This window comes from Amphritea balenae (assembly GCF_003858655.1).
In the GTDB taxonomy this organism is placed as follows: Bacteria; Pseudomonadota; Gammaproteobacteria; order Pseudomonadales; family Balneatricaceae; genus Amphritea; species Amphritea balenae.
Window position 1 is genome coordinate 57,672 of sequence record NZ_RQXV01000012.1, and the last position, 56,938, is coordinate 114,609.

64 protein-coding genes, 5 tRNA genes and 1 other RNA gene (2 of these 70 only partly in view) are annotated in these 56,938 nt (G+C 49.2%); 13 read left to right on the plus strand and 57 right to left on the minus strand.

The features are described 5' to 3' along the window. The 44 genes from secY to folA form a co-directional block, all read right to left on the minus strand. Positions 1-505, minus strand: partial view of a preprotein translocase subunit SecY gene (gene secY, locus EHS89_RS17805; protein WP_124927528.1) — the start only. Its footprint begins 824 nt before the window's first position; 505 of the gene's 1,329 nt are visible here — the first part of the coding sequence; the start codon lies at positions 503-505; its stop codon lies beyond the left edge, outside the window. Then, complete coding sequence (rplO, locus tag EHS89_RS17810) at positions 506-940, minus strand: 50S ribosomal protein L15 (RefSeq protein ID WP_124927529.1); 435 nt, start codon at positions 938-940, stop codon at positions 506-508. A 10-nt stretch (positions 941-950) separates the two neighbouring features. Then, positions 951-1,133, minus strand: coding sequence for a 50S ribosomal protein L30 (gene rpmD / locus EHS89_RS17815; RefSeq protein ID WP_019622834.1), 183 nt, complete (start codon positions 1,131-1,133; stop codon positions 951-953). Between the two features lie 6 nt (positions 1,134-1,139). Continuing rightward, the gene (rpsE, locus tag EHS89_RS17820; RefSeq protein ID WP_124927530.1) at positions 1,140-1,640 is read right to left on the minus strand and encodes a 30S ribosomal protein S5; all 501 of its coding nucleotides are present in this window, start codon (positions 1,638-1,640) and stop codon (positions 1,140-1,142) included. A gap of 11 nt (positions 1,641-1,651) precedes the next feature. Further along, positions 1,652-2,002 carry a 50S ribosomal protein L18 gene (rplR, locus tag EHS89_RS17825; protein WP_124927531.1) on the minus strand — a complete coding sequence of 117 codons (351 nt, stop codon included), beginning with the start codon at positions 2,000-2,002 and terminating at the stop codon, positions 1,652-1,654. 9 nt (positions 2,003-2,011) lie between these two features. Continuing rightward, complete coding sequence (rplF, locus tag EHS89_RS17830; RefSeq protein WP_124927532.1) at positions 2,012-2,545, minus strand: 50S ribosomal protein L6; 534 nt, start codon at positions 2,543-2,545, stop codon at positions 2,012-2,014. Between the two features lie 11 nt (positions 2,546-2,556). Further along, positions 2,557-2,949, minus strand: a complete 393-nt coding sequence (gene rpsH / locus EHS89_RS17835; RefSeq protein WP_124927533.1) for a 30S ribosomal protein S8 — start codon at positions 2,947-2,949, stop codon at positions 2,557-2,559. Positions 2,950-3,017: 68 nt separating this feature from the next. Beyond that, positions 3,018-3,323 (minus strand): 30S ribosomal protein S14, encoded by a 306-nt coding sequence (gene rpsN, locus EHS89_RS17840; RefSeq protein ID WP_124927534.1) that lies wholly within the window; start codon positions 3,321-3,323, stop codon positions 3,018-3,020. A gap of 10 nt (positions 3,324-3,333) precedes the next feature. After that, positions 3,334-3,873 carry a 50S ribosomal protein L5 gene (rplE, locus tag EHS89_RS17845; protein ID WP_124927535.1) on the minus strand — a complete coding sequence of 180 codons (540 nt, stop codon included), beginning with the start codon at positions 3,871-3,873 and terminating at the stop codon, positions 3,334-3,336. A gap of 14 nt (positions 3,874-3,887) precedes the next feature. Further along, positions 3,888-4,205 carry a 50S ribosomal protein L24 gene (gene rplX, locus EHS89_RS17850; protein WP_124927536.1) on the minus strand — a complete coding sequence of 106 codons (318 nt, stop codon included), beginning with the start codon at positions 4,203-4,205 and terminating at the stop codon, positions 3,888-3,890. 102 nt (positions 4,206-4,307) lie between these two features. Continuing rightward, on the minus strand, positions 4,308-4,676 hold the full coding sequence (gene rplN, locus EHS89_RS17855) for a 50S ribosomal protein L14 (RefSeq protein ID WP_124927537.1): 369 nt from the start codon (positions 4,674-4,676) through the stop codon (positions 4,308-4,310). 83 nt (positions 4,677-4,759) lie between these two features. Further along, entirely contained in the window at positions 4,760-5,023 is a 264-nt protein-coding gene (gene rpsQ, locus EHS89_RS17860) for a 30S ribosomal protein S17 (RefSeq protein WP_040404870.1), read from the minus strand. 2 nt (positions 5,024-5,025) lie between these two features. Continuing rightward, positions 5,026-5,217 (minus strand): 50S ribosomal protein L29, encoded by a 192-nt coding sequence (gene rpmC, locus EHS89_RS17865; protein ID WP_124927538.1) that lies wholly within the window; start codon positions 5,215-5,217, stop codon positions 5,026-5,028. Continuing rightward, positions 5,217-5,630, minus strand: a complete 414-nt coding sequence (gene rplP / locus EHS89_RS17870; protein WP_124927539.1) for a 50S ribosomal protein L16 — start codon at positions 5,628-5,630, stop codon at positions 5,217-5,219. Before rplP ends, rpmC begins: the two co-directional genes overlap by 1 nt. A 12-nt stretch (positions 5,631-5,642) precedes the next feature. Continuing rightward, positions 5,643-6,329 (minus strand): 30S ribosomal protein S3, encoded by a 687-nt coding sequence (gene rpsC / locus EHS89_RS17875; RefSeq protein WP_124927540.1) that lies wholly within the window; start codon positions 6,327-6,329, stop codon positions 5,643-5,645. An 11-nt stretch (positions 6,330-6,340) separates the two neighbouring features. Further along, a complete protein-coding gene (rplV, locus tag EHS89_RS17880) occupies positions 6,341-6,673 on the minus strand; it encodes a 50S ribosomal protein L22 (RefSeq protein WP_124927541.1) in 333 nt (110 codons plus the stop codon). A 15-nt stretch (positions 6,674-6,688) separates the two neighbouring features. Continuing rightward, complete coding sequence (rpsS, locus tag EHS89_RS17885; protein WP_019622820.1) at positions 6,689-6,964, minus strand: 30S ribosomal protein S19; 276 nt, start codon at positions 6,962-6,964, stop codon at positions 6,689-6,691. Positions 6,965-6,979: 15 nt separating this feature from the next. Continuing rightward, positions 6,980-7,807, minus strand: coding sequence for a 50S ribosomal protein L2 (gene rplB, locus EHS89_RS17890; protein WP_124927542.1), 828 nt, complete (start codon positions 7,805-7,807; stop codon positions 6,980-6,982). 14 nt (positions 7,808-7,821) lie between these two features. Beyond that, on the minus strand, positions 7,822-8,118 hold the full coding sequence (rplW, locus tag EHS89_RS17895) for a 50S ribosomal protein L23 (protein ID WP_124927543.1): 297 nt from the start codon (positions 8,116-8,118) through the stop codon (positions 7,822-7,824). Further along, entirely contained in the window at positions 8,115-8,720 is a 606-nt protein-coding gene (gene rplD, locus EHS89_RS17900) for a 50S ribosomal protein L4 (protein WP_124927544.1), read from the minus strand. The genes rplW and rplD overlap by 4 nt, the downstream gene beginning before the upstream one ends. Before the next feature lie 11 nt (positions 8,721-8,731). After that, positions 8,732-9,370, minus strand: coding sequence for a 50S ribosomal protein L3 (gene rplC / locus EHS89_RS17905; RefSeq protein WP_124927545.1), 639 nt, complete (start codon positions 9,368-9,370; stop codon positions 8,732-8,734). 102 nt (positions 9,371-9,472) lie between these two features. Next, positions 9,473-9,784, minus strand: coding sequence for a 30S ribosomal protein S10 (rpsJ, locus tag EHS89_RS17910; RefSeq protein WP_019622815.1), 312 nt, complete (start codon positions 9,782-9,784; stop codon positions 9,473-9,475). A gap of 491 nt (positions 9,785-10,275) precedes the next feature. Continuing rightward, the gene (tuf, locus tag EHS89_RS17915) at positions 10,276-11,499 is read right to left on the minus strand and encodes an elongation factor Tu (protein WP_124927546.1); all 1,224 of its coding nucleotides are present in this window, start codon (positions 11,497-11,499) and stop codon (positions 10,276-10,278) included. 30 nt (positions 11,500-11,529) lie between these two features. Next, the gene (fusA, locus tag EHS89_RS17920; protein ID WP_124927547.1) at positions 11,530-13,623 is read right to left on the minus strand and encodes an elongation factor G; all 2,094 of its coding nucleotides are present in this window, start codon (positions 13,621-13,623) and stop codon (positions 11,530-11,532) included. Positions 13,624-13,653: 30 nt separating this feature from the next. Continuing rightward, a complete protein-coding gene (gene rpsG / locus EHS89_RS17925) occupies positions 13,654-14,124 on the minus strand; it encodes a 30S ribosomal protein S7 (protein ID WP_124927548.1) in 471 nt (156 codons plus the stop codon). A 131-nt stretch (positions 14,125-14,255) separates the two neighbouring features. After that, positions 14,256-14,630 carry a 30S ribosomal protein S12 gene (gene rpsL / locus EHS89_RS17930; protein ID WP_124927549.1) on the minus strand — a complete coding sequence of 125 codons (375 nt, stop codon included), beginning with the start codon at positions 14,628-14,630 and terminating at the stop codon, positions 14,256-14,258. Between the two features lie 143 nt (positions 14,631-14,773). Further along, positions 14,774-18,997, minus strand: a complete 4,224-nt coding sequence (gene rpoC, locus EHS89_RS17935) for a DNA-directed RNA polymerase subunit beta' (protein ID WP_124927550.1) — start codon at positions 18,995-18,997, stop codon at positions 14,774-14,776. 72 nt (positions 18,998-19,069) lie between these two features. After that, positions 19,070-23,170: a DNA-directed RNA polymerase subunit beta gene (rpoB, locus tag EHS89_RS17940; RefSeq protein ID WP_124927551.1), complete on the minus strand. Its 4,101-nt coding sequence runs from the start codon at positions 23,168-23,170 to the stop codon at positions 19,070-19,072. A 173-nt stretch (positions 23,171-23,343) separates the two neighbouring features. Continuing rightward, complete coding sequence (rplL, locus tag EHS89_RS17945) at positions 23,344-23,718, minus strand: 50S ribosomal protein L7/L12 (RefSeq protein ID WP_124927552.1); 375 nt, start codon at positions 23,716-23,718, stop codon at positions 23,344-23,346. Between the two features lie 65 nt (positions 23,719-23,783). Continuing rightward, positions 23,784-24,278: a 50S ribosomal protein L10 gene (gene rplJ / locus EHS89_RS17950; protein WP_124927553.1), complete on the minus strand. Its 495-nt coding sequence runs from the start codon at positions 24,276-24,278 to the stop codon at positions 23,784-23,786. A 217-nt stretch (positions 24,279-24,495) separates the two neighbouring features. After that, complete coding sequence (rplA, locus tag EHS89_RS17955) at positions 24,496-25,191, minus strand: 50S ribosomal protein L1 (protein WP_124927554.1); 696 nt, start codon at positions 25,189-25,191, stop codon at positions 24,496-24,498. Then, entirely contained in the window at positions 25,191-25,625 is a 435-nt protein-coding gene (gene rplK / locus EHS89_RS17960) for a 50S ribosomal protein L11 (RefSeq protein WP_124927555.1), read from the minus strand. The genes rplA and rplK overlap by 1 nt, the downstream gene beginning before the upstream one ends. 103 nt (positions 25,626-25,728) lie before the next feature. Then, positions 25,729-26,262, minus strand: a complete 534-nt coding sequence (gene nusG, locus EHS89_RS17965) for a transcription termination/antitermination protein NusG (RefSeq protein WP_124927556.1) — start codon at positions 26,260-26,262, stop codon at positions 25,729-25,731. Positions 26,263-26,274: 12 nt separating this feature from the next. Continuing rightward, on the minus strand, positions 26,275-26,643 hold the full coding sequence (secE, locus tag EHS89_RS17970; protein ID WP_124927557.1) for a preprotein translocase subunit SecE: 369 nt from the start codon (positions 26,641-26,643) through the stop codon (positions 26,275-26,277). A gap of 61 nt (positions 26,644-26,704) precedes the next feature. After that, positions 26,705-26,780, minus strand: a tRNA-Trp gene (locus EHS89_RS17975). A gap of 74 nt (positions 26,781-26,854) precedes the next feature. After that, the gene (gene tuf / locus EHS89_RS17980) at positions 26,855-28,078 is read right to left on the minus strand and encodes an elongation factor Tu (protein ID WP_124927546.1); all 1,224 of its coding nucleotides are present in this window, start codon (positions 28,076-28,078) and stop codon (positions 26,855-26,857) included. Positions 28,079-28,171: 93 nt separating this feature from the next. Continuing rightward, positions 28,172-28,246 (minus strand) — tRNA-Thr (locus tag EHS89_RS17985). A gap of 8 nt (positions 28,247-28,254) precedes the next feature. Next, positions 28,255-28,328 (minus strand) — tRNA-Gly (locus tag EHS89_RS17990). A 13-nt stretch (positions 28,329-28,341) separates the two neighbouring features. Continuing rightward, positions 28,342-28,425: transfer RNA gene (locus EHS89_RS17995), tRNA-Tyr, on the minus strand. Between the two features lie 23 nt (positions 28,426-28,448). Further along, a tRNA-Thr gene (locus EHS89_RS18000) sits at positions 28,449-28,524 on the minus strand. A 24-nt stretch (positions 28,525-28,548) separates the two neighbouring features. Next, positions 28,549-29,313 (minus strand): hypothetical protein, encoded by a 765-nt coding sequence (locus tag EHS89_RS18005; protein WP_124927558.1) that lies wholly within the window; start codon positions 29,311-29,313, stop codon positions 28,549-28,551. 1 nt (position 29,314) lies between these two features. Further along, a complete protein-coding gene (locus EHS89_RS18010; protein WP_124927559.1) occupies positions 29,315-30,013 on the minus strand; it encodes a type III pantothenate kinase in 699 nt (232 codons plus the stop codon). Further along, positions 30,010-30,978, minus strand: coding sequence for a bifunctional biotin--[acetyl-CoA-carboxylase] ligase/biotin operon repressor BirA (gene birA, locus EHS89_RS18015; RefSeq protein ID WP_124927560.1), 969 nt, complete (start codon positions 30,976-30,978; stop codon positions 30,010-30,012). Before birA ends, EHS89_RS18010 begins: the two co-directional genes overlap by 4 nt. 11 nt (positions 30,979-30,989) lie before the next feature. Then, positions 30,990-31,496 carry a type 3 dihydrofolate reductase gene (gene folA / locus EHS89_RS18020; RefSeq protein WP_124927561.1) on the minus strand — a complete coding sequence of 169 codons (507 nt, stop codon included), beginning with the start codon at positions 31,494-31,496 and terminating at the stop codon, positions 30,990-30,992. An 87-nt stretch (positions 31,497-31,583) separates the two neighbouring features. Here folA and EHS89_RS18025 point away from each other — a divergent pair, with 87 nt between their 5' ends. Beyond that, a complete protein-coding gene (locus EHS89_RS18025) occupies positions 31,584-32,435 on the plus strand; it encodes a thymidylate synthase (RefSeq protein WP_124927562.1) in 852 nt (283 codons plus the stop codon). 59 nt (positions 32,436-32,494) lie between these two features. Here the strand turns inward: EHS89_RS18025 and lgt are convergent, their stop codons facing one another. Then, positions 32,495-33,292: a prolipoprotein diacylglyceryl transferase gene (gene lgt / locus EHS89_RS18030; protein ID WP_124927563.1), complete on the minus strand. Its 798-nt coding sequence runs from the start codon at positions 33,290-33,292 to the stop codon at positions 32,495-32,497. Positions 33,293-33,448: 156 nt separating this feature from the next. Here lgt and EHS89_RS18035 point away from each other — a divergent pair, with 156 nt between their 5' ends. After that, a complete protein-coding gene (locus tag EHS89_RS18035) occupies positions 33,449-34,216 on the plus strand; it encodes an NRDE family protein (RefSeq protein ID WP_124927564.1) in 768 nt (255 codons plus the stop codon). A gap of 28 nt (positions 34,217-34,244) precedes the next feature. Here EHS89_RS18035 and ptsP read toward each other — a convergent pair whose 3' ends face one another. Next, complete coding sequence (gene ptsP, locus EHS89_RS18040; RefSeq protein WP_124927565.1) at positions 34,245-36,524, minus strand: phosphoenolpyruvate--protein phosphotransferase; 2,280 nt, start codon at positions 36,522-36,524, stop codon at positions 34,245-34,247. Between the two features lie 57 nt (positions 36,525-36,581). Continuing rightward, positions 36,582-37,073, minus strand: a complete 492-nt coding sequence (rppH, locus tag EHS89_RS18045; protein WP_124927566.1) for an RNA pyrophosphohydrolase — start codon at positions 37,071-37,073, stop codon at positions 36,582-36,584. Positions 37,074-37,210: 137 nt separating this feature from the next. On the opposite strand from rppH, the gene EHS89_RS18050 reads away from it, so the two are divergent. Both EHS89_RS18050 and EHS89_RS18055 read left to right on the plus strand, forming a co-directional pair. Then, positions 37,211-37,864, plus strand: a complete 654-nt coding sequence (locus EHS89_RS18050; RefSeq protein ID WP_124927567.1) for a histidinol-phosphatase — start codon at positions 37,211-37,213, stop codon at positions 37,862-37,864. A gap of 253 nt (positions 37,865-38,117) precedes the next feature. Beyond that, positions 38,118-38,522, plus strand: a complete 405-nt coding sequence (locus EHS89_RS18055) for a CBS domain-containing protein (protein ID WP_124927568.1) — start codon at positions 38,118-38,120, stop codon at positions 38,520-38,522. 72 nt (positions 38,523-38,594) lie between these two features. On the opposite strand, the gene EHS89_RS18060 is transcribed toward EHS89_RS18055, so the two are convergent. The 7 genes from EHS89_RS18060 to EHS89_RS18090 form a co-directional block, all read right to left on the minus strand. Next, positions 38,595-39,785: a class I SAM-dependent rRNA methyltransferase gene (locus tag EHS89_RS18060; protein WP_124927569.1), complete on the minus strand. Its 1,191-nt coding sequence runs from the start codon at positions 39,783-39,785 to the stop codon at positions 38,595-38,597. Positions 39,786-39,897: 112 nt separating this feature from the next. Further along, positions 39,898-40,290: a glycine cleavage system protein GcvH gene (gene gcvH / locus EHS89_RS18065; RefSeq protein ID WP_124927570.1), complete on the minus strand. Its 393-nt coding sequence runs from the start codon at positions 40,288-40,290 to the stop codon at positions 39,898-39,900. A 23-nt stretch (positions 40,291-40,313) separates the two neighbouring features. Next, the gene (gene gcvT, locus EHS89_RS18070) at positions 40,314-41,420 is read right to left on the minus strand and encodes a glycine cleavage system aminomethyltransferase GcvT (protein ID WP_124927571.1); all 1,107 of its coding nucleotides are present in this window, start codon (positions 41,418-41,420) and stop codon (positions 40,314-40,316) included. A 198-nt stretch (positions 41,421-41,618) separates the two neighbouring features. Continuing rightward, the gene (locus tag EHS89_RS18075; RefSeq protein WP_124927572.1) at positions 41,619-42,878 is read right to left on the minus strand and encodes a UbiH/UbiF/VisC/COQ6 family ubiquinone biosynthesis hydroxylase; all 1,260 of its coding nucleotides are present in this window, start codon (positions 42,876-42,878) and stop codon (positions 41,619-41,621) included. A gap of 20 nt (positions 42,879-42,898) precedes the next feature. Further along, positions 42,899-44,146 (minus strand): 2-octaprenyl-6-methoxyphenyl hydroxylase, encoded by a 1,248-nt coding sequence (gene ubiH / locus EHS89_RS18080; RefSeq protein ID WP_124927573.1) that lies wholly within the window; start codon positions 44,144-44,146, stop codon positions 42,899-42,901. 3 nt (positions 44,147-44,149) lie between these two features. Continuing rightward, positions 44,150-45,463 carry a Xaa-Pro aminopeptidase gene (gene pepP, locus EHS89_RS18085; protein WP_124927574.1) on the minus strand — a complete coding sequence of 438 codons (1,314 nt, stop codon included), beginning with the start codon at positions 45,461-45,463 and terminating at the stop codon, positions 44,150-44,152. Positions 45,464-45,478: 15 nt separating this feature from the next. Then, positions 45,479-46,075 (minus strand): UPF0149 family protein, encoded by a 597-nt coding sequence (locus EHS89_RS18090; RefSeq protein ID WP_124927575.1) that lies wholly within the window; start codon positions 46,073-46,075, stop codon positions 45,479-45,481. A 138-nt stretch (positions 46,076-46,213) separates the two neighbouring features. On the opposite strand from EHS89_RS18090, the gene EHS89_RS18095 reads away from it, so the two are divergent. The 4 genes from EHS89_RS18095 (at position 46,214) to EHS89_RS18110 (ending at position 47,695) form a co-directional block, all read left to right on the plus strand. Beyond that, complete coding sequence (locus EHS89_RS18095; RefSeq protein ID WP_124927576.1) at positions 46,214-46,423, plus strand: TIGR02449 family protein; 210 nt, start codon at positions 46,214-46,216, stop codon at positions 46,421-46,423. Then, a complete protein-coding gene (locus tag EHS89_RS18100) occupies positions 46,420-46,731 on the plus strand; it encodes a cell division protein ZapA (RefSeq protein ID WP_124927577.1) in 312 nt (103 codons plus the stop codon). The genes EHS89_RS18095 and EHS89_RS18100 overlap by 4 nt, the downstream gene beginning before the upstream one ends. 142 nt (positions 46,732-46,873) lie before the next feature. After that, positions 46,874-47,053: non-coding RNA, 6S RNA (gene ssrS, locus EHS89_RS18105), on the plus strand. Between the two features lie 36 nt (positions 47,054-47,089). After that, positions 47,090-47,695, plus strand: a complete 606-nt coding sequence (locus tag EHS89_RS18110) for a 5-formyltetrahydrofolate cyclo-ligase (protein ID WP_124927578.1) — start codon at positions 47,090-47,092, stop codon at positions 47,693-47,695. 511 nt (positions 47,696-48,206) lie between these two features. Here EHS89_RS18110 and EHS89_RS18115 read toward each other — a convergent pair. Continuing rightward, entirely contained in the window at positions 48,207-49,127 is a 921-nt protein-coding gene (locus tag EHS89_RS18115; protein WP_124927579.1) for an AEC family transporter, read from the minus strand. A 107-nt stretch (positions 49,128-49,234) separates the two neighbouring features. Here EHS89_RS18115 and EHS89_RS18120 point away from each other — a divergent pair, with 107 nt between their 5' ends. Next, positions 49,235-49,747 (plus strand): glycine cleavage system transcriptional repressor, encoded by a 513-nt coding sequence (locus EHS89_RS18120; protein ID WP_124927580.1) that lies wholly within the window; start codon positions 49,235-49,237, stop codon positions 49,745-49,747. An 82-nt stretch (positions 49,748-49,829) separates the two neighbouring features. Here EHS89_RS18120 and EHS89_RS18125 read toward each other — a convergent pair whose 3' ends face one another. Both EHS89_RS18125 and argH read right to left on the minus strand, forming a co-directional pair. Continuing rightward, entirely contained in the window at positions 49,830-51,809 is a 1,980-nt protein-coding gene (locus EHS89_RS18125; RefSeq protein WP_124927581.1) for a methyl-accepting chemotaxis protein, read from the minus strand. A 246-nt stretch (positions 51,810-52,055) separates the two neighbouring features. Continuing rightward, positions 52,056-53,450 (minus strand): argininosuccinate lyase, encoded by a 1,395-nt coding sequence (gene argH, locus EHS89_RS18130; RefSeq protein ID WP_124927582.1) that lies wholly within the window; start codon positions 53,448-53,450, stop codon positions 52,056-52,058. 186 nt (positions 53,451-53,636) lie between these two features. Between argH and hemC the strand changes: the two genes are divergently transcribed. The 4 genes in view from hemC to EHS89_RS18150 are tightly spaced (each overlapping or abutting the next) and all read left to right on the plus strand, a layout consistent with a single transcriptional unit that may run on beyond the window. Beyond that, the gene (hemC, locus tag EHS89_RS18135) at positions 53,637-54,584 is read left to right on the plus strand and encodes a hydroxymethylbilane synthase (RefSeq protein WP_124927583.1); all 948 of its coding nucleotides are present in this window, start codon (positions 53,637-53,639) and stop codon (positions 54,582-54,584) included. After that, on the plus strand, positions 54,574-55,365 hold the full coding sequence (locus EHS89_RS18140) for a uroporphyrinogen-III synthase (protein WP_124927584.1): 792 nt from the start codon (positions 54,574-54,576) through the stop codon (positions 55,363-55,365). Before hemC ends, EHS89_RS18140 begins: the two co-directional genes overlap by 11 nt. After that, a complete protein-coding gene (locus EHS89_RS18145) occupies positions 55,362-56,573 on the plus strand; it encodes a uroporphyrinogen-III C-methyltransferase (RefSeq protein ID WP_124927585.1) in 1,212 nt (403 codons plus the stop codon). Before EHS89_RS18140 ends, EHS89_RS18145 begins: the two co-directional genes overlap by 4 nt. Beyond that, positions 56,573-56,938, plus strand: the beginning of a protein-coding gene (locus EHS89_RS18150) for a heme biosynthesis HemY N-terminal domain-containing protein (RefSeq protein ID WP_124927586.1). 900 nt of this gene lie beyond the right edge of the window; the window shows 366 of its 1,266 coding nt (coding positions 1-366); it begins with the start codon at positions 56,573-56,575; its stop codon lies beyond the right edge, outside the window. The genes EHS89_RS18145 and EHS89_RS18150 overlap by 1 nt, the downstream gene beginning before the upstream one ends.

Below are 56,938 nucleotides of genomic sequence, written 5' to 3' on the forward strand. Positions count from 1 at the left end.
ACCACATCAGGAATACTGCACCAGCAACAAGGGTAACAACTGCTACAAAGTAGAAGCTCAAACCTGTACTGAAGGCAACACCCTGGTTAGCCAGGCCTACGGCCATACCAAATGACTGGATTAGAGCCAGTAGTACGGTACCGTAGCGGGTATACTGATTGATCTTACGACGACCAGCCTCACCCTCTTTCTTCAACTGCTCAAGCGTCGGACTGACAACAGTCATCAGCTGCATGATGATCGATGCTGAAATGTACGGCATGATACCCAAAGCAAGGATACTCATACGTTCCAGCGCACCACCGGAGAACATGTTGAACAGACTCAGGATCGTGCCCTGATTCTGATCAAAGAGTTGAGCCAGACGATCAGGATTGATACCAGGTACCGGAATATGTGCACCGATACGGTATACAACGATCGCAATCAGAACGAACAGCAGACGCGACTTAAGCTCGCCTAAACCGTTTTGATTTCCTGCTGGTACTGGTCCTTTCTTAGCCATTTATTCCTCGACTTTTCCGCCTGCAGCTTCAATTGCAGCCAACGCGCCTTTGGTCACTTTCAGACCTTTAACGGTAACTGCCTTGTTGATCTCACCGGACAGGATCACACGCGCACGCTTGATGCTGTCTTTGATGATATCGGCTTTCTTCAGTGCTTCCAGATCAACAACATCTGCATCGATTTTTGCCAACTCATTCAGGCGAATCTCTGCAACGAATGCAGCCTGACGAGAGGTGAAACCGAACTTAGGCAGACGACGCTGCAGTGGCATTTGACCACCTTCGAAACCTGGCTTAACTGAACCGCCTGAGCGGGATTTCTGACCCTTATGGCCACGACCACCGGTTTTACCCAGGCCGGAACCAATACCGCGGCCTACACGCTTTGCAGCGCTCTTAGAACCTTCGGCAGGACTCAGTGTATTAAGACGCATAACGGACTCCTTATTCGCCTTCTACACGAACCATGTAGTTTACTTTGTTGATCATACCGCGAACGGAAGGAGTATCTTCCACTTCAACAGAATGACCGATACGGCGCAGACCAAGACCCTTCACGCACAATTTGTGCTTAGGCAGGATACCGATGGTGCTGCGTACAAGTGTAACCTTGAGAGTAGATGCCATCGCTAATTACCCCAGAATGTCTTCAACGGCCTTACCACGCTTCGCAGCAACATCTTCAGGAGATGTCATGCTAGCCAGACCATTGATAGTTGCGCGAACAACGTTTACTGGATTTGTAGAGCCGTAGCACTTAGCCAGTACGTTGTGAACACCTGCAAGTTCCAGTACAGCACGCATCGCGCCACCGGCGATAACACCAGTACCTTCAGATGCTGGCTGCATGTACACTTTAGAAGCACCGTGACGGGCTTTAACAGCGTATTGCAGAGTTGTGCCGTTCAGATCTACAGAGATCATGTTACGACGCGCTTGTTCCATTGCTTTTTGAATAGCTACAGGTACTTCGCGTGCTTTACCACGTCCGAAGCCTACGCGGCCATTACCGTCACCAACAACAGTCAAGGCGGTGAAACCGAAAATACGACCACCCTTAACTACTTTGGCAACACGGTTAACCTGTACAAGTTTCTCTTGCAGGTCACCGTCTTTCTGATCGTGATTTGCCATTGTCAAACCCCTTAGAATTCCAGGCCGCCTTCACGGGCTGCATCTGCCAATGCTTTAACACGTCCATGGTATTTAAAACCAGAACGGTCGAAAGCAACCTTAGTCACGCCAGCGTCTTTCGCACGCTGAGCGATCAATGTGCCAACCTTAGTAGCTGCATCTGAGTTACCAGTTGCATCACTACGCAGATCCTTCTCTACAGTCGAAGCTGCAGCAAGAACCTGACCACCATCAGCGGAGATTACCTGCGCATAGATGTGGCGAGGAGTACGGGTTACGCACAGACGGACTGCACCCAGCTCACGCATCTTGAAACGAGCACGGCGGGCACGGCGAATACGAGATGTTTTCTTATCGTTCATGACCCTACCTTACTTCTTCTTAGCTTCTTTACGGCGAACATATTCGTCAGCGTAACGAACACCTTTACCTTTATAAGGCTCTGGTGGACGGAATGCGCGAATTTCTGCTGCGGCCTGGCCTAGAGCTTGTTTATCGGCTGCATTCAGCACGATAGTAGTCTGGCCTTCCATAGCAGCTTTAACGCCTTCAGGAAGTTTGTAATCGATTGGGTGTGAGAAACCCAGAGTCAGGTTCAGTGTGTCGCCTTTAACAGCAGCACGGTAACCAACACCCTGAAGCAGCAGTTTCTTTTCGAAACCTGCGTTCACGCCAACAACCATGTTATTAACCAGAGAACGAGTAGTACCAGCCAGCGCATTGGCTGACTTGCCGCCATCGCGTGGGGCAAACTTAACTACGTTTTCTTCACTGGTTACTTCTACAGACTGGTGTACAGACAGATCCAGGGTACCGTTCTTACCCTTTACAGTGATCGTCTGACCATCAATTTTAGCTTCAACACCTGCCGGTAGGACAACGGGACTTTTAGCAACTCGAGACATAGTTCTAGCTCCTAGAATACCGTACAGATGACTTCGCCGCCGATACCGGCAGCACGAGCAGCACGGTCAGTCATCACACCTTTAGAGGTGGAGATGATAGCCACGCCCAGACCGCCAGATACTTTAGGCAGATCATTCGCGCCCTTGTAAACACGGACACTTGGACGGCTAACACGCTGGATAGACTCTATAACCGGCTTGCCTTCGAAGTATTTCAATTCAACAGTCAATACTGGCTTAGCTTCGCCTTCAACAGCGAAGTCAGCAATGTAGCCTTCCTCTTTCAAAACGGCAGCGACAGACGCTTTCATTTTGGAAGCAGGCATAGCTACAGCTGTTTTCTCAGCCATATGACCATTACGAATACGCGTTAGCATATCCGCAAGAGTGTCTTGCATACTCATGGATTATTTTCCTTTGTGCAGCGTAATGCGGTAGCAGGGTGCGAATCACCCTGCCCAGACCATCATGCTTACCAACTTGCTTTTTTCAGACCCGGAACATCACCACGCATAGCTGCTTCACGCAATTTAATTCGGCTCAGACCGAACTTGCGGTAAACGGCGTGTGGACGACCAGTAACCTGACAACGACGTACCTGGCGAACCGGGTTAGCGTCGCGCGGCAGCTTCTGAAGAGCTACCTGTGCATCCCAAACTTCATCTTCAGAAGAAGCAGGGTTTTTAACGATTGCTTTAAGAGCAGCACGCTTCTCAGCATACTTAGCAACCATTTTTGCGCGTTTTGATTCGCGCGCTTTCATACATTCCTTAGCCATTATTCTACCCTTACTTTTTGAATGGGAAGTTTAGGGCTGCCAGCAGGGCACGACCTTCATCGTTATTGCGAGCAGTGGTGGTGATGGTAATATCCATACCACGCAGCTTATCAACCTTATCGTATTCGATTTCAGGGAAGATGATCTGCTCTTTAACACCCATGCTGTAGTTACCACGACCGTCAAAAGACTTAGGGTTCAGACCACGGAAGTCACGGATACGAGGAATGGAAATATCAACCAGACGGTCAAGGAATTCCCACATACGCTCACCGCGCAGTGTTACCTTGCAACCGATCGGCCAACCTTCACGAACCTTGAAACCAGCGATTGATTTGCGAGCCAGAGTAACAACAGGTTTCTGACCAGCGATCTGCTGCATCTCTGCAACAGCGTTTTCCAGCTGCTTCTTATCACCTAGCGCTTCACCAACACCCATGTTCAGGGTGATCTTGGTCAAACGAGGTACAGCCATCACGTTAGGGCTTTGCAGCTCATCTTTCAGCTGAAGCTTAACGGATTCATTATAAAGGGTTTTAAGTCTAGACATGGCATCAACTCCTATTACTTAGCGATTACTTCGCCGTTGGATTTGAAGATCCGGACTTTGTTACCATCTTCCAGAACCTTGAAGCCAACACGGTCACCTTTGCCGGTAGCCGAGTTGAAGATAGCGATGTTAGATACTGCAATCGCTGCTTCTTTCTCTACGATACCGCCAGCTTTACCCATCATAGGGTTAGGCTTGGTGTGTTTCTTAACCATGTTGATGCCAGACACGATCAGACGATCGCTAGATAGTACGCTAAGAACCTTACCGCGCTTACCTTTGTCTTTACCTGCGATGACGATTACTTCGTCGTCACGAACGATTTTACGCATTATATATCCATCCTTTCCTACTACCCTCTCATGCTTAAAAACGCCAAGCCCTTACGAGCTTAGCGTTTTTGCATAAATCCTGACTTTAGAAGTCGAGATTCTTTATAGCACTTCAGGCGCCAGGGAAATGATTTTCATAAACTTCTCATTACGAAGTTCACGAGTTACTGGGCCAAAGATACGAGTACCGATTGGCGCGTCACTGGCGTTCAATAGAACCGCTGAGTTAGTATCAAAGCGAATTATTGAACCGTCCGGGCGACGAACACCTTTACGGGTACGTACCACAACAGCGTTCAGGACCTGACCTTTTTTCACCTTACCGCGAGGAATTGCTTCCTTAACAGTAACTTTGATGATGTCACCTACACCGGCATAACGACGGTGTGAGCCACCCAGGACCTTGATACACTGTACTCGCTTGGCGCCGCTGTTATCAGCAACATCAAGCATAGATTCTGTTTGAATCATGGGTCTTTACTCCAAAATTCAGACTATTTTCCTTGCTCTTTCGGGCTTAAAAAATAGCCTGCCAGAAGCAAAGGTGCGTTATCTTACACCTTTACTGCCTGTTCTTCAATCTTAACTAGCGTCCAAGACTTACTTTTTGAAAGCGGACGGGATTCAGCGATAATAACCGTATCACCCATCTGACATTCATTCTGTTCGTCATGCGCATGCAGCTTGGTAGAGCGAGTTACGAATTTCCCGTAGATCGGGTGCTTCTCTTTACGCTCAACCAGAACGGTAATAGTTTTATCAGCTTTGTTGCTGACAACTTTACCGGTCACAGTACGTGTACGTTTTTCTGCAGCCATCATTAGTTACCTGCTTTCTCATTCAGTATGGTCTTAACACGCGCGATATCGCGACGCACTTGACCCAACATGTGGTTCTGAGCCAGCTGACCAGTCGCTTTCTGCATACGCAGATTGAACTGATCCTTCAGAAGACCTAGCAGCGTTTGCTGTAGTTCTTCAGCGGACTGTCCACGCAGTTCAGTTGCATTCATCACATCACCGTCCGTTTAACAATGGTGGTAGCAACCGGCAGTTTAGCCGATGCCAGGTTGAATGCTTCGATTGCTAGATCATCAGGCACGCCGCTCATTTCGAACAGAACTTTACCTGGCTTGATCTGGGCAACCCAGTATTCAACACTACCCTTACCTTTACCCATACGTACTTCAAGTGGCTTGCCGGTAATCGGCTTATCTGGGAAAACACGGATCCAGATTTTACCACCACGCTTTACGTGACGAGTCATAGTACGACGAGCAGCCTCAATCTGACGAGCAGTGATGCGACCACGACCGACAGCTTTCAGTGCAATCTCACCGAAGCTGACAGCGCTACCGCGCTCAGCCAGACCGCGGTTGCGGCCTTTCATAACCTTACGGAACTTAAGTCTCTTAGGTTGCAGCATTGATAATTACCCCTACTTTGAACCTTTCTTCTTAGGTTGAGCATTCTTCTGAGCGCGCACTTCTTCAATGCCACCCAGAACCTCACCTTTGAAGATCCAGACTTTAATACCAAGCACACCGTATGTGGTATGCGCCTCATAAGTACCGTAATCGATATCAGCACGCAGGGTGTGCAATGGCACACGACCTTCGCGGTACCATTCAGAACGTGCAATCTCTGCACCGCCCAAACGGCCACCTACCTGAATCTTGATACCCTGAGCACCCTGGCGCATAGCATTCTGTACAGAACGCTTCATAGCACGGCGGAACATAACACGACGTTCCAGCTGACTCGCTACGCTTTGAGCAACCAGTTTAGCATCCAGATCTGGCTTACGGATTTCTTCGATGTTGATGTGAACCGGAACGCCCATCATTTTAGAGACAGCGTTACGCAGTTTTTCTACATCTTCACCTTTTTTACCAATTACGATGCCTGGACGGGCTGTGTAAATGGTGATTTTAGCATTCTGTGCAGGACGCTCGATTTCGATGCGGCTCACAGATGCGGCTTTCAACTGACCTTCCAGATACTCACGTACCTGAAGGTCGTTCAACAGCTTATTAGCGTATTCGTTCTTGTCTGCATACCACACAGAAGTGTGATCTTTAACAATACCAAGACGAATACCTGTTGGATGTACCTTCTGACCCATAGTGGTATCTCCTAGCAGTCAGCTACCTTGACGGTGATATGTGAAGAACGCTTCAAAATGCGATCTGCACGACCCTTAGCACGCGGACGGATGCGCTTCATCGTCATACCTTCATCAACGAAGATCTCAGATACGCGCAGCTCGTCAATATCAGCACCTTCGTTATGCTCTGCGTTAGCAATAGCAGACTCCAGTACTTTCTTAACAAGACCCGCAGCTTTTTGAGGGCTGAAAGCCAGAATATTCAGGGCTTCACCCACCGCTTTTCCGCGGATTTGATCGGCTACCAAACGCGCTTTCTGAGCGGAGATATGGGCGCCTTTATGCTTTGCGGCTACTTCCATTTTCTAAACTCCCGATTAGCGTTTAGCTTTCTTGTCTGCTGCATGACCCTTATACGTACGGGTAGCAGAAAACTCGCCTAATTTATGACCAACCATATCCTCGGTGATAAACACCGGTACGTGCTGACGGCCATTATGAACTGCAATCGTTAGTCCTACAAAGTTTGGAAAAACTGTAGAACGACGAGACCAAGTTTTGATCGGACGACGATCATTGGCCTCAACTGCAGCCTCTACCTTTTTCAACAGGTGAAGGTCGATAAAAGGACCTTTCTTCAGTGAACGTGGCACAGCTGTATCCTCTGATTATTTCGCTTGACGACGGCGTACGATCATCTTATCAGTACGCTTGTTCTTACGAGTTTTCTTACCTTTAGTCGGTACACCCCATGGCGTCACAGGATGACGACCACCAGAAGTACGACCTTCACCACCACCGTGTGGGTGATCAACCGGGTTCATCGCCACACCACGAACGGTAGGACGAACACCACGCCAGCGTGTTGCACCAGCTTTACCCAGTACGCGCAGAGAGTGTTCGGAGTTACCTACTTCACCCAGAGTTGCGCAGCAATCAACCAACACTTTACGCATTTCGCCAGAGCGCAAACGCAGAGTCGCGTGAGCGCCTTCACGTGCAATCAACTGTGCGGAAGTACCAGCAGAACGTGCAATTTGCGCGCCTTTGCCTGGCTTCATCTCGATACAGTGAACTGTGCTACCAACAGGAATGCTGCGCAGTGGCAGACAATTACCAGGTTTGATATCAGCGTTCTGACCAGAGATCAGCGTGTCACCAGCTTTCACACCTTTAGGTGCGATGATGTAACGACGCTCACCATCTGCATACAGCATCAGTGCGATGTGTGCGGAGCGGTTTGGATCATATTCCAGACGCTCAACAGTAGCAGGGATATCAATCTTGTTACGACGGAAATCGATAACACGGTAATGCTGCTTATGACCACCACCAATGTGACGAGTCGTAATGCGACCATATGTGTTACGACCACCAGTCTTGCTTTTCTTTTCGACCAGAGCAGCGTGAGGCTTACCCTTATGCAGATCAGGGTTAGTAACCTGAACTACGTGACGGCGTCCAGCGGAGGTCGGTTTAGATTTTATTACAGCCATTCTTGTAACCCCTCTTATTCGCCATCGATGAAGTCGATGTCGTGACCGTCAGCCAGGCAAACATATGCCTTGCGTACGTCAGAGCGCTTACCCATACCGCGCTGTGTGCGCTTGGTTTTGCCCTTAACGTTGACGACGTTCACGCCAGTTACTTTAACGTCAAACAACTGCTCAACAGCCTTTTTGATCTCAGGCTTAGTTGCATCAGCTGAAACGCGGAATACTACCTGCTGAGAACCTTCAGCAACGATAGTTGCTTTCTCAGAGATGTGCGGCCCTAGCAGCACTTGATAGATGCGTCCTTCGTTCATGACAACGCCTCCTCAATCTTCTTCAGAGCAGCAACGGTCACTACAACCTTATCGAAGCCCACAAGACTAACAGGGTCGATACCAGCAGCATCACGAACATCTACATGAGGAACGTTACGTGCCGCCAGGTATAGGTTCTGCTCTACGTCTTCTGTAACAACCAGCGCGTTAGCCAGCTCAAGCTCGTTCATCTTAGCGACGAACTGCTTAGTCTTAGGTGCGTCGATCTGGAAGTTTTCAACAACAACCAAACGCTCCTGACGTACCAGCTCAGACAAGATGCAACGCATCGCAGCGCGATACATTTTCTTGTTAACTTTTTGAGCGTGGTCACGCGGCTGAGCAGCGAATGTTACGCCACCAGTACGCCACAGAGGACTACGGATAGTACCGGCACGTGCACGGCCAGTACCTTTTTGACGCCATGGCTTAGCACCACCACCGCTTACAGCGGCGCGGTTCTTCTGAGCCTTGGTGCCTTGACGACCACCGGCCAGGTATGCAGTAACAACCTGATGAACCAGTGATTCATTGAATTCTTTAGCAAATGCCAGATCGGAAACTTCTACGCTTCCTCCAGCTCCTGTAAGATTCAGATTCATTTCAAACCCCCTCAGGCACCAACTTTAACAGCTGATTTTACGATTACGTCGCCACCAGTAGCACCAGGCACTGCGCCTTTAACTAACAGTAGATTGCGCTCAGCATCGATGCGAACAACTTCCAGGGATTGAACGGTTACACGCTCAGCACCCATGTGTCCTGCCATCTTCTTGCCTTTCCACACGCGACCAGGAGTCTGACACTGACCAATAGAACCAGGAGCACGATGAGAAAGTGAGTTACCGTGAGTCGCATCCTGCATGGAGAAGTTCCAGCGCTTAATACCGCCCTGAAAACCTTTACCTTTGGATTGACCGGTTACATCAATTTTCTGACCCGCTTCAAAGCGTTCAACAGTCAGTTGATCACCAACATTTATTTCTTCGTCACCCGACAGACGGAACTCCCACAAACCACGACCAGCTTCGGTCTCAGCTTTAGCGAAATGACCCGCTGCAGCTTTAGTTACGCGGTTAGCACGACGAGTACCCACAGTTACCTGCACAGCAGAATAACCATCAGTATCTTCGGTCTTAACCTGAGTAACACGGTTCGGTTCCACCTCGATAACAGTAACTGGCACTGACACGCCGTCTTCAGTGAAGACACGAGTCATACCTGCTTTACGTCCGATCAAACTTACAGACATTTTATTACCTCAATTGCCAGTTGTGTACGGGGCTATATACCCACTATGGCTGCCTATCCAAGGCATTCCACACGCAAACTTTTGGTCTGCGCATCGTTCTAATTAGCCGAGGCTAATTTGCACTTCAACACCCGCTGCGAGGTCTAGCTTCATCAGTGCGTCAACAGTTTTTTCTGTTGGCTCAACGATGTCCAGAACACGCTTATGCGTACGGATTTCATACTGATCACGTGCATCTTTGTTCACGTGAGGAGAAACCAGCACTGTAAAGCGCTCTTTGCGAGTAGGAAGTGGGATCGGACCATGAACCTGAGCTCCAGTACGCTTAGCAGTCTCAACGATCTCCTGAGCGGAAGAGTCAATCAGGCGATGATCAAAAGCCTTCAGACGAATTCTGATTTTCTGGTTTTGCATATCGATCACACAATTCCTAAATTGTTAATACGGCTTTCGCCGGCCTACCCCCATTTAACGGGGTAGCGCATTCTACTTACACCCCACCCCCAAGTCAAGGGTATATTGCTTACCAAACATACAGAGCGTTTTTTGAACACTACAAGAGAAAACAGAAGCGTGTAATTAGCAGGAGTAAAATCTGAAATAAGAGCATCCAGGGAAGAGAATTTGACCACCGTTTACAGTACAAATACGAAACTGCAGATTCGGACTTCACTTCGTTCACTCCGACCTAAATCCTTACGATTAATGATGCGAAGCAATTAAGCTTTGTTTCATTTGCGAACGCAAATGCGAGCAAGTAAAACCAAGCAAAGCTTCTTTGCGCCCGGTTTTACAATGCGACGTTTGATATGGCCGCACAATGTTGTCAAGAACACCAAGCCACAGCCATATCAAACACAAACAAAAAAGGCTCCCGAAGGAGCCTTTTTTAAGTCAGCGAATTATTATTCGATGATCTTAGATACAACGCCTGCACCTACAGTACGACCGCCTTCACGGATCGCAAAACGCAGACCTTCTTCCATCGCGATTGGGTTGATCAGGGTAACATCCATCTTGATGTTATCACCTGGCATTACCATTTCAACGCCTTCTGGAAGCTCACAAGCACCGGTGATGTCAGTTGTACGGAAGTAGAACTGTGGACGGTAGCCCTTGAAGAAAGGAGTGTGACGACCACCTTCATCTTTGGACAGTACGTATACTTCACCTTCGAAACGAGTGTGAGGAGTGATAGAACCTGGCTTAGCCAGTACCTGACCACGCTCAACGTCATCACGCTTAGTACCACGCAGCAGCGCACCAACGTTCTCGCCTGCACGACCTTCGTCAAGCAGCTTACGGAACATCTCAACACCAGTACAGGTAGTAGTAGTCGTTTCACGAATACCAACGATTTCAATCTCTTCGCCAGTCTTAACGATACCACGCTCAACACGGCCTGTTACTACAGTACCACGACCAGAGATAGAGAATACGTCCTCGATAGGCATCAGGAATGGCTGATCGATTGCACGCTCCGGCTGAGGAATGTAAGAATCCAGCGCTTCTACCAGCTTCTTAACAGCAGTAGTACCCAGTTCGTTATCATCCTGACCGTTTAGAGCCATCAGAGCAGAACCAGCGATGATTGGAGTGTCGTCACCTGGGAATTCGTACTGGTCCAGCAGCTCACGCAGCTCCATTTCAACCAGTTCCAGCATCTCTTCGTACTCTTCAGAGTCAACGCCGCCGCAATCTTCAGCCAACAGGTCAGCTTTGTTCAGGAATACAACGATGTAAGGTACACCAACCTGACGAGACAGCAGAATGTGCTCACGAGTCTGTGGCATAGGGCCATCAGTCGCACCACATACCAGAATAGCACCGTCCATCTGAGCAGCACCGGTGATCATGTTCTTCACATAGTCAGCGTGCCCTGGGCAGTCAACGTGCGCGTAATGACGCTCAGTTGAATCATACTCAACGTGAGACGTTGCGATAGTGATACCACGCTCACGCTCTTCTGGTGCGTTGTCGATACCGTCGAATGCTACTGCAGTACCACCGAATACTTCTGCACAAACACGCGTCAGTGCAGCAGTCAGAGTTGTTTTACCGTGGTCAACGTGGCCGATTGTACCAACGTTCACATGCGGTTTATTACGTTCAAATTGCTCTTTAGCCACGATTAATACCTCATTAATATATTGGGCAAATTATCTTGCATTAATTACCGCTTCGGCGACTTTATTGGGCGCTTCTGCGTAATCAAGGAATTCCATTGAGTAGGTTGCACGACCCTGAGTAGCGGAACGCAGATCAGTAGCATAGCCAAACATCTCGCCCAGCGGTACCTGAGCATTGATTATCTTGCCTGAACTACTATCTTCCATACCTTGTACAAGACCACGACGACGATTCAGGTCACCCATCACGTCACCCATGTAATCTTCAGGTGTAACAACTTCTACTTTCATCATCGGCTCAAGCAGACAGGGATTAGCTTCCTGTGCATACTTTTTCAGTGCCTGAGAGGCGGCAATTTTAAATGCCATCTCATTGGAATCCACATCATGATAAGAACCATCATAAAGACGGGCCTTCAGGCCGATAAGCGGATAGCCGGCAATAACGCCGTTCTTCATCTGCTCAGCGATACCTTTTTCGATTGCCGGAATGTATTCCTTAGGAACAGCACCACCAACAATTTCATTAATGAACTCCAGACCTTCGTCATCAGACGGACTGAATTCGATAACAACATGACCATACTGGCCACGACCACCAGACTGACGCGCAAACTTATGGTTTGCATCGACCGACTGACGGATTTTTTCGCGATATGCAACCTGCGGCTTACCGATGTTCGCTTCAACGCTGAATTCGCGCTTCATACGATCCACCAGAATATCCAGGTGCAATTCGCCCATACCAGAGATAATTGTCTGGCCGGTTTCTTGATCAGTTTCTACCCGGAAAGAGGGATCTTCCTGTGCAAGCTTGCCCAGCGCAATACCCATCTTCTCCTGATCAGCCTGTGAACGAGGTTCAACAGCAACTGAAATTACCGGTTCAGGAAACTCCATGCGCTCCAGAACGATTCGATCGTCCGGGCTACACAGGGTATCTCCGGTAGTAACATCTTTCATACCGATAAGAGCAGCGATATCGCCTGCGCGAACCTCTTTTATCTCTTCCCGGTTATTTGCGTGCATCTGCACCATTCGACCCACACGCTCTTTCTTGGTCTTAACAGAATTAACAACACTGTCGCCCGAATTAAGAACGCCGGAATAAACACGCACGAAAGTCAGCGTGCCAACGAATGGATCAGTTGCAATTTTAAAGGCCAGAGCTGCAAACGGCGCTTTATCATCAGCTTCACGACTCGCTACGGTTTCAGCTGCATCATCAAGGGTACCCTCGATCGCTTTCACTTCAACCGGCGAAGGCATAAATTCGATAACTGCATCCAGCACTGCCTGGACACCCTTGTTCTTGAATGCAGAACCCGCCTGCATCAGCACAAGATCGTTATCCAGGGTACGGCTACGCAGTCCCGCTTTTATCTCTTCAATGGACAACTCACCTTCTTCAAGGTACTTATCCATCAGCTCGTCATTTGCCTCTGCAGCGGACTCAACCATCTGCTCACGCAGTTCGTCAGCCTTATCCTGCAGCTCGGCCGGGATATCTTCCAGCTCGTATGTCATTCCCTGATCAGATTCATTCCACATAATGGCTTTCATCCGAAACAGGTCAACAACACCCTTAAACTCTTCCTCAGCTCCGATCGGAAAATTGATCGGCACAGTGTGAGCACCCAGACGCTCTTTCAGCTGGTCAATGACCATGAAAAAGTCTGCGCCGGCACGGTCCATCTTATTGACGAATACCATGCGTGGTACATCATACTTGTTTGCCTGACGCCATACAGTTTCAGTTTGAGGCTGAACACCGGAAGACGCACACAACACCACAACTGCACCATCAAGCACCCGCAGAGAACGCTCAACCTCAATAGTGAAGTCAACGTGCCCTGGAGTATCGATGATGTTGATACGGTGCTGATCAAACTGCTGACTCATACCGCTCCAGAAACAGGTGGTAGCAGCGGAGGTGATAGTAATACCACGCTCCTGCTCTTGCTCCATCCAGTCCATGGTCGCCGCGCCATCATGTACTTCACCGATCTTATGGGACATACCGGTGTAGAACAGAACACGCTCTGTTGTTGTGGTTTTACCCGCATCAACATGGGCAACGATACCAATGTTACGGTATCGGTTAATAGGCGTTTTACGAGCCAAAACGTAATCCTCAGAACTTTATTAAAAAGCTTAGAAGCGGTAGTGAGCGAATGCTTTGTTCGCTTCAGCCATGCGATGAACGTCTTCACGCTTCTTCACAGCTGCGCCGCGACCTTCTACTGCATCACCGATTTCGCCGGCCAGACGCAGAGCCATGGATTTTTCACCACGCTTACGAGAAGCGTCAACCAACCAACGCATCGCCAGTGCTGCACGACGGGAAGGACGTACCTCAACAGGTACCTGGTATGTCGCACCACCAACACGGCGGGATTTAACCTCAACCATTGGCTGAATAGCTTCCAGCGCCTTGTTGAAAGACTCGATTGGATCTTCTGCGCCACGCTCCTGGAGTGTTTCCAGTGCAGTGTAAATGATTTTCTCAGCTACAGATTTCTTACCACTGATCATCAGGTGGTTAGTAAATTTAGCCAGTACAATATTTCCGAATTTAGGATCCGGGATAATATCGCGTTTTGCCGCAACTCTTCTTCTTGGCATGATAAGCCCCTTTAAAATAGGTCTTCAGGTTATTTCAGGAATGGATACCTGACCTTACTCTTATTGCTTGCGGTATAGCGCAGTTGTATGACACATCAATGCCGAACTTCTTTTGCTGTCCCGAAAAACGATTAAGACTTAGGACGCTTGGTTCCGTACTTAGAACGCCCCTGTTTACGGTCGTTAACGCCACTGGTATCCAGTGCGCCACGTACTGTGTGGTAACGAACACCCGGCAAATCTTTTACACGGCCGCCGCGGATCAGAACTACAGAGTGTTCCTGCAGGTTGTGACCTTCACCACCAATGTAGGAAGTCACTTCAAATCCGTTAGTCAGACGAACACGACACACTTTACGTAGTGCTGAGTTCGGTTTCTTTGGGGTCGTTGTATAAACACGGGTACAAACGCCACGACGCTGAGGACAAGCCTGCAGTGCAGGTACATCGCTTTTAGCGACTTTACGCTTACGCGGCTGTCGAACCAGCTGGTTAATAGTTGCCATTAAGCAAACTCCACGCTTTTAATTAAGCACCAAAAAACAGGAATTTTATAAACTCCTGTCACGAAAGGGCCGAGATTGTACTCAATCCCGGCCCATCAGGTCAATATTCGAACAGATATTTAGTTATCTGATTTCAAATTGACTTATTCTGAATCGGGCATCGCTGCCTGATTCAACGCTTCAGTCAGCGCCAATTGAACGTCTTCTGCACTTACAGAAACGTTATCATCGACTTTCTGAGCCTTACGCTTACGCTCTTTGTGGTAGGCCAGACCGGTACCAGCCGGAATCAGACGACCCACAACAACGTTTTCTTTCAGACCACGCAGGTAGTCCTTCTTACCAGACACTGCACCTTCAGTCAGTACGCGGGTTGTTTCCTGGAAGGAAGCCGCGGAGATGAAGGATTCAGTTGCCAGAGAAGCTTTAGTGATACCCAGCAATACGCGATCGTATTTAGCCTGGATCTTACCTTCTGCTTCCAGTCGCTTATTCTCTTCAACAACCTGGTGGAATTCTGCTTGCTCACCGTTGATGAAAGAGCTATCGCCACCGGCAGTGATATCAACTTTACGCAGCATCTGACGAACAATTACTTCGATGTGCTTATCGTTAATACCTACACCCTGCAGACGGTAAACATCCTGAATTTCGTCAGTGATGTATTCAGCCAGCTTGGTAACACCTTTGATTCGCAGGATATCGTGCGGGTTAGACGGGCCATCGGAGATAACCTCACCCTTCTGCACAGTCTCACCTTCAAATACGTTCAGGTTACGCCACTTAGGAATCATGATCTCAATTGGATCTGCATCCGCAGGACTGATAACCAAACGCTTCTTACCTTTAGTCTCTTTACCAAAGGTAACGACACCAGAGATCTCAGCCAGAATAGAGGAGTCTTTCGGCTTACGCGCCTCAAACAGGTCAGCAACCCGTGGCAGACCACCGGTGATATCCTTGTTCACAGAACCTTCCTGTGGGATACGCGCCAGAATGTCACCAACACCCACTTCTGCACCGTTGCTCAGGTTAAGAATCGCCTTCGCTGGTAACAAGTACTGTGCAACCTGATCAGTTCCCGGATGGCAAAGATCATTGCCCTGCTCATCAAGCAACTTGATCATTGGACGGATATCTTTACCCGCTGCAGGACGTGCCGCAGGATCAAGAACCTCAGTCGTCGACAGACCGGTCAGCTCATCCGTTTGCTGCTTAACGGTAATACCGTCTTCCATGCCTACCAACAACACTTTACCCGCCACCTCAGAGATGATTGGGTGGGTATGTGGATCCCAGTTAGCAACGATTGCTCCAGCATCTACGCTGTCGCCATCTTTAACTTTGATAACAGAACCGTAAGGCAGCTTATAACGCTCACGCTCACGACCGTGCTCATCGGTTACACCCAGCTCACCAGAACGGGAAGTCGCTACCAGAGAGCCGTTAGCCTTCTCTACAGACTTCAGGTTGTGCATCCGGATAGTACCGGAGTTCTTAACCTGAACACTGTCAACAGCAGCTGCCCGCGATGCCGCACCACCGATGTGGAAGGTACGCATGGTCAGCTGTGTACCCGGCTCACCGATAGACTGAGCGGCGATTACGCCGACCGCTTCACCCGGGTTAACCCGGTGTCCACGACCCAGATCACGACCATAACAGCTAGAACACAGACCGTAGCTTGTTTCACAGCTAATCGCACTACGTACAACGATCTCATCGATAGAGGAGTAATTCTCATCATCATCAAGACGCTTAACCCATGCTTCATCCATCAGCGTGCCACGTTCAATCAGAACGTCTTTACCAGTTGGATCCAGCACGTCACGGGCTACAGTACGACCCAGAACACGATGACCCAGACCAACAACAACGTCGCCGCCTTCGATCAACGGCTGCATTGTCAGACCTTCTTCGGTACCACAGTCATCAACAGTGATTACCAGATCCTGTGCAACATCTACCAGACGACGCGTCAGGTAACCGGAGTTAGCTGTTTTCAGTGCAGTATCGGCCAGACCTTTACGAGCACCGTGGGTCGAGATGAAGTACTGTAGTACGTTCAGACCTTCACGGAAGTTCGCGGTGATTGGCGTTTCGATGATCGAGCCATCCGGCTTAGCCATCAGACCACGCATACCGGCCAACTGACGAATCTGAGCAGCACTACCTCGTGCGCCAGAATCGGCCATCATATAAACCGAGTTGAAAGAGTCCTGGTTAACCGTTTCACCATCGCGGTTAACTACGTCTTCTTTCTTCAGGTTATCCATCATCTTCTTGGCCAGAATTTCGTTGGCACGAGACCAGATGTCGATAACCTTGTTGTATTTCTCACCCTGAGTAACCAGACCGTCTGCAAACTGCATTTCGATCTCTTTTACTTCAGCGTCAGCTTCAGAAATGATCTCAACCTTTTCATCCGGGATAACGAAATCGTTAACGCCGATTGAAGAGCCGGATACGGTCGCCTGACGGAAACCCATATACATCAGCTGGTCCGCGAAGATAACAGTGTCTTTCAGACCAACGATACGATATGCCGTATTAATCAGACGAGAGATCGCCTTCTTAGTCATCGCCTGGTTAACCAGCTCGAACGGCAGACCAGTCGGCACTATATTAAACAGCATCGCACGACCAGCAGTGGTCTCGATGATACTGGTACGCTGCTCTTCGTTGCCTTCGATATCGCGGATAGTCTCGCTGATACGAACCTTAACGATAGCCTGCAGATCTACTTTCTTAGCACCGTAAGCACGCTCAACTTCCTGGATATCAGCAAAAATCGAACCTTCACCCGGAGCATTGATACGGTCACGGGTCATCCAGTACAGACCCAGTACTACGTCCTGAGATGGTACGATGATTGGCTCACCGTTAGCTGGCGACAGTACGTTGTTAGTCGACATCATCAGCGCGCGTGCTTCCAGCTGCGCTTCGATTGTCAGCGGTACGTGTACCGCCATCTGGTCACCGTCAAAGTCAGCGTTGTATGCCGCACACACCAATGGGTGCAGCTGGATCGCTTTACCTTCGATCAGAACCGGCTCAAATGCCTGGATACCCAGACGGTGCAGAGTCGGTGCACGGTTAAGCATGATCGGGTGTTCCCGGATAACTTCATCCAGAATATCCCATACCAATGCTTCTTCGCGCTCAACCATCTTCTTAGCCGCTTTAATGGTAGTCGCGTGACCACGCAGTTCCAGCTTAGAGAAGATAAATGGCTTGAACAGCTCTAGTGCCATCTTCTTAGGCAGGCCACACTGATGCAGACGCAGGTATGGACCTACCACGATTACAGAACGACCGGAGTAGTCTACTCGCTTACCCAACAGGTTCTGACGGAAACGACCCTGCTTACCCTTGATCATATCAGCCAGGGACTTCAGAGGACGCTTGTTAGAACCGGTAATAGCACGACCACGACGACCGTTATCCAGCAGCGCATCAACAGATTCCTGCAACATACGTTTTTCGTTACGTACGATGATATCCGGAGCACTCAGATCCAGCAGTCGCTTAAGACGGTTGTTACGGTTGATAACACGACGGTACAGATCGTTAAGATCTGAAGTCGCAAAACGACCACCATCCAGCGGTACCAATGGACGCAGATCTGGCGGCAGAACCGGCAGAACCTGAAGAATCATCCACTCAGGCTTATTACCTGAAGAGTGGAAACCTTCCAGCAACTTCAGACGCTTAGACAGCTTCTTGATCTTTGTTTCAGAGTTAGTCGCTGGCAGCTCTTCGCGCAGCACTTCAATCTCTTCAGCCAGATCGATAGATTTCAGCAGTTCCTGAACCGCTTCAGCACCCATACGGGCATCGAAATCATCACCGAATTCTTCCAGTGCTTCGAAATACTGCTCGTCATTCATTAACTGACCGCGTTCCAGAGTAGTCATACCCGGATCGATCACAACAAATGATTCAAAGTACAGTACCCGTTCGATATCACGCAGGGTCATATCCAGCATCAGGCCGATACGGGACGGCAGTGACTTCAGGAACCAGATATGTGCAACCGGAGATGCCAGTTCGATGTGACCCATGCGCTCACGACGAACTTTAGCCAGTGCAACTTCAACGCCACACTTCTCACAGATAACACCACGGTGCTTCAGACGCTTGTACTTACCACACAGACATTCGTAATCCTTAACAGGACCGAAGATCTTGGCACAGAACAGACCGTCACGCTCAGGTTTGAACGTACGGTAGTTAATAGTCTCAGGCTTTTTAACTTCACCAAATGACCATGAACGGATCATCTCAGGTGATGCCAGACCGATACGGATCGAGTCAAACTCGTCGTTCTGTCCCTGGGATTTCAACAGATTTAGTAAATCTTTCATTTCTCTCAGCTCCTCGGGGGAGTTGACCGCGCAGCGGTTAATCGGCTGCGCAGTAAACTATCTGTTAAAGGGTTACTCGGATTCCAGCTCGATGTCGATACCCAGCGAGCGGATCTCTTTCACCAGCACGTTAAACGATTCTGGCATGCCCGGCTCCATGCGGTGATCGCCATCCACGATGTTCTTATACATCTTGGTACGGCCATTCACATCATCGGACTTAACAGTCAGCATTTCCTGCAGGGTGTAGGCAGCACCATATGCTTCAAGTGCCCATACCTCCATCTCACCGAATCGCTGACCACCGAACTGCGCCTTACCACCCAGCGGCTGCTGAGTAACCAGGCTGTAAGAACCGGTAGAACGTGCGTGCATTTTGTCATCAACCAGGTGGTTCAGTTTCAGCATGTACATGTAACCCACGGTTACCGGACGGCTGAATGAGTCACCGGTACGACCATCGAACAGTTTGAACTGTCCGGTATCGCTCAGATCCGCCATGCGTAGCAGCTCTTTAACTTCGACTTCTTTAGCACCATCAAATACGGCTGTTGCCAGAGGCACACCGCCTTTCAGGTTCTGCGCCAGCTCCATAACCTCATCGTCAGACAGAGAAGCAATATCTTCATGACGACCGGATTTGAAACCACCCAGCTCGCTATTGTAGACACGCTCAAGGAACTCACGCAGCTCCTTAACCTTTTCAAGACGATCACGCTCAGCCTGGAGCATCTTGTTAATCTTAACGCCCAGACCTTTAGCCGCCATACCCATATGCGTTTCAAGTACCTGACCTACGTTCATACGAGACGGTACACCCAGTGGGTTCAATACGATATCAACCGTATCACCGTTCTCATCGTAAGGCATGTCTTCAACAGGCATGATTACAGAGATAACACCCTTGTTACCGTGACGACCCGCCATCTTGTCACCAGGCTGTATGCGACGCTTAGTAGCAACATAAACCTTAACAATCTTCAGGACGCCCGGAGCAAGATCATCACCGGTCTGCAGTTTGCTCTTCTTGTCTTCGAACTTAGCATCCAGCTCAACACGACGCTCTTCCAGCTGTTCCTGAGCTTTTTCAAGCTGCTCCTGAACAGTTTCATCAGCGACACGAATCTTGAACCAGTCACCTTTCTTCAGCTCAGCCAGGGCTTCAGCTGTAATTTCTTCACCCTTTCTGAAGTCAGCGCCGCCTTCAGCTTTCAGGCCAACCAATGCACGTCCCAGACGCTCATAGGTCGCACGCTCAACGATGCGCAGCTCTTCATTAAGGTCTTTGCGGATACGGTCAAGTTCAGACTCTTCGATAGAAACTGCACGCTCATCTTTCGGCACACCATCACGGGTGAATACCTGAACATCAATTACCTTACCGATAGTACCGGTCTTAACCCGCAGAGAAGTATCTTTAACGTCGGACGCTTTTTCACCGAAGATTGCACGCAGCAGTTTCTCTTCTGGTGTCAGCTGAGTTTCACCTTTAGGTGTCACTTTACCAACCAGGATATCACCAGGACCTACTTCAGCACCGATATGTACGATACCTGCTTCGTCCAGCTTACCCAGTGCAGACTCACCCACATTAGGAATATCTGCAGTAATTTCTTCAGAACCCAGCTTTGTATCACGCGCCACACAGGTCAGTTCCTGAATGTGGATAGTGGTGAAACGATCTTCCTGAACAACACGTTCAGAGATCAGGATGGAATCCTCAAAGTTGTAACCATTCCAAGGCATGAATGCGATACGCATATTCTGCCCCAGCGCCAGCTCACCCAGGTCAACGGACGGACCGTCAGCCATGATATCGCCACGCTGCACTGTTTCACCTTCGCGAACAATTGAACGCTGGTTAATACAGGTGTTCTGGTTAGAACGGGTGTACTTAGTCAGGTTGTAGATATCTACACCCGCTTCACCCGCCTGAGTCTCTTCATCGTTAACACGAACAACAATGCGTGCCGCATCAACCGCTTCGATCACACCGCCACGCTGTGCAGTCACACATACGCCAGAGTCACGTGCAACATAACGCTCCATGCCAGTACCTACCAGCGGCTTATCAGCGCGCAACGTTGGTACAGCCTGACGCTGCATGTTCGCACCCATCAGTGCCCGGTTAGCATCATCGTGCTCAAGGAACGGAATCAGCGCTGCCGCAACAGATACTACCTGACGTGGAGATACATCCATGTAGGTAACTTTATCTGGCGTCATTACAGTAGATTCGTTCTGATGACGAACTGCTACCAGCTCATCGGTCAGCTTATTGTTATCATCCATTCCGGCAGATGCCTGGGCGATAACATGACGGCCTTCTTCGATAGCAGACAGGTATTGAATATCATCGGTAACCAGACCATCAACAACTTTACGGTATGGTGTTTCCAGGAAACCGAAGTCATTAGTACGGGCATAGGTTGCCAGTGAGTTAATCAGACCAATGTTTGGTCCTTCAGGAGTCTCGATAGGACAAACACGACCGTAGTGAGTGTTGTGTACGTCACGTACCTCAAAGCCAGCACGCTCACGGGTCAGACCACCAGGTCCTAATGCGGAAACACGACGCTTATGAGTAACCTCAGACAGCGGGTTGTTCTGATCCATAAACTGAGACAGCTGAGATGAACCAAAGAACTCTTTAACCGCAGCAGCAACTGGCTTGGCATTGATCAGATCCTGAGGCATCAGGTTATCTGATTCAGCCATACTCAAACGCTCACGAACAGCACGCTCAACACGTACAAGACCTACGCGGAACTGGTTCTCAGCCATTTCACCTACAGAACGGATACGACGGTTACCCAGGTGATCGATGTCATCCACAACACCTTTACCGTTACGGATATCGATCAGGGTCTTCATAACATCCAGGATATCTTCTTTATCCAGGACACCAGAACCCGTTTCGATCTCACGCGCCAGGCGGCGGTTGAACTTCATTCGACCTACGGCAGACAGGTCATAACGCTCTTCAGCGAAGAACAGATTTTCAAACAGATTTTCCGCAGACTCTTTGGTCGGTGGCTCACCAGGGCGCATCATACGGTAGATTTCTACCAATGCTTCCAGCTGACTGCGAGTCGAGTCGTTGCGCAGCGTGTCAGAGATGAACGGACCACAGTCCAGCTCATTCGTGTACAGCGTTTCGAAAGCAGCGATATTCGCCGCACGCATCTGCTCAAGCAGTTCGTCAGTGATTTCACTATTACCTTCGCAGATCAGCTCGCCGGTAGCCGGATCGATGATCTCTTTCGCCATCACTTTGCCCAGCAGGTACTCAACTGGTACGTCCAGCTGAGTCATGTTCTCTTTTTCCAGCTGACGGATGTGACGAGGGGTAATACGACGACCGGATTCAACGATTACGTTGCCACCGCTGTCTTTAATATCGAAGGTTGCGGTTTCACCACGCAGACGAGTTGGTACCAGTGTCATCAATACACTGTCGCCATCTAATGTCCACTCAGTGTTCTCAAAGAAGGTTTCGAGGATCTCTTCAGTGGTATAACCCAGCGCGCGCAGCAGAATAGTTGCTGGCAATTTACGACGACGGTCGATACGCACAAACAGGCTATCTTTAGGATCAAACTCGAAGTCCAGCCATGAACCACGGTAAGGAATAACACGAGCAGAGTACAACAACTTACCAGAAGAGTGCGTCTTGCCCTTGTCATGGTCGAAGAATACACCCGGTGAACGGTGTAGCTGAGATACAATTACACGCTCAGTACCGTTAACAACGAAAGTACCGTTGTCGGTCATCAGCGGCATCTCGCCCATGTAAACTTCTTGTTCTTTAATGTCTTTGATCGCTTTATTTGAAGATTCGCGATCGTAGATTACCAAGCGTACTTTTACGCGTAGCGGGGCAGCATAAGTAATACCGCGCATCTGACATTCTTTTACGTCAAAAACCGGCTCGCCCAGACGGTAACCTACATATTCCAACGCCGCGTTTCCGGAATAGGAAACGATCGGGAATACGGAACTGAAAGCCGCATGCAGACCAATGTTATTACGCTCTGCAGAATCAGCATCCTGTTGCAGGAATTTCAAATAAGAATCCAACTGGATTGCCAACAGATATGGCACATCCATCGCTTCTGGCAGCTTTCCGAAGTCTTTCCGGATGCGTTTCTTTTCAGTGTATGAGTAAGCCATCTAAGTTCCCCAGCATCTGCACCTGAAAGATTCAACCAGATCGAAGGTATTTTCTCGATCTGTGAAACCGTTATTATTTGCTCTCGCTAATAACGGAAAAAGGCCGGTGGCATTTTGCCACCAGCCGTATACGTATCAGCTGTCAAACAGCCTGATACGAAGCGTAGCGCTGTTTACTTAACTTCAACAGATGCGCCAGCTTCTTCCAGAGCAGCTTTAAGCTCTGCTGCTTCTTCCTTAGTAACGCCTTCTTTAACAGAAGCAGGTGCGCCGTCAACCATACCTTTAGCTTCTTTCAAGCCCAGGCCAGTTGCTGCACGAACAGCCTTGATTACGTTAACTTTCTTGTCGCCAATAGACGTCAGGATAACGTCAAATTCAGTCTGCTCTTCAGCAGCTGCACCAGCATCACCGCCAGCAGCGCCAGCAACAGCAACAGCTGCAGCAGAAACACCGAACTTTTCTTCCATTGCTTCAACTAGCTCTACAACGTCCATTACGGACATGTCAGCGATTGCATTCAAGATATCGTCTTTAGATACGGACATGATTCAATTCCTAAAAATATATATGAGCCAGAGGCTCTAAACTCGTTTCTAAGCGGCTAATGTAATTAAGCTGCTTCTTGTTCTTTCTGATCGCGAACAGCCGCAATAGTGCGGACCAGCTTGCCTGCAGCTGCTTCTTTCATGCAGCCCATCAGCTTGGCGATTGCTTCGTCGTAAGTTGGCAGTGATGCCAGCATAGCAACGTCTACAATCTGTCCTTCGAAAGCAGCGGTCTTAACTTCTAGCTTGTCATTCCCTTTCGCGAAATCCTTCAGGATACGCGCACCAGCACCTGGGTGCTCAGTAGAGAATGCAATCAGAGTTGGACCTACGAATGCTTCAGAGATGCACTCGTAATCAGAGCCTTCCATTGCACGACGTGCAAGCGTGTTACGTACGACTTTCAGCCATACGCCAGCTTCACGTGCCTGCTTACGCAGGGTAGTCATATCCTCAACGGCTACGCCGCGTGAGTCTGCAACTACAGCAGATAGAGCGCCCTTAGCAGCTTCCTGGACTTCAGCGACAATCGCTTTTTTATCTTCGAGTCCTAATGCCACAATTAACTCCTGGGTTTAGTCATTTCGACTGTTTACCAATCGCTTTATCTGATTATCCAAACAAAGCGCCGAGCACGGTGGTTGAATTGATCCTGTTAAGGGGATCACACCGTCTGCGCAGGCTATAAGATTAAGAGTCTGGCAACGCCATTCTCACCTGCGGTCTTTGACGACCCCTGCACAAGTGCAGGGACCCTCAATTTTTTCTGGTGCTGATTTAGAAGCTCAGAGAGCTCTGATCAACTACCAGACCTGGCCCCATAGTGGTAGACAGGGTAATTTTCTTCAGGTAAATACCCTTTGCAGAAGCAGGCTTCAGTTTCTTAACTTCAGACAGCAGTGCTTCAACGTTCGCCTGGATAGCAGCAGGTTCAAAACCAACTTTACCAACACCAGCGTGGATAATACCGTTCTTATCAGTACGGAAACGTACCTGACCAGCTTTAGCATTGTTTACTGCAGTCGTAACGTCTGGAGTAACAGTACCAACCTTAGGGTTAGGCATCAGACCACGTGGGCCCAGAATCTGACCCAGCTGACCTACAACACGCATCGCATCCGGAGTCGCGATTACAACGTCAAAGTTCAGGTCACCGCCTTTAATCTGCTCTGCCAGGTCTTCAAAACCTACAACATCAGCACCAGCCGCAGTTGCTTTTTCAGCGTTCTCACCCTGAGCAAAAACAGCAACACGCACTTCTTTACCAGTACCGCTTGGCAGTACAGAAGAACCACGAACGTTCTGGTCAGATTTACGAGGATCAACACCCAGGTTTACAGCGATGTCTACAGACTCTTTAAAGCCAACAGTCGCAACGTCGTTCAGCAGAGCAACGGCATCCTGTACAGAGTACTGCTTACCAACTTCTACTTTCTCAGCAATCGCCTTTTGGCGCTTAGTCAGCTTAGCCATTATTCAACACCCTCAACATTCAGACCCATGCTACGTGCACTACCAGCGATGGTGCGAACAGCCGCATCCATATCTGCAGCAGTCAGATCAGCATCTTTAGTAGTTGCAATCTCTTCCAGCTGAGCGCGGGTAACAGTACCTACTTTCTCAGTGTTAGGACGGCCAGAACCGCTCTTGATACCAGCAGCCTTCTTCAGCAGGATTGATGCTGGAGGCGTCTTAGTAATAAAAGTGAAGCTGCGATCAGCATATACTGTGATAACAACAGGAATAGGCATGCCTTTTTCCATGCTCTGCGTAGCAGCGTTGAACGCCTTACAGAATTCCATGATGTTAACACCGTGCTGACCCAGAGCAGGACCAACTGGTGGACTTGGGTTAGCTGAACCAGCAGCAACCTGCAGCTTGATATAAGCTTCGATTTTCTTAGCCATGTTTACTCCTAGTGGGTAATAGCGCCTTTCGGCTTCCCGGTTTCAAAGACGGAAAAACCCCAGCTCCATAAAAGGACCGAGGTTTTATCCTGAAATTTGTTTATCAGGCTTTTTCGACCTGACCAAATCCCAGCTCAACCGGAGTTGAGCGACCGAAGATCAGAACTGCAACCTGCAACCTGTTCTTCTCATAATTAACTTCTTCCACAACGCCATTGAAGTCTGCAAAAGGCCCCTCGATAACGCGAACCATTTCACCCGGCTCAAACATTGTCTTAGGACGAGGCTGATCGACCCCACTCTCAACACGCTGCAGAATTGCATCTGCTTCTTTCTCGGTAATTGGCGCAGGCTTATCAGCAGTACCACCAATAAAGCCCATTACGCGCGGCGTATCTTTAACCAAGTGCCATGTTTCATCGTTCATATCCATCTGAACAAGAACATAACCCGGATAAAACTTACGCTCAGACCTGCGCTTCTTACCTTCACGAATTTCTACAACTTCCTCTGTAGGAACCAGGATTTCGCCGAAGCCATCCTGCATACCGTGCAATTCAACACGCTCCTTCAGAGTATTCATTACACGCTTCTCATAACCGGAGTACGCATGTACAACATACCAACGCATAGCCATGCCTCTTTCCTCTTATCCGATTACGCCGGAGACACCCCAACTCAGCAACGAGTCAAGACCCCACAAAAACAATCCTACAATCAGAACAACCGCTGTAACGATTAACGTTGTCTGAATAGTTTCCTGACGCGTAGGCCAGACAACTTTACGAATTTCAGATTTGGCTTCTTTAAACAAAGTAAAGAACGCCGCGCCTTTAGCAGTCTGCAAGGCGATAAAGCCAGCAATACCCGCCAGAACCAGAAGCGCAATAACGCGATACAGCAAAGACTCTTCTGAATAAACAGAATTTCCTACTACACCGGCAGCGACCAGCGCTACCACAACAGCCCACTTCAGGCCATCTAGCTTTGAACCTTCGGAAGTCACTTTTGAGCTCACGATCGGCCTCGGTATTTGATGGTTTGCTTTGACTAGGTTAGATACCAACTCAGAAAAGAGTTGGCAGGCCAGGAGGGACTCGAACCCCCAACCTGCGGTTTTGGAGACCGCTGCTCTGCCAATTGAGCCACTGGCCTAGTGCTAACTAGGGAGGCGTATATTACACGCCACCCTAGCAGGTTGCAACACTTAAGTTGCTAAAAACCAACGATTACTCGATGATTTTTGATACAACGCCCGCACCTACAGTACGACCGCCTTCACGGATCGCAAAACGCAGACCTTCTTCCATCGCGATTGGGTTGATCAGGGTAACATCCATCTTGATGTTATCACCTGGCATTACCATTTCAACACCTTCTGGAAGCTCACAAGCACCGGTGATGTCAGTTGTACGGAAGTAGAACTGTGGACGGTAGCCCTTGAAGAAAGGAGTGTGACGACCACCTTCATCCTTGGACAGTACGTATACTTCACCTTCGAAACGAGTGTGAGGAGTGATAGAACCTGGCTTAGCCAGTACCTGACCACGCTCAACGTCATCACGCTTAGTACCACGCAGCAGCGCACCAACGTTCTCGCCTGCACGACCTTCGTCAAGCAGCTTACGGAACATCTCAACACCAGTACAGGTAGTTGTAGTCGTCTCACGAATACCAACGATTTCAATTTCTTCGCCAGTCTTAACGATACCACGCTCAACACGGCCTGTTACTACAGTACCACGACCAGAGATAGAGAATACGTCCTCGATAGGCATCAGGAATGGCTGATCGATTGCACGCTCCGGCTGAGGAATGTAAGAATCCAGCGCTTCTACCAGCTTCTTAACAGCAGTAGTACCCAGTTCGTTATCATCCTGACCGTTTAGAGCCATCAGAGCAGAACCAGCGATGATTGGAGTGTCGTCACCTGGGAATTCGTACTGGTCCAGCAGCTCACGCAGCTCCATTTCAACCAGCTCCAGCATCTCTTCGTACTCTTCAGAGTCAACGCCGCCGCAATCTTCAGCCAACAGGTCAGCTTTGTTCAGGAATACAACGATGTAAGGTACACCAACCTGACGAGACAGCAGAATGTGCTCACGAGTCTGTGGCATAGGGCCATCAGTCGCACCACATACCAGAATAGCACCGTCCATCTGAGCAGCACCGGTGATCATGTTCTTCACATAGTCAGCGTGTCCTGGGCAGTCAACGTGCGCGTAATGACGCTCAGTTGAATCATACTCAACGTGAGACGTTGCGATAGTGATACCACGCTCACGCTCTTCTGGTGCGTTGTCGATACCGTCGAATGCTACTGCAGTACCACCGAATACTTCTGCACAAACACGCGTCAGTGCAGCAGTCAGAGTTGTTTTACCGTGGTCAACGTGGCCAATAGTACCAACGTTAACGTGCGGCTTATTACGTTCAAATTGCTCTTTAGCCATTTTAAATACCTAACGAAAATAAGTTGTGAATTTCCACGCTGCCAAATACAACAAAGGGCAGACATATTGCTATATCTACCCTCTGAATAATTCTGGAGCTCATGGGCGGATTTGAACCGCCGACCTCACCCTTACCAAGGGTGTGCTCTACCCCTGAGCTACATGAGCACAACGACTGGAGCGGGTAGCGGGAATCGAACCCGCATCATCAGCTTGGAAGGCTGAGGTTCTACCATTGTACCATACCCGCCTTTTCAGTCTGATGGTGGTGGGGGGTGGATTCGAACCACCGAAGCTCGCGCGTCAGATTTACAGTCTGATCCCTTTGGCCACTCGGGAACCCCACCTTACCAATACTTCGCCACCAAAATGGTGCCGGCACCAAGAGTCGAACTCGGGACCTACTGATTACAAGTCAGTTGCTCTACCAACTGAGCTATACCGGCATCAGCAGCGAAGTGGCGCATATATTAATCACGCACCCCCACGCTTGCAACCCCTTTACAAAGTTTTTTTTCAATTTTTATTTCCTGAGGAAAATATTGCGCTAGCCGTTTGATTTCATTGGTAGTTTTATCGGGATCATTTAACTCAAGCCAAACCTCAAAATGGTTTTCTTTAGCTACAACCTGATAAAGACTGGGTTCCAACACACCAACCAGGGCAATCCGGGCTTTATTCAGCTCCGCCCGACTACTATATCGACCAATAATATACGCAGAATTTCCATTTAACATCGCCGGTTCCTGCATCAGGTTCAGCTGCGCCAGTTTATTCAATAACGCCTGGCGCTGCTCTGGACTACCGGGCTTTTCCAACACGAGCTCAAAGGCGATTGTCCTTTCTACATCTTTTAACTCAATCTCAGCATCAAATCCTGCATCCTTGAGGCGCTGACGAATCTCCCCGGCAACGCTTTGTTGCCGCACACCACTGATAACCTGACACCAGCGCTGACTTACTTCAGATTCAGATTCAGATTCAGCTTCCGATTCAATCTCAGACCCCGCCTCAATTTCAGCTGATGAATTTGGTTTATCAGCCCTACCATCAACCAACTCAGCCTCTGATACTTTATGCCGTGGCAGCAGTAATGAGCTATCGACTTCGCCCAACAACCGAATTCGGGCGATATTATCGGGCAGCTTTTGCTCAACCACTTCATTTGCGGGTCGCATCTGCCATGCAAAAAACAGTAAATTGACCAGCAAGAGTGCCATGAACAACCAACGCATTCTATTGCCCCATCGCCAATGGCAAACCTTCCATAACCAGATCAGGACACCAGACAGACCCGGACGCCAAAGAACAAAACAGTTCCCCATCCCCACCTGTCACGTAGACCGGTGCTGACCCGGCACTGCGCATAATTTTCTCAGCCAGCGCTGAGAGCATCAGGTTAAGACCATGCTGTACCGCCTCTGAGGTATTGGTACCCGGTTCAGCATTAAACTGTGCTATTGAGTGATCAACTATGATCTCGGCAGTATTACTAAGCAGATTTTTACTCATCAGTTGCAGCCCGGGAATAATGTAGCCCCCCTGATGCACACCATCGCTACTAATTTGTTCAACCGTTATCGCACTACCGCAATCAACCACCCAACATTCTGAGTTTGTTCTGTGCCAGGCACTCAAAATTGCCAACCAACGATCAACCCCCATACGGGAAGGATCTGCATAGCTATTGGTTACACCCGCCCCCACCGCTGTTGTTCGGGCAAATTCAGCGGTGACATTCCATCGCCTTACAACGAACTCACTTAAGCTCTGATTAACCTGATCACCCGCGACTGATGCCACCCGCACCCGGCTAACCAGCTCTGGCCAGTCCGCCTGAACAATATCCGCATGACGAACCCGGCCACGTAATGCCTGACCTTCTATTCGCCATTTAAGAAAAGTGTTGCCTACATCTATATCCAGAGTACTCATGCCAGCCGCACACTCACTTCTCCGCCATGATAGCTTTGCAATTCACCATCAGTACCTTCTAACAGCAGAGCCCCTGACTTATCCACACCCCGGCACACCCCTAATTCCTGCCGCGGCCCTATCTGCAGACTGATCGCCTGATCGCTATGCGCATTAACACGCTGCCACTCATCGACAAAAGGCGCGAAGCCAGTCTCAGAGAATTGCTCAAGCACTGGCACCAGCTCATTCATTAGCTCAGCAATAAGCACACTGCGTGACGGAGCGTTACCGGCGATCTGCTGCAGATCTGTCCAGGGCTGATCGATTGCCCCGGATGCTGACTCGGGCATCTTCACATTGATCCCTACACCGATAACCACATAGCACTCACCGGATGCATCGCCACTCATTTCCAGCAACACGCCCGCCAGCTTACGACCTCGCCAGAGCAGATCATTAGGCCATTTAACTTCAACGCCATCGATACCTATACGCTTCAGCCCCCGCACCAGAGCAACGCCTACCGCAAGGCTTAACCCTTCCAGCGCTGCCGCCCCATTATTAAACTGCCAGGTCAACGAGAAGTAGAGATTACCTGCGAACGGGCTAACCCAGTCCCGCCCCCTTCGACCACGACCCGCGGTTTGCTGTTCAGCCAGATAAAGTGAGCCATGGCCATCGGTATAAACCGCCTGCATTGCCATCGCATTGGTTGAAGGTATGGTCAGATTAACCGATATATTCGATAGCCGCTGTTTTACATCTGCCAGCAGAGCTTCATCAATCAACTCCGGGTTAAGCAGATCCAGACCACCAGGAATCCGATAGCCACGGCCTTTAATGCTGTAGACCTCTATCCCGGACTCTTCAATCAGCTTTATCTGCTTCCAGACAGCGCTTCGACTAACACCCAGCATTTTCCCCAGATCCTGACCCGAGTGAAACTTCCCATCGGCCAGTATTGCTAACAGCGGCTCAATCATAAGTGTTCCGTTCAACTGATACGTTGCAGGACAATAAAGCTGTAATCATAAGGATTATGCCCCTCGGCTTGAAAATCATCACGCCCTATCTCTACCCAGTCTCCCGGATGAAACGCTGGGAACCAGGCATCACCATTCACTTCGGCATGCACCTGTGTCAGATACAAGCGGTCTGCCATAGGCAGGGCCTGATCATAAATTTGCGCCCCCCCAATAATCATCGCCTCATCACAACCATCAATAGTGCAGATACTTTCAGCAAGATCCCGGGCGGCTTCCAGGCTATTCACCACTTTTACATTATCCGGCTGATAACTACTATCCCGGCTAATAATGATATTTGTTCGGCCGGGTAACGGACGCCCGATAGATTCGAAGGTCTTGCGCCCCATGATGATCGGTTTACCCATAGTTACCTGCTTGAAATAACGCAGATCCTCCGGCAGATGCCAGGGCAGATTATTATTAATACCGATCACCCGGTTTTCGGCCTGGGCCACAATAATTGCCAGCTTCATTACTTCCCCTTAATACAGATACCGTACGCTGTTCAGCTTTGATAAGATTGCTTAGCGAATTTAAACACAGCTCTGGATAACAAACCAATGAGACAGTACCTCGATCTTTGCCAGCAAATTGTTGATGAAGGCGTTTGGGTGGAGAATGAACGCACCGGGAAGCGCTGCCTGACCGTTATCAATGCCGATCTTACCTACGATGTAGGTGCCGGAGAATTCCCCCTCGTTACAACCCGCAAAAGCTTCTGGAAGTCTGCTATTGCTGAGCTACTGGGTTATATCCGCGGTTATGACAATGCTGCTGATTTTCGCAGGATCGGTACCAAGACCTGGGACGCTAATGCCAACAATAATGAAGCCTGGCTGGCAAACCCTTACCGCAAGGGCGCCGATGATTGCGGTTTTATCTACGGCAAGATAGGCCGTAACTTTCCGAAGCCAGACGGCGGCAGTATCGACCTGCTGCGCAAGATTGTCGACGACCTGTCAAAGGGTATCGATGACCGGGGTGAAATCTACACCTTTTACCATCCCGGAGCGTTTCATATGGGCTGCCTGCGTCCCTGCATGTATAGCCATCATTTCTCGTTGCTGGGTGACACGCTATATCTGAACAGTACTCAGCGTAGTTGCGACGTCCCCTTAGGGCTCAACTTTAATATGGTACAGGTCTACTTCTTCCTGGCTATTATGGCCCAGATCACCGGCCATAAACCGGGTAAGGCATACCATAAAATTGTTAACGCCCATATCTATGAAGACCAGCTGGAACTGATGCGCGATGTTCAGCTGAAACGAGAGCCTATGCCACTACCAACCTTTAAGATTAATCCTGATATTAAAACACTGGAAGATCTGGAAACCTGGGTCACTACTGATGATTTTGAAGTTGAAGACTATCAGCATCACGAGCCGATCGCCTATCCGTTCTCGGTATAGCCCCAAAATAAAAAATGCCCGCTTTCAAGCGGGCATTTTTTTTATCACAACAACGCCTCTCAGCAAGCTTTCACTGCAGCGCTGTTCCGATAAGCCAGCATAATGAGCACAACACCTAACAGAATCATTGGCAGCGACAACAACTGACCCATGGTGAGCCAGTCCAGGGCGATAAAACCTATATGACCATCGGGCTCCCGGAAGAACTCAACTGAAGAGCGGAACAAACCATACAACAACAGGAACATGCCGGAAACGGCCATCTTCGGCTGTGGACGGGCAGAATATAGCCATAACAGAATAAACATGACGACGCCTTCCAGCACAAATTCATACAGCTGTGACGGGTGACGCGCTAAGGCATCACCTGCCCGGGGGAAAACAACACCCCAACTCTGATCGGTTGCTCTGCCCCAGAGTTCACCACCGATAAAATTACCCACACGACCGGCACCCAAACCGATAGGTATCAGAGGTGCAATAAAATCACCTATATCAAAAAAACTCTTTTGATACTTGTAACCGAACAGTGCAATCGCTGCGATAACACCCAACAAGCCTCCATGGAAAGACATTCCCCCTTCCCACACGGCAAATAGCCACAACGGATCTGCCAGAAACTGGCTAAAGTTATAGAACAACACATAACCAAAACGCCCACCCAGCACGACACCGATCGCACCCCAAAAAATCAGATCAGAGATCTGCTGTTCGTCCCAGCCCGAACCCGGCTTACGCGCCCTGCGCATACCCAGATACCAGGCCGAACCAAAGCCAACCAGATACATCAGGCCATACCAGTGAATTTTTAGCGGCCCTAGTGCAATGGCAACCGGGTCAATTTCGTGAATCCACATGAATTCCCTATTCCTCTTTTATCAAAACTGCTCAGATATAAACATGCCCAATGCGCATGACACAATAGGGACCTACTAATAAGCCCACAGGTTCCATAGATATCTGCATCAGATTAGTTTTTAATAAAAGCCTGATAACCAACAACGGACCAGAAAGTGTGCCTGATCGTTTTTGCCTATAAATATCATCCCGACTATAAACTGATTCTGACCGCTAACCGGGATGAGTTTTTTCCCCGGCCGACCCGAGCGATGCAATTTTGGGCAGAACAACCTGAACTGCTCGCCGGTCAGGACCTGGAGCAGGGAGGCACCTGGCTTGGCATGAACCGCAACGGTCGTTTTTCCGCCCTGACCAATCATCGAAACGGTCGTATAAAAGCGCAGGGCAAACAATCACGGGGGTTTCTAGCGCTGGATTTTATTAACAGCAATCTTAGCTGTACAGATTTCATCAAAGCCACAGAACTACCTGCTTACGATGGCTTTAACCAGCTGATCGATGATGGTCATTCGCTCTACTACCTTTCTAACCGAAGTGAGCAACCCGCCCAGATACAACCGGGAATTCACGGACTGAGTAATGCGCTATTGAATACACCCTGGCCAAAATCAGACAGCCGTAAATCAGCTCTCAAGCAGGTTATCGATAGCGGTGAAATCAATGCAGAGCAACTGATTCAGCTCATGGAAAATAAAGACCAGTATCCAGACCACCTGCTACCTGATACCGGTATCAGCCAGGACTGGGAACGAAAGCTATCCTCCAGTTTTATTCAAATGGAGAACTATGGCACCCGGGCGACTACCGTTATCTTGCAGAAATATGATGGCCAGACCGAAATACTGGAACAGAATTACGATCACAGTGGTGCAATAGAGAGAAAACGCTTCATGCTGCAGCTTCCTGCATCTAGCGCTTAGCTAAACAACTACCGGGGCTGGTAACTGTTTAGTCTGGAATAGTTGGCCGGGGAAGCTGCCCCAGACCAAGATCTTTGAGCGTCTTACGCAACATCATATGAATCTTATCCGGATCATCCATAACGATAATCCGATCCAGCAGGTCCTTGGCCCGCTCAAAGCTTACGCCCCGAATCGCATACTTCACTTTCGGTAAGTTCGTCGCGTTCATCGACAACACATCATAGCCCATTGCCATCAGCAGAATCGCACCACCGGGATCGGCTGCCATCTCACCACAGATACTGACCGATACATTTTCTTTATGCGCTTCACGGGCAATAAACTGCAACGCTTTCAATACCGCAGGATGATAAGACACATACAGCCCGGCAACCCTGGGATTATTTCGATCGACCGCTAACAGGTATTGAGTCAGGTCATTTGAACCTACCGAAATAAAATCAACCCGTCGGGCAAAACGGCGTACCTGATAAACCGCAGCAGGTACTTCGATCATGACGCCGATAAGCGGCTGATTGACCACGTGACCTTCTTCGCGCAGCTCATCCACCGCCTGATTAATTAGTTTTTTGGATTCTTCTACTTCCTGCACATTCGTTACCATCGGCAACATGATACGCAGATTATCCAGACCTTCTGCAGCCCGCAGCATCGCACGGATCTGCACCAGAAAAATCTCAGGATGATCCAGAGTCACCCGAATACCACGCCAGCCCAGGAACGGATTGTCTTCCTGTATAGGGAAATAAGGCAAAGGTTTGTCACCACCGATATCCAGCGTTCGCATCGTCACAGGCCGCGGAGCAAAGGCTTCTAACTGACGCCGGTAAGTTTCCATCTGATCATATTCACTGGGGAAGAAGTCCCTGATCATAAATGGAATCTCTGTACGATACAGACCGATACCTTCAGCACCCCGATCAAGCGAACGCGCCACATCAGTCACTAAGCCGGTATTTACCCACAACGGCATACGGTAACCATCGGTGGTTTCTGCCGGCAGCTCTTTCAGCCCCTCAAGTCCGGCATTAACTTCATTCTCTTCACGGATGATGTCCCGATAGCATTGCTCAAGATCGTCTGAAGGGTTTACAAACACCCGACCAGAATATCCATCAAGAATCACAGGCAGGCCTTCAATCCGGGTATATGGCAGATCAACGGCACCCATCACGGTCGGGATTCCCATGGAACGGGCAAGAATTGCCGCATGGGAGTTACCTGAACCATTAACTGAAAGCAGCCCCATCAACTTTTCAGTGGGTACTTCACCCAGCATGGCCGGGGTAAGCTCATCGGCAACTAAAATGGTATTTTCAGGAAAAACAATTTCAGACAGAGCCGGGCCGGATTCCTGCAGGCAGGTGAGCATTCTGCGGCCCAGATCTTTTATATCGGTGGCCCGCTCTCGCAGATAAGGATCATCCATCAGGGAAAACTGTTTTACATGTTCCCCGATGACAAGCTTAAGTGCCCCCTGAGCCCACTGACCTTCCTTAATACGGGCAATAATCTCACCCGCCAGGGCGTTATCATCCAGCATCCGGATATATACATCGAACAGCTCTCGTTCCTCTGAGCGCAACCGCTTCGCCAGACTACGCCCGACTTTCTTAATATCCCGACGAACCTGAGCTAATGCCTGTTTAAACTTGGTAATCTCAGCTTTGATATCGTCGATCTTACGTTCCGGAACACCATCAAGATCTGCCAACGGCGTCATTACTACCGCCGGGCCAATAGCAACACCAATGCAACCCGATACACCTTCAAACTTACGGTCTGATTCAGATTTTTCCTGGCCAGCCACCTGGGTAAGCGAGCCGGTCGCTTCAGCATGGGCGATAACACCTGCCAACTGCGCCGACATAGTGACCATAAAGGCCTCTTCGGCCTCATCGAATTTACGGATCGCTTTTTGTTGAATTACCAGTACGCCGAGCAAACTGCGGTGGTGGATAATAGGCACACCCAGAAAGGCGTGAAACTTATGTTCGCCGGTGCCTTTAATGTAGGTATAGGAGCTATGGGTCGCTGCATCTTCAAGGTTGATCGGCTCGGCTCGCTGCCCCACATGGCCAACAACACCTTCATCCAGAGACAAAGATGCCTGACCCACTGACTTTTTATTAAGTCCCTGGGTTGCCATCAAGACATAACGCTCCCGCTCCTGATCAAGCAGATAAATTGAGCATACATCTGTACGCATTGCGCGCTGTACCCGGCGTACAATAACATCCAGCACCGATTCAAGGTCCGGTGCGGCGTTAACTTCCTGTACAATCTTGCGCAGCGTTTCCAGCATGCAGTCAATCTCCTTTTAGCTTACAAACTCTCAGGAAGCCTGCGAATAAGTCCCAGACTACCAGCCTCCCAAAACCAGCCGGGTTAGCTTCGGTGATAACTCACGCATCGCTTTACGGTATACATCCCGTTTAAACGCAACTACCTGACCCAGCGGGTACCAGTAACTAACCCAGCGCCAGCCATCAAACTCGGGGGAATCTGTGTCATCAATTGACACAGCATTATCTTCACTCAACATTCGTAACAGAAACCATTTTTGCTTCTGTCCTACACAAACCGGATGGGAATGGTGCCTGATCATACGTTTGGGCAGTCGGTAGCGTAACCAACCCCGGGTGACAGCAATCACCTCGACATCAGCAGAGGTGAGACCGATCTCTTCTTTCAATTCCCGGTACATCGCCTGTTCTGGCGTCTCTTCCTCGTTAATCCCCCCTTGAGGGAACTGCCACGCATTCTGACCTATTCGTCTTGCCCAAAGCACCTGACCCATCGAGTTAGCCAGAATGATACCGACATTCGGCCTGAACCCATCTGAATCTATCACGGTGAATTCCTTACAAAATCTTTTCAGCTATTGTTCCATAATATCAGGTAGTTCAGCAAATAGAGCTGATTAACAATTGCCTACGCCATGCCGAGCCACTATCCTAAGCGCTCTTTCAAACGGTTGGAGATACAAAATTGAGTCTGGCGATTTTCGATTTAGATAATACCTTGTTAAATGGTGATAGTGATCATGCCTGGGGCGAGTTCCTATGCGAAAAGGGCATTGTCGATGTTGAGGCATACCGTCAGGCAAATGACTATTTTTATCAGCAGTACAAAGCCGGCACTCTGGATATATTTGAATTCCTGGAATTTGCACTAAAGCCGCTAGCCGAAAATGACGCTGCCACGCTACAAGCACTGCATGATCAGTTTATGCAGGAAAAGGTAGCGCCGATGATGCTGGATAAAGCCGCAACGTTATTACAAAAGCATCGGGATCAGGGCGATTTCCTCCTTATCATTACAGCAACCAACCGTTTTGTTACCGGCCCTATCGCCGCAAAACTAGGCGTTGATGATACTCTGGCAACCGATCCTGAACAGATAGAAGGTCAGTATACCGGTAAGATAGCGGGTACTCCCTGCTTTCAGGCGGGCAAAGTTGAACGCCTCAATAGCTGGTTGAATGACAATGATCACTCACTGGAAGGCAGCTATTTTTATAGCGACTCTATCAATGACAAACCTCTGTTAGATCTTGTCAGCAATCCGGTAGCTGTTGACCCTGATGAGCTACTCAAACAAGCCGCTGAAGCGAACAGCTGGCCGATTATCAGCCTGCGATAATGCTAAAGATTTTTAAAAGCCCGGCTTATGCCGGGCTTTTTTATGACCAGCAAAGGGATCTTAGATTGTCGCTATCGGTCAGATAGCCTTATCTGATTGGTGAAATCCTGTATTCAGTGCAACACTGTAATTAGTAACCAAGGAATCTGCCAATAAGAACTGATTCAAAACCATGGTCAATGATGACGCACTTCAGCTAGCACCTGCTAATTTCAGGGCTTGTTCAGAGATTCCCAAACAGGAGGATAAGACAATGATTCTGATACAGGACATCATGTCTGAACACCTGGTTCCATTGCATGAAGAGATGTCTCTGGCACAGGCGGTAGATCATTTAATGAGCAACAAAGTAATCGGACTACCGGTTGTGGATAACCAGAAAAAACTGGTGGGTTTCTTATCCGAGCATGACTGTATCCCCTACTTACTGGATGACAGCTATCATTGCGACAGCCATGTTCTGGTCAGAGATATGATGCATAAAGAGCCATTGACCGTTAAACCAACCAATACCATTCTTGAAATGGCCCAGATGATGGCGACTAATAAGCCCAAAATTTACCCCGTAATGGATGGCGATAAACTGGTCGGCGTAGTACGCAGAGGCGAAGTCATGGCGGCCCTGAATCAGCAACTAAAACATTGCCGGGTTGCATAAAGAGCAGTCTGAGAGATAAAAAAAAATGCGCCAATGGCGCATTTTTTTAATTCCGCAATACCCCATCGGGCATCAGGATACAGGCAGCATCCTGACAAAGTAGGATTTAAGGTAATCCGTTTCCGGGATGGCCGGATGCACCGGATGGTCACCGCCCTGATGACCCTGATCAAAGATCTGCGCCTGACGATCCAGTGCACGGCTTTCAGAGCGAATGATATCCACCAGCCGCTCACGCTGCAGGTGCATAGAACAGGACGCCGAGATCAGGATGCCATTCTTAGCCACCAGACGCATCGCCAACTGGTTCATCCGCTTATAGGCCTGCTCGCCGTTACGGATATCCTTACGCTTCTGAATAAAGCCCGGTGGATCCAGAATCACCACATCAAACTTTTCATCTTCTTCCAGCAACATTTTACAGCCATTGAAGGCATCACCATGTAATGTCTGGAAGCGATCTGAAGCATCATTCAGACGGGCATTCTCATCAGCAACATCCAAGGCAAACTCAGAAGCATCCAGACAAGTCACATGGTCTGCACCCGCAGCCAGCGCCTGTACGCCCCAACCACCAATGTAACTAAACAGATCCAGTACCCGCTTGCCCTGCACATGTTGTTGCATCCGCGCGCGGTTAAGGCGGTGATCATAAAACCAACCGGTTTTCTGGCCTTTATGAACCGGCGCCACAAAAGGCACACCGTTTTCTTCAAAAGGCACCAGTTCAGGCACTTCGCCAAACGCCACTTCAGAGTAACTTTCGAGCCCTTCCGTCTGACGCATTTTGCCATCATTGCGGAACAAGATACCCTGAGGTTTGAATACTTTTTCAATCGCAGCAACGATATCCTCTTTCAGCAACTCCATACCTGCGGTAGAGATCTGCACAACAAAGATATCGAAGAAACGGTCGATCACCAGACCAGACAAACCATCACTGTCGCCAAACACCAAACGATAGCAAGGCTTATCAAAGCACGCTTCACGCAGAGAAAGCGCAATATTCAGACGGTGCACGATCAGCGAACGATCCAGTGGCGTCTTCACTGTACGACTAAATAAACGGCCACAGATGAGTGTATTAGGATTAATATAAGCCAACCCTAACGCCTTACCGCCCGCACTCTCAACCACTACCTGCTCACCAGGTTCAAACTGCTTTAGCGGTGTTTCCTTTGTGTTGACTTCATTACTGTAGATCCAGACATGGCCACCACGGAGACGCTTATCGGCGCCAGCATTCAAACGTAGTTGTTGCAAGGGAATTACCTTCAGAAAATTTTATTCAAATGGATAGCAGGAATTATATCGCCCACGACCCTGAAAACAGAAAGCCCTGCCAAAGGCAGGGCTTATGAGTAGACACCAGGTTTTAAGCTTCTGCTTCACACAGCTCAGCGTAACCTTCTGCATCTAACAGGGCATCCAGCTCAGACGTATCTGACAGACGAAGCTTAATAAACCAGCCATCACCATAAGGGTCGCTATTAACCTGCTCAGGTGAATCTTCCAGCTCTTCGTTTACGGCAACAATCTCACCGCTTAGTGGCGCATAAATATCTGATGCCGCTTTTACCGATTCAACCACACCGATATCATCGCCATTATCGTACTCAGTACCCACATCTGGCAATTCTACAAAAACCACATCACCCAGAAGGTCCTGTGCATGGTCAGTAACACCAATAGTTACTACACCATCGCCCTCATCTCGGATCCATTCATGGCTGGCAACATACTTCAGATCGCTTGGGATATCGCTCATTTTCTCTTTCCTACATTAAGAGTTTATGAAAATACTTTTGCGCCATTACGTACAAATGACGGTTTCACTACTTTTACTTCAACCTGCTTGCCACGCATATCGACATGACAGCTTTCGATCGCACCGGCTGCTACCCTGGCCATCGCAATTGAGCAGCCCAGTGTCGGAGAGAATGTACCACTGGTTATCTCGCCAGCTTCCTCACCATTGATAATTACTTTCTGATGGCTGCGCAGAACACCACGGGCCTCCAGCACCAGCCCAATCATCTTTTCTTTCACGCCGGCCTGACGTTGCTGCTCCAGCACCTCACGACCCACAAAATTACGTTCGGCAGGCTCCCACGCAATAGTCCAGCCCATGTTGGCGGCCAGCGGAGATACCTTTTCATCCATGTCGGCACCGTAAAGATTCATGCCGGCTTCCAGTCGCAAGGTATCCCGCGCACCCAGCCCACAAGGACTAACGCCGGCATCAGCAAGCGCCTGCCAAAAACCGGCGACTTCATCTTCAGGTACCATCACCTCAAGACCATCCTCACCAGTATAGCCAGTTCTTGCAAAAAACCAGCCTTCAGACTCTACACCCTGAAAGACCGTCAGATCATCAATCAGCTTAACCCGGGATTCACTCAGTACCGATGCGACTTTACTACGCGCGTTAGGCCCCTGAATGGCAACCATTGCCAGGTCCGGCTGTTCGGTTAGCGCGACATTATCAAAATGAGCAGTATGGTCAGCCATCCAACGCAGATCTTTTTCACGGGTAGCGCAGTTCACAACCACCCGAAACCATTCTCCGCCGACATGAGGCTCAGTCATCAGATAAACAATCAGATCATCAACCACGCCGCCGGTCTCATTCAGCATCGCGCTGTACATCGCCTTACCCTGCTGCTTTAAACCAGCAACATCATTAGCCAGCAAGTACTGCAGATACTCTTTAGCATCAGCGCCTGTGACGTCAACTACGGTCATATGCGAGACATCAAACATTCCCGCATCTTTACGCACTATGTGATGTTCTTCTACCTGCGAGCCGTAGTTAATCGGCATATCCCAACCACCAAAATCAACCAGTTTGGCATTCATCTGCTGGTGCTTTTCGTAAAGTGCGGTCTTCTGTCCCATAAATGTAACTCTTGTTCCTGAGGCCGGTGTACGGGCCTTTATCCTTAGTTCTTATTCTCAGACTCAGCCTGGCGATAACCTGCCAATGCCAAAAAGGGATGCCAATGTATATAGATTAAACGGTTAGTGCAAATTTTGCGCAATCCGGACACTCAACTGATACCCATCTGTTAATCTAAATAATAGTCTAGTCAGTTTTTAATCTCGTACAGGGCGCTGAGCCAGCTTAGGCAGATTGCCACTCAGCCCCATAGCCTGCTGTACGATATGATTTTTCACCGGAGCCAATTGGTTCATCAGATTCATACCGGAATTACGCAATAATAACGCCAGTGGCTGGGAAGAATTAAACAACCGCTTAAAGCTTTCCATGGTGGCAGCCATCTGTAAATTATCACTCTGACGGGCCCGTTGAAAACGGCGCAGATGAAACTCAGAATGCCAGTGCTTGCCTGTCTCAATACCTTCCAGAATATTCTCTGCCAGTGCCGCAGCATCCATCAAACCTAAGTTCACGCCCTGCCCCGCCAAAGGGTGGATAGTGTGAGCCGCATCACCTATCGCAGCAAAACCCTCTTTAACATATTGTCGGGCATGCCGTTGTCGCAGGGGAAAAACAAAGCGTTTATCGGTCGCCGTCACTTTACCCAGACGCGACTCAAACGCCTGCTCTAACGCCGTACAGAATTCAGCATCATCTAACTCCATCAATACACGGGCATGATCAGGTGAGGTAGACCAGACAATAGAACTGAGACACTCATCAGACAAGGGTAGAAATGCCAACGGCCCATCTTCAGTAAACCGTTGCCAACAGGTTGCCCGGTTCGGTTGCTCGGTTGTCACTGTCGTTACTATCGCGTGATGGCCATAGTCCCATTCCCACATGCCTATTCCAGCCAAACGACGGGTATTAGACAAGGCGCCATCAGCAGCCACAACCAGCTTAGCCTGGATCGACCTGCCACTACTCAGCTGTAGCCTGCGTAGACCTTCTGCATCCACTTCGGTCAGATCGGTTAGCTGTTCTCCGGCACAGAAGGTGACATTATCCTGCTCAGCCACCACCTGACACAGCGCCGCCTGGGTCACCCGGTTTTCAACAATATGCCCCAGACAGGGCTCATGCAGCTCTGTACAGTCAAATTTAATCTGTCCGGTACCTTCACCATCCCAGACATCCATCTGGCGATAAGGCATTAACCGCATCTGTTCTATATATTGCCAGGCACCGGCAACGCTTAAGACCTGCTGCGAAGCGATAGTTAACGCGCTGACCCGGGGATCATACCCGGAAGCTCGTATTCCGGCTTCCCACTGCAGGGCATCCGAGGGGTCCAGATCCCGACTTTCCAGGATATGAATCTGCAGATCGGTATCGGCCAACAGTGCGGCCAGTGTCAGGCCAACCATTCCCGCGCCTACAATAACCAGATCGGCTTGAGTCTGTTCTGTCATGATCGGTTCTCCAGCTCAGGCTAACGCAGATCAGGGGTAGCAACATCTAACCCCATAGCACTGCGGGCAAAAACAGTTTTCGCCAGAGGACAGCAATCCATCAACTGCAGTCCGGCGCTACGCCCTAAAGCCAGCAATGAATTACTATTAGAAAATAGCTTCATGGTTTTATCACTGAAGCCTATGGTTTTGCTTTGATCACTTTTCACCTGATCAGCAAAACGGGACAAATGATCCAGTTCGCCCAAATTAACACCCGCTTCACGGGCTCGAATAAGCTCTGCAGCCAGAGAGACAACGCCTCGCAACGCCAGGTTATACCCCTGTCCGGCAATAGGATGCAGCGAGTGAGCAGCATTACCCAGAACCACCAGCCCTTTACGCACCTGCTCATCAGCAAGACTCAGTTTGAGAGGGTAACTAAAGCGTTCACCCACTTTTACAAATGCTCCGGCACGATAACCAAAGCGCTCATGAACCCGGCTGATAAATTGCTCATCTGACAGCGCCATCACTTCATCAACCTGCTCATCAGGCAAAGTCCAGACCAGCCCTATACGATGATTCTTGCCTTCATCTTCAAGTGGCAAAAGCGCCATAGGCCCGGTATCAGTAAAACGTTCGTAAGCGATATGCTTATGGCTATCGGCTGGGCTGATATTAGTCACCAACGCATGCTGTTGATAACTTTGCTGTTGATAACCTATGCCTAACTGTTCGCGCAGCTCTGAACGACCGCCGTCAGCCATCACCACTAACTCTGCCGTCAGCTGGTGCTCTGCCCCCTCATGCTGCAGGCTTACCGCCATATTATCCGTCTGATAACTTACTGCGGTGACCTCAGCCGGACAAAGCAGATCAATATGCTCAGCATCAGGTTGCTCTAATCGATTTAACAGCACCCGACCCAGCCAGTGATTTTCTACCACATAACCTAGTGCCGCGACGTTTTCCTGAGCAGCATTAAGCCGGGTAACGCCGAAGCGCCCCTTATCAGACACATGAATATCGCTGATCGGGCACAGATGCTGATTTAACTGATCCCATACGCCGATCTGTTCGTATATCAGGCGACTACCGTAAGCCAGCGCTGTCGCTCGGGCATCGTAACTGGGCTGATATACCAGGCTGCCACTGGCGGGCATAGGAAAAGCTTCAACCACAGCGATCGACAGACCTAACCTTTGACCAGCCGGAATCAGTGCCGTTGCCAGACTAGCGCCAACCATACCGCCACCAACAATCAGGATATCGTAATGCTGCTTCATCGTTTAACTGCCCATTAGCGCTTCAATCTCGGCAACAGACTTAGGCACGCCACTGCTTAATACATCACTGCCCGTTGCGGTTATCAGAACATCATCTTCGATACGGATACCAATACCGCGCCACTTTTCATCAACCTGTTCATTCTGTGGCGAAATATAGATACCCGGCTCAACCGTCATCACCATACCCGGCTCAAGTGGACGCCAGTCACCGGCAATTTTGTAGTCACCTACGTCGTGTACATCCATACCCAACCAGTGACCAATACGGTGCATATAAAAAGCCCGGTAAGCGCCACTTTCAATCAGCTCATCCCGCTCGCCTTTTAAAAGACCCAGCTCAATCAGCCCTTCTGTCAGCACTTCAACAGACAGGTCATGAATCCGATTCCAGGGCACGCCCGGTTGCAGGGCATCAATACAGGCTTGCTGGGCTTTTAATACCAATTCGTAAACCGCACGCTGCTCGGGACTGAACTTGCCTGACACTGGAAACGTTCGAGTGATATCACCGGCGTAATAATCCAGCTCACAACCCGCATCGATCAATACCAGGTCACCGGAATGTAACTCGTCCCAGTTCTCGGTGTAGTGCAACACGCAGGCATTATCACCCCCTCCTACAATTGAAGAGTAAGCGGGCTGTCGACAGCCATTAGCGGCAAAATGGTGGGTGATCTCAGCTTCTAGCTGATATTCCGTCATGCCCGGCTTACAAGCCTGCATCGCCCGTACATGCGCTTCCGCCGAGATACGCCCGGCTTCGCGCATCATCTCGGCTTCATCTTCCGCTTTAAATAACCTCATTTCATGCAGCAAATGATCCAGCATGACCATTTCGCCCGGCGCTACCGCACCCATGCGCGCCTGGGCACGAATATCATTGAGCCAGCCACGCACCTGGTTATCGAGTTTTTCATCCGTGCCGATCGAGTAATAAAGGCGAATACAGCCTTGTAGTAACTTCGGCATCTGCTGATCTATCTCATCAATCGCATAAGCCTGGTCAGCACCGTACTGATTGCACACCCCTTCGGGGCCTGCGCGATAACCATTCCAGATCTCCATTTCAGGATCACGGTCGCGGCAAAACATCACTACAACACCCTCGGTACGGCCAGGAACCAACACCAGAACAGCATCCGGCTCATTAAAACCGGTCAGATAGTAAAAATCGCTGTCCTGACGAAACGGATAATCAACATCCCTATTCCGTGCTATTTCCCGGGCGGAGGGAATAATTGCCACACTACCGGCGCTCATCTGCGCCATTAATTTCTGACGGCGTTCAGCAAAGCTTTGTTGACTGATTCGCATCTGGCTACCTTTCTGTCAATGCAGGGTTGTTCCCGGTGCTACCGGTTCATCCGGCTGCTGGGGATTAAACTCGCTAAAAATCATCATCGAAGCCATACGGACATATTCCTGCAGCTCCATCAGATCGGATTCATTTTCTTCATCTTCTTCCGGGGCCAGCTCAATCTGAGCTATCTGTTCCATGTCACTCAAGGCTTCTTTCAGCTCATCAGTAAGAGATTCATTTGTATGACCGCCATGTAAGCCAAAACCAGTCAGGTATCCCTGACACCAGCTACCCAGCGCCTCAGCCCGTTCAGCCAGCGTCAGATCATCATCAGGCAACAGTAACTGAAAACCAAAGTCAGCGTTTTCCAGCTGTGCGACTACACCGTCATACAGGTCGGTCAATGCCAGCTTTGAGCTTTCATGACGAAATTCGGCAACATCGATAAGTTCGCCAGCCAGCTTAAGCCAGGCTTCGTGACCAAATCGGGCACCCGCAGACAGATAACCGCACAGCAGACCATGCACTTCAGCAGCACTACTGGTCATACTGTCCTCTGCGGTCAGCACATCGGTCAGTTCATAATATTCAGGGATAAATTCTTCGGGGGACTGAGTCTCGGACATGAGCGGCACTACTCTGTTTCAGCTTATCTTAATGGACTCATATCCTAGCACTTCAACACTAACGGCACCACGAATCAGGTCTCGATTGATGAGCAATTTCCGCTTATTATACTGGCTCCTACAAAAGAGCCTGAAACTATGTCTGCATATGTCTTAGACAAGCTGGAAAATCAAATCTCGCAACTGGTTAGCCATTGCCAGAAATTAGAGCAGGAAAACCAGGCTCTGCGCCAACAACTGAGTAGCATGCGCGAAGAACGTAGCCAGCTACTGCAGATGAATACGCATACCGGCCAGAAAGTCGATGCGATGATCAGCCGCCTGAAAAACCTGGAGCAACAGGCATGAACAACACTCCAAGAAATATTTCAGTGACCTTGCTTGGCAAAGAATATGTGGTTGCCTGTCCATCTGATGCAGAGCCGGATCTGATTAAATCAGCAGCTTACCTGGATAAGAAAATGCAGGAGATCCGAGCTGGCGGAAGAATAATTGGCGCCGAAAAGGTCGCCGTCATGGCGGCCCTCAATATTGCCTACGAACTGCATAGCAGCAATAAATCAGAGCAGCAAGCAGTCACTCAACGACTGGAATTGATGGGGCAGTTAATAGAGCAAGCTCTGCCAGACAAGGATTCAATTCAGGTTACCAAGTAAGACTATAGAGTGAATTCTTTTCATCAGAACTTAAATCAGCATTATTTTCATAAACTTACGGCAATAACACCGGCCGATCTTTAGCACAATAAAGTTTTAATTCAAGAGCTGACTTTCCCTTTTACAGCAGTATAATAGCGTCAGCTCCCTGGGGCTATTGGTTGTCTGGTTACGTCCCTTGAGCCGATAATCACACCTTAGGAAGTCTTTCGTATAGATGATGCGCATGTCCGCCAGTCGGAAAGCCTAATTCTATACAGAGGCTACCACCTTGAACCTTCGGGTTCAGGGCCAGAACCAGCGCCGCAGCCTTGGGGAGTCATTCTTTTTCTCTTTTTCTCTTTTTCCGTTCCGGACTATGAATAAAAAACCTGATTTTAAGCAAAAGCTACGTCGCGAAATGCGTAATGCCAGACGTCGTCTTACTGTGCCCCAGCAAAAACAAAATGCACTGGGGCTGCTACAGACTATCCGTCGCTTAACGCAGTTCCGTCGTAGTAAAAATATTGCACTCTATCTGGCTAATGATGGTGAGATCAGTCCGGAACAGGTCATTCACTATTGTCGCCAGCTGGGAAAACAGTGCTATCTACCGGTCCTGCACCCGATTAAACACAACCGGCTCTGGTTTGTTGAATACAACAGCGACACCCAACTGAGAAAAAACATATACAAAATTGATGAGCCACCGCTGATCAAAGCGCCTCGCCGTCCAGCATGGGCGTTAGACCTGGTACTGCTACCTCTGGTCGCCTTTGATGAGGAGGGCGGACGCCTGGGTATGGGCGGCGGTTATTACGACCGCACATTCTCCTTTAAACAGGGTTGGAGAAAAGGACGCGGTACCCAGCTAATTGGATTAGCTCATGATTTGCAGAAGGTTGAGCAGTTAAAAACTGAAAGCTGGGATATCCCGCTTGAAGGTGTGGCGACAGAAAGCCACTTCTATCCTGCACGCCGTTAACCTGCAAAGACTAAAAACAGGCTCCCTGCTCGTAAATAGTTTTTTTACTCAGAAGCTAACACTGTATGACAAGGCTGAAGCTTCTATTCCAATGGTAAAGGTTCTTACCCTGAAAAAGAGGCTATAACGCAGAAGTCGGGGCCTTACACTAAAGCTGAGGCTTTAATGCAGAAGAACGATGGGTAAACAGGATTGCTAACAGCGGTTAGCCCGTAAATACCTGCCCCACCAAAGATACAAACTCAATATTGCTGTTACTTACACCGGTAGCAACTGTTCCTAGTACAAAAACAGCTATCAGTACTACAACTAAATCCGGACCTTTTTTCATTTTCTCTCTACTCAAGGAATTGGTTGGCTTAAAGCCCAAAAAAACGCGCACAAGTTTTCCATATTGAGAAAAAAAGGCAAGCTTTTTCTAGAACTTATACGCACTTTATCGACACTTTTACTAAAACCTTAATAAAAGACCGTGAATTTCGGCAAAAAGTTCCATTCATTTCGAAGAAATTCAGATAAATTCCAGAAAAAAGACTAAAACAAACGGCATCGTTAACATTGAGAGCAGAGTTTGAGCAGTAATAATGGCGGCCATCATGGGTGCATCGCCACCCAGCTGTCTGGCCAATACATAAGCGGTCGACGCTGTGGGCAAGGCGCTAAACAACAATAACACCTGGGCCACTAGCCGGGATTCTATAAAAAGCAGACAAACAAGCAACATAATTAATGGAAACAGCACCAGTTTAACCAGGCTGCTATAGAGCACGGCACCGCCAGCACTACGCAACGCCGACAGACTTAACCCGGCACCAACGGCCAGCAAGCCCAAAGGTAACGCCATACCACTTAAAAGTCCGGCAACCGACTGGAGCATGAAAGGCAAACCAACCCCGGAATAGTTGAGAAAAATACCGATAACACAGGCCAGAATCAGTGGGTTTTTTATTACCGCCAACAACGCACTACTGAAACCCGCATCACGCCGGGTATAAAGACTGAATATCAGCACACATAACAGATTCAGCGAAGGCACCATTAAAGCAATAATAACCGCAGCGACCGCCAGCCCCGCATCCCCAAACATCGCCGCACTCGCTGCCAGCCCGACATAGGTATTAAACCGCATCCCGCCCTGATAAACCGAAGTAAAGCTATGATTCGCAATAGGCTTTAACTTCTGCACCAGAATCAGCAACAATGTCCCGGTTAATAATAAAACACCTATCGCAACCGCAACCTTTTGTAAGGGAACAGCACTCACATCAGCCAGGCTCAGCTTGTAGATCAGCAATGTAGGAAACAACAGAAAATAGATCAGCTTTTCAGCGGGTTCCCAGAAGCCATCGCCGGGAAATCCAAGCCTTCGAATACCGTGACCTACACAAAGTAGTGCAAAAACAGGCCATAAGGCCGTGAGTATCTCGCTCATCTGTGTTTATAATCCTAGGTAAGCCTGTTCTGCACAGGCGTGCTATAAGCCGGGATCAACGGGGACAGTGATCCCGGCCCAGATACAATATACAGGAGCAGACAATAATGACATCTCTCGTACTTACAGTGATCGCTCCAGACCAGCCCGGTCTGGTAGAACAGCTGTCCCAAACTATTGCAGCACACCAGGGTAACTGGCTAGAAAGTAGCATGTCCCGTCTGGCGGGAAAGTTTGCCGGCATTCTTATTGTCGCCGTTCCAGATGCTCAGACAGAAGCCCTGCTCAGCGCCTTAGAGGCCCTGGATTCACAAGGATTAAAAATTATTGCGGAGAAGAGTCAGGAAGCTAAGCCTGAAACCAACTGCAATAGCATCTCTCTGGAGCTGATAGGCCACGACAAGCAAGGTATCGTGCGGGAAATTTCTCAGGCACTCAACGGTTACAATATCAACGTTGAACGCCTGTCCACTGAGCTGGTCAGCGGCTCAATGTCCGCAGAGCAACTATTCAAAGCCGAAGCAGACCTGCTGGTACCTGCCGGAGTGGACCTGGATGACCTGCAACAGTCGCTGGAAGATATCGCCGGCGACCTGATGGTCGATATCACCCTGAACTAAATGCACTGATTCAAAAAACCCGCACTATGCGGGTTTTTTTTGTTTTATCCGTTACTGGTTGAGAACGTTAATTCATAGAGAGCTAACTCATTGAGAAGCGCCCCAGTAATGTCTGTTGCTGCTGCACCACATCTAATAGCTCGTGGCTACTTTCTGCCGCACTATCAGCCCCCTGTGAAGTCTCTGCCGCCGCCGAATTAATAGAGACCAGTGTCTGACTAACCTCCGCCACCGCCTGCGTTTGCTCATTCGCCGCATTTTCGATGAAGGCATTCAGGTCTCTGATATGCGAAACCGCATCATTCATAGCCTGCAGAACTTCCTGCGAACGGTTTGCCTGATCAACACAGTTCTGGGTTTGCTGATAGCTCTGATCCATCACCGATGAAACTCGCTGTATAGCATCCTGCATACTCCCGACCATGGTTTGAATATCCTGTACAGACTCCCGGGTTCTGCCCGCCAGCGCACGTACCTCATCGGCTACAACAGCAAAGCCCCGGCCCTGTTCACCGGCCCGGGCAGCCTCTATCGCTGCATTGAGTGCCAACAGGTTGGTCTTATCTGCGATTCCCTGAATGCTGGTCAGAATAGTGACGATCTGCTCACCAAAGGCCGACAGCTCATTACTCACACCCATCGCATTATCTATACCTTTGGCTTGCGTCTCGATACTGGCAATAGTATCCAGCATCTGCTGACTTACATTTTGACTCAGCGACTCAAACTCATGCACCGCGTTCAATGTGGTTTTACTGTGACCCGCCACTTCGGCAACACTATGCTCCATCTCGACAGCCGCTGAAGATGTTTGCTCCAGTTGCATACTTTGCATACTCATGGATTGGGTCGTTTGTTGACTGATTGCTGCATTTTTATGCGCCACATCCGACAAACGCTCTGAGCCTTGCGCTACCTGCTGAAGAATCTCATTTAAGCCTTTTACAACGGTATTCAGATAACGACTCAGATCACCAAATTCATCCTGACGTTTTACTTCAAATGAAACCCCCAGATCACCCTGACGCATAGCACTTAGTCCCTGATGAATATGGGCCAGAGGAATACGGATAGTTTGTACCAGAACAACAGCAATAATCAGCGCGAAAACAACCGAACCTACCAACAATCCTAAAATCCAGATATGGCTAAAACTGACCTGTTCCTCAGCCTCACTACGAGCCGTTATCGCCAATTGATTATTCGCAGCAATAAAACCATTCATCGCTTCTCTTGCCTGGATGATCAACTGGTCTGTTTTCGCTAACTCATCTGCCAGCTTCGCATTAGCCCCAGCCTGTTTAGTATAAAAAGCCACTAAACCATCGCCATATAGATGATTAAGGATGGAATCAACTGTTCGCTTTAACACCTGGGGATTTGGCACCACCTTGGCAAGTTCCTGATAGGCCCGCAGTAATTCGCCCTCATTATCAGCCAACACGGTATTTAGCTCGTCTAAGCCTCTGGTACGCTGATAATTTACCAGCTGAAAGCGATGCATACTAAACATCAGACTCAGCTCTTTCGCCCGTTCTATCACCAAAGGACCGGGCTGAGTTTCGGATAAACGCTGCATCCAGGCATTCATAGAATCGCCAAAGCCCTGAAACTCAATTTCTGCCTGCTGCGTTCGAAAGCCTAATATCAAAGACTGTTTGCGATCTGCCAATACTTTTTCAGTCACACCAAAAAACTGTTGACTCAGCGCCTGAACGTTATTCAATTGTTCCGTCAAAACCGGGTTACCTGCAACCTTTTCAGCAACCTGAGTCTGAGCTTCATTAAACTGAGCAATACGTTTTTTTACCGCCTGACGTTTACGATTCAGGTCTTTGACTTTGTTCTGGGATAACGCAGCAAAAAGCTCAGAATTCACCTCTTCCAGATAGATCATCTGCTGGAAACTACCGGACAGCGATGGGATTACATTATCAGACACTTTAAAAAAGTGATCCGATATGGTCCGGCTGGCAATCAGGCCACCAGCGCCTACAACAACGATAAACAGTACCATCAGGGCGAAACCGGCAGTCAGTTTATAGGTGATATTAATTCTCATCCATCAATCCGGTTATACACTAACCGACCTCCATTATTAGGCGAGCAACCCAAACTTATTTGTAGCGCTTATTAATTTTTTTATTACAACCTATGACTCCTAAATGTAACCCTTTAGTAGAACATTTGTTTAACCTAATAAACCATGTTGAGTAGTCATCTGAATTAAGTGGCAGATACGCGCAAATTGCGGACAATAAAAAACCCGTTGCGGCCAGACCGCAACGGGCTTTTGAATAAAGAAAGTTTAACGCTGAGCCAACATCTTCTCAGCACGATCACAGGCTGCAAGCACCTGCTTCGGAGCTGTACCGCCAATATGGTCACGGGCACTGACCGAACCATCCAGAGTCAGGACATCGAAAACATCAGCGGTAATCTGATCAGAGAACTGCTGTAGTTCTTCAAGCGTCATCTCGCCCAGATCTTTATTTTGCTCGATCCCGTAGGCAACGGCTTTACCTACTATCTCGTGCGCATCACGGAATGGGATACCTTTACGTACCACATAATCAGCCAGATCTGTCGCAGTAGAGAAGCCGCGCAACGCCGCTTCACGCATGCTGTCACGCTTAGCTTCAATGGCCGGCACCATATCAGCAAAAGCTCGCAGACAACCTTTTACTGTATCAATCGCATCAAACAGCGGCTCTTTATCTTCCTGATTGTCTTTATTATAAGCCAGGGGCTGGGACTTCATGAGCGTCAGCAAAGACATCAAATGGCCATAAACACGACCGCTCTTACCCCGTACCAGCTCAGGCACATCCGGATTCTTTTTCTGCGGCATGATAGAAGAACCAGTGCAGAAACGATCCGGGAGGTTAATAAAGTTAAACTGCGCAGATGCCCACATTACCAACTCTTCCGAGTAGCGGGTCATATGCATCATCAGAATACTTGAGGCGGCACAAAATTCGATCGCAAAGTCACGATCTGACACAGAGTCCAGCGAGTTTTCAGTGGGCGCAGTAAAGCCCAGTAGCTCAGTGGTCATGTGACGATCAATAGGATAAGTGGTGCCAGCCAGTGCTGCGGCACCTAATGGCAGAATATTGACCCGCTTGCGGCAATCGGCAAAACGCTCGTAATCACGACTTAGCATTTCAAACCAGGCCATCAGATGATGACCAAAAGTGACCGGCTGAGCTGTCTGAAGGTGGGTGAAGCCCGGCATCACAGTATCAGATTCCTGACGAGCCAGACCGATAATACCTTGCTGCAGACGAGTAATCTCAGCCAGCACACGATCGATCTCATCGCGAACATACAAACGAATATCGGTCGCTACCTGATCATTACGGGAACGCCCCGTATGCAGTTTCTTACCGGTTACACCGATCTTCTTAGTCAGTGCCGCTTCGATGTTCATATGTACATCTTCGAGCTCGATAGACCACTCGAAGTTGCCATTTTCAATATCAGACTGAATTTCAGCCAGCCCGGTCAGAATATCGCTGCACTCAGCTTCGGTCAGAACACCCACTTTGGTAAGCATCTTGGCATGAGCGACAGAGCCTTCGATATCCTGCTTATACATACGCTGATCAAACTCTACCGAGGCGGTAAAGCGGGCAACAAAAGCATCCGTTGGTTCATTAAAACGGCCACCCCATTGCTGGTTTGTTTTTTCGTCAGTCATATTAAAACCTCAAATCTGTGCATTCCGCCTGCCAGGGACAGGAACTTGTCCTGAATCAATGGCGGGCATTATACAGCAAGCTGGACGCATACCACATGCCTGATCAGCTGTTCCCTGCCCACTTATCTGATAAAATCACTGAATATTTTGCATCGCAGACCGGGCCATTGCCCTCCAGGACCTTGTATGACTGATAAAGTAATTCGTATTGCCACCCGTCAAAGCCCTCTCGCCCTGTGGCAGGCTGAGTATGTAAAAGCTGAATTAGAAAAATTCCACCCGGGAATTCAGGTCGAACTATTAGGTTTTACCACCAAGGGTGATGTGCTGCTCGACTCACCGCTATCCAAAATCGGCGGCAAGGGTCTGTTCGTTAAAGAGCTGGAAGTCGCCATGCTTGCTAACGAAGCGGATATCGCAGTGCACTCGATGAAAGATGTTCCTATGGAGTTCCCAGAAGGCCTGGGACTTGCGGTTATCTGTCCCAGAGAAAAGCCAACCGATGCTTTTGTGTCTAATAAATACACCACACTGGACGAGCTACCTCAGGGCGCCGTAGTAGGCACCTCTTCTCTGCGTCGCGAAGCGCAAATTCGTGCTAACCGCCCTGATCTGCAAATCAAAACCTTACGTGGCAATGTGAATACCCGGTTACGAAAACTGGATGAAGGCCAGTACGATGCCATCATTCTGGCAACAGCGGGTCTGTTACGACTAGAAATGGCTGACCGAATAGCCAGCGAAATATCAGCTGAAGAAAGCCTGCCAGCTGGCGGCCAGGGTGCTGTCGGTATCGAGTGCCGGACCGATGATGAAGTAACCAAAGCGCTTCTAAAACCTTTACATGATCAGGAAACCGCCTACCGGGTCACGGCAGAACGCGCGATGAATCGTCGTCTAGAAGGGGGCTGTCAGGTACCTATCGCTTGTTTTGCCACACTGAATGCAGCCGGTGATGAGCTTTTCCTACGGGGCTTAGTCGCCAGTACTGACGGTACTAAAATTTTACGTGATGAACTGCGCAATACACCTGACAATGCCGAACAGATGGGCATTGAGTTGGCTGAACGCCTTCTGGATGCAGGCGCTGCAGAAATACTGGCTGAAGTGTACAAACAAAGTAATGATGGCTGAACTGCATCCCAGAATACTGGTAACCCGACCTGTGGCTCAGGCTGCAGGTCAGTCTGAACTACTCAGACAACAGGGAGCAAATCCTGTTGAATTACCGTTATTGGAGATCATTCCAACGGCAGAAGATGATAGCGGCTACCCCCTGTTAAAAAGTCGGGTAATGGATCTCGACCTGTACCATAAAATCATCTTCATCAGTGCTAACGCCGTGATTCAGGGCATGGAACTGATCGACCAGTTCTGGCCACAATTACCGATCGGTATTGAATGGCTGGCGATAGGCCAGCAAACAGCGAACAAATTAGCCGATTATGGCATCGCCGCACAGCAGCCTGAGCAAGGTTATGACTCGGAATCATTGTTACAGCTAGAGCAGCTGCAACATGTTGAAAACCAACGCATTCTGATCATGCGCGGTCAGGGTGGCAGGACCACGCTGGCAGAGCAACTAGAGCAGCGTGGCGCCAAAGTTGAATATGCAGATCTCTATCAACGACGCGCACCTGACTATACCTCTGAGCAGATCAGCAGTACTATCGGTACTGATATGCCTGCCGGAATATTGCTGACCAGCGGTGAAGCATTATCTAATTTCACCGACCTTATCGGTCAGTATTCGCTACAACAATTACTCTGCTGTTTGATTGTTGTACCCAGCGAAAGGATAGCCCGAATTGCAAAAGATTTAGGCTATACTCGGGTGATAATCGCCAAAGGACCGGACAACCGGTCTATGGCCGAAACAGTTTTATCGAACATCGATACGGATGACAGACCATGAAAAAAAGCGGGAACAACAATCCAGACACTTCAGGTAAGAAGGAAGATGTGATTGAGGGAGAACTGATCGACAAGGAAAGCATCCCCGCCGAACCGAATGAAAAGGCACAAGGTTCTGAAGCGGATAACCCGCCTGAAGCTGCGCCAAAGGCTGACAAACCAGCCAAGCAGCCTGCAGGCTGGCCAGGCAAGCTGGCTCTGCTGTTGGCACTAATTGCCATTGTCGGGGTGGTTTATCTTTACTGGATGCAGATGCAGGCAGGTAATCAACTGGCTCAATCGCAGCAGCAAACAAATTCCTCTGTGGATAAAGCGATAGCACAAAGCCAGCAACAGACAGATCAGAAACTAACCTCCCTAAGCAAACAACTGAGCAGCCTTGAAAACAACGCACAGCAAGAACAGGCTAATATCAGTGAACTTCAGGATCGTCTGACCCGCAGCATCAAACAGGTCACTGCGGAACAAAAGAACACCCAAAAAGACTGGTTACTGGCTGAAGTTGAATACCTTCTTCGACTGGCAAATCAACGGGTACTGATGGAACAGACGCCTCAGGGGGCATTACAACTACTCCGCTCCGCCGATAAGATCCTCAGCGAGACCGACGATGTTACTATCTATGAAATCCGTAAAGCTGTTGCGGCTGACATCGCTGCCTTAGAAGCCGTTCCGGCACTGGATACCGAAGGTGTGTTTCTACGTCTTGGCGCTTTGAATGCTCAGGTCACTCAGCTGCAGGTAATTCCCCTGACCGAACAACATAAGCTGCCTGAAATTGTGGGCCAGGTCACCAGCGAAGACTTCGCCTCCAGCTGGAGTGAAGATGTTAAGCAGGCCTGGGCGAAAGTATCTGACAAGTTCAACCAGCTAGTCGTAATACAGGACCGCAGCGAGCCGATCGAGCCACTGCTGTCACCGCAGCAAAGTTATTACCTGCAACAGAACCTGCACCTGATGCTAGAGCAGGCTCAGTTGTCATTGCTACAGCGTAAGCAGAAGAGCTATCAGAATAGCCTGACTAAAGCACAGAGCTGGGTTAGCACTTACTTCGAGCAGAACCATAGCAATACTCAGGCACTGCTTAAAGCACTCAAAGGGCTTGAGGAAGTTGAAGTAGCCCCTGAAATGCCTGATATTTCCGGCTCTTTAGCCGCACTGAAAGGCTATCTCAAGGATATGCGTAAGCTGAAGGAAGGAGCCGCCTGATGAAACGTCTATTTATCCTGCTACTGGTATTAATGTTTGCCGGTGCCTGGGTTGGTCAGATGATGATCCAGGATTCCGGCTATACCCTGCTCGCCTATGGTCAAACCACCATTGAGATGAGTATGTGGGTGTTTGTCGTACTGTTGATAGCGCTCTTCCTCGCACTGCACTGGGGCTTAAACCTGCTTAACAGCTCGCTTAAGTCGGGTACCCGTTTGCGTCTTTGGAGTGGCGGTAGAAGTCAGCGAATTGCTCAGGCTAAAACCCTGAAAGGACTGATTGCACTGTCAGAGGGTAACTGGTGGAAAGCCCAGCGCTTACTTTCACAGTCCGCTGATAAAAACAGCCTGCCTCTGATTAACTAT

Excerpts from the sequence above, each read along its gene's own strand:
- argH (WP_124927582.1), bottom strand. The coding sequence starts at position 53,450 with ATGACTGACGAAAAAACAAACCAGCAATGGGGTGGCCGTTTTAATGAA.
- rplR (WP_124927531.1), bottom strand. The coding sequence starts at position 2,002 with ATGAACGATAAGAAAACATCTCGTATTCGCCGTGCCCGCCGTGCTCGT.
- EHS89_RS18145 (WP_124927585.1), top strand. The coding sequence starts at position 55,362 with ATGAAAAAAAGCGGGAACAACAATCCAGACACTTCAGGTAAGAAGGAA.
- rplL (WP_124927552.1), bottom strand. The coding sequence starts at position 23,718 with ATGTCCGTATCTAAAGACGATATCTTGAATGCAATCGCTGACATGTCC.
- EHS89_RS18100 (WP_124927577.1), top strand. The coding sequence starts at position 46,420 with ATGAACAACACTCCAAGAAATATTTCAGTGACCTTGCTTGGCAAAGAA.
- rplD (WP_124927544.1), bottom strand. The coding sequence starts at position 8,720 with ATGAATCTGAATCTTACAGGAGCTGGAGGAAGCGTAGAAGTTTCCGAT.
- rpoB (WP_124927551.1), bottom strand. The coding sequence starts at position 23,170 with ATGGCTTACTCATACACTGAAAAGAAACGCATCCGGAAAGACTTCGGA.
- rplK (WP_124927555.1), bottom strand. The coding sequence starts at position 25,625 with ATGGCTAAGAAAATCGAAGCTTATATCAAGCTGCAGGTTGCTGCTGGT.
- rpsQ (WP_040404870.1), bottom strand. The coding sequence starts at position 5,023 with ATGGCTGCAGAAAAACGTACACGTACTGTGACCGGTAAAGTTGTCAGC.
- ptsP (WP_124927565.1), bottom strand. The coding sequence starts at position 36,524 with ATGCTGGAAACGCTGCGCAAGATTGTACAGGAAGTTAACGCCGCACCG.
- EHS89_RS18120 (WP_124927580.1), top strand. The coding sequence starts at position 49,235 with ATGACATCTCTCGTACTTACAGTGATCGCTCCAGACCAGCCCGGTCTG.
- gcvH (WP_124927570.1), bottom strand. The coding sequence starts at position 40,290 with ATGAGCGATATCCCAAGCGATCTGAAGTATGTTGCCAGCCATGAATGG.
- rpoC (WP_124927550.1), bottom strand. The coding sequence starts at position 18,997 with ATGAAAGATTTACTAAATCTGTTGAAATCCCAGGGACAGAACGACGAG.
- EHS89_RS18115 (WP_124927579.1), bottom strand. The coding sequence starts at position 49,127 with ATGAGCGAGATACTCACGGCCTTATGGCCTGTTTTTGCACTACTTTGT.
- rplC (WP_124927545.1), bottom strand. The coding sequence starts at position 9,370 with ATGTCTGTAAGTTTGATCGGACGTAAAGCAGGTATGACTCGTGTCTTC.
- EHS89_RS18010 (WP_124927559.1), bottom strand. The coding sequence starts at position 30,013 with ATGAGTACTCTGGATATAGATGTAGGCAACACTTTTCTTAAATGGCGA.
- rpsG (WP_124927548.1), bottom strand. The coding sequence starts at position 14,124 with ATGCCAAGAAGAAGAGTTGCGGCAAAACGCGATATTATCCCGGATCCT.
- rplB (WP_124927542.1), bottom strand. The coding sequence starts at position 7,807 with ATGGCTGTAATAAAATCTAAACCGACCTCCGCTGGACGCCGTCACGTA.
- EHS89_RS18125 (WP_124927581.1), bottom strand. The coding sequence starts at position 51,809 with ATGAGAATTAATATCACCTATAAACTGACTGCCGGTTTCGCCCTGATG.
- rplE (WP_124927535.1), bottom strand. The coding sequence starts at position 3,873 with ATGTCTAGACTTAAAACCCTTTATAATGAATCCGTTAAGCTTCAGCTG.
- EHS89_RS18005 (WP_124927558.1), bottom strand. The coding sequence starts at position 29,313 with ATGCGTTGGTTGTTCATGGCACTCTTGCTGGTCAATTTACTGTTTTTT.
- rplA (WP_124927554.1), bottom strand. The coding sequence starts at position 25,191 with ATGGCTAAGCTGACTAAGCGCCAAAAGGCGATTGCTGAGAAAGTAGAA.
- rpsL (WP_124927549.1), bottom strand. The coding sequence starts at position 14,630 with ATGGCAACTATTAACCAGCTGGTTCGACAGCCGCGTAAGCGTAAAGTC.
- rplF (WP_124927532.1), bottom strand. The coding sequence starts at position 2,545 with ATGTCTCGAGTTGCTAAAAGTCCCGTTGTCCTACCGGCAGGTGTTGAA.
- rpsJ (WP_019622815.1), bottom strand. The coding sequence starts at position 9,784 with ATGCAAAACCAGAAAATCAGAATTCGTCTGAAGGCTTTTGATCATCGC.
- rplO (WP_124927529.1), bottom strand. The coding sequence starts at position 940 with ATGCGTCTTAATACACTGAGTCCTGCCGAAGGTTCTAAGAGCGCTGCA.
- rplW (WP_124927543.1), bottom strand. The coding sequence starts at position 8,118 with ATGAACGAAGGACGCATCTATCAAGTGCTGCTAGGGCCGCACATCTCT.
- EHS89_RS18090 (WP_124927575.1), bottom strand. The coding sequence starts at position 46,075 with ATGTCCGAGACTCAGTCCCCCGAAGAATTTATCCCTGAATATTATGAA.
- rpmD (WP_019622834.1), bottom strand. The coding sequence starts at position 1,133 with ATGGCATCTACTCTCAAGGTTACACTTGTACGCAGCACCATCGGTATC.
- ubiH (WP_124927573.1), bottom strand. The coding sequence starts at position 44,146 with ATGAAGCAGCATTACGATATCCTGATTGTTGGTGGCGGTATGGTTGGC.
- rplP (WP_124927539.1), bottom strand. The coding sequence starts at position 5,630 with ATGCTGCAACCTAAGAGACTTAAGTTCCGTAAGGTTATGAAAGGCCGC.
- lgt (WP_124927563.1), bottom strand. The coding sequence starts at position 33,292 with ATGTGGATTCACGAAATTGACCCGGTTGCCATTGCACTAGGGCCGCTA.
- EHS89_RS18075 (WP_124927572.1), bottom strand. The coding sequence starts at position 42,878 with ATGACAGAACAGACTCAAGCCGATCTGGTTATTGTAGGCGCGGGAATG.
- birA (WP_124927560.1), bottom strand. The coding sequence starts at position 30,978 with ATGATTGAGCCGCTGTTAGCAATACTGGCCGATGGGAAGTTTCACTCG.
- rplN (WP_124927537.1), bottom strand. The coding sequence starts at position 4,676 with ATGATTCAAACAGAATCTATGCTTGATGTTGCTGATAACAGCGGCGCC.
- tuf (WP_124927546.1), bottom strand. The coding sequence starts at position 28,078 with ATGGCTAAAGAGCAATTTGAACGTAATAAGCCGCACGTTAACGTTGGT.
- EHS89_RS18110 (WP_124927578.1), top strand. The coding sequence starts at position 47,090 with ATGAATAAAAAACCTGATTTTAAGCAAAAGCTACGTCGCGAAATGCGT.
- folA (WP_124927561.1), bottom strand. The coding sequence starts at position 31,496 with ATGAAGCTGGCAATTATTGTGGCCCAGGCCGAAAACCGGGTGATCGGT.
- EHS89_RS18025 (WP_124927562.1), top strand. The coding sequence starts at position 31,584 with ATGAGACAGTACCTCGATCTTTGCCAGCAAATTGTTGATGAAGGCGTT.
- rplX (WP_124927536.1), bottom strand. The coding sequence starts at position 4,205 with ATGCGTAAAATCGTTCGTGACGACGAAGTAATCGTCATCGCAGGTAAA.
- EHS89_RS18055 (WP_124927568.1), top strand. The coding sequence starts at position 38,118 with ATGATTCTGATACAGGACATCATGTCTGAACACCTGGTTCCATTGCAT.
- EHS89_RS18140 (WP_124927584.1), top strand. The coding sequence starts at position 54,574 with ATGATGGCTGAACTGCATCCCAGAATACTGGTAACCCGACCTGTGGCT.
- rpsE (WP_124927530.1), bottom strand. The coding sequence starts at position 1,640 with ATGGCAAATCACGATCAGAAAGACGGTGACCTGCAAGAGAAACTTGTA.
- nusG (WP_124927556.1), bottom strand. The coding sequence starts at position 26,262 with ATGGCTATGCGTTGGTATGTTGTACATGCGTACTCCGGTTATGAGAAG.
- EHS89_RS18095 (WP_124927576.1), top strand. The coding sequence starts at position 46,214 with ATGTCTGCATATGTCTTAGACAAGCTGGAAAATCAAATCTCGCAACTG.
- rpsH (WP_124927533.1), bottom strand. The coding sequence starts at position 2,949 with ATGAGTATGCAAGACACTCTTGCGGATATGCTAACGCGTATTCGTAAT.
- rpsN (WP_124927534.1), bottom strand. The coding sequence starts at position 3,323 with ATGGCTAAGGAATGTATGAAAGCGCGCGAATCAAAACGCGCAAAAATG.
- rplV (WP_124927541.1), bottom strand. The coding sequence starts at position 6,673 with ATGGAAGTAGCCGCAAAGCATAAAGGCGCCCATATCTCCGCTCAGAAA.
- rpmC (WP_124927538.1), bottom strand. The coding sequence starts at position 5,217 with ATGAATGCAACTGAACTGCGTGGACAGTCCGCTGAAGAACTACAGCAA.
- pepP (WP_124927574.1), bottom strand. The coding sequence starts at position 45,463 with ATGCGAATCAGTCAACAAAGCTTTGCTGAACGCCGTCAGAAATTAATG.
- rpsC (WP_124927540.1), bottom strand. The coding sequence starts at position 6,329 with ATGGGTCAGAAGGTACATCCAACAGGTATTCGTCTTGGTATTGTTAAA.
- gcvT (WP_124927571.1), bottom strand. The coding sequence starts at position 41,420 with ATGGGACAGAAGACCGCACTTTACGAAAAGCACCAGCAGATGAATGCC.
- hemC (WP_124927583.1), top strand. The coding sequence starts at position 53,637 with ATGACTGATAAAGTAATTCGTATTGCCACCCGTCAAAGCCCTCTCGCC.